The sequence below is a fragment of the Photobacterium piscicola genome (assembly GCF_046058925.1).
In the GTDB taxonomy this organism is placed as follows: Bacteria; Pseudomonadota; Gammaproteobacteria; order Enterobacterales; family Vibrionaceae; genus Photobacterium; species Photobacterium piscicola.
In genome coordinates this window covers 1,960,832-2,018,502 of sequence record NZ_CP175534.1, presented here as the reverse complement: position 1 = coordinate 2,018,502, position 57,671 = coordinate 1,960,832, and the positions used below count along the sequence as shown (strand labels likewise).

At 38.5% G+C, this 57,671-nt stretch carries 48 protein-coding genes and 1 pseudogene (2 of these 49 running past the window's edge); 21 read left to right on the top strand and 28 right to left on the bottom strand.

The features are described from left to right. A protein-coding gene (locus tag ACJZU6_RS09645; protein WP_080157311.1) for a hypothetical protein crosses the window boundary here: on the bottom strand, window positions 1-45 show its 5' portion. 1,350 nt of this gene lie to the left of the window's left edge; the window shows 45 of its 1,395 coding nt (coding positions 1-45); its start codon is at window positions 43-45; the stop codon falls past the left edge of the window. A gap of 326 nt (window positions 46-371) precedes the next feature. Between ACJZU6_RS09645 and ACJZU6_RS09640 the strand changes: the two genes are divergently transcribed. After that, a complete protein-coding gene (locus ACJZU6_RS09640; RefSeq protein WP_080157312.1) occupies window positions 372-1,214 on the top strand; it encodes a S1 RNA-binding domain-containing protein in 843 nt (280 codons plus the stop codon). 100 nt (window positions 1,215-1,314) lie between these two features. Here ACJZU6_RS09640 and ACJZU6_RS09635 read toward each other — a convergent pair whose 3' ends face one another. The 3 genes from ACJZU6_RS09635 to moeA are packed head-to-tail and all read right to left on the bottom strand — an operon-like array spanning window position 1,315 to window position 3,627. After that, window positions 1,315-1,554, bottom strand: coding sequence for a glutaredoxin family protein (locus ACJZU6_RS09635; RefSeq protein WP_369925039.1), 240 nt, complete (start codon window positions 1,552-1,554; stop codon window positions 1,315-1,317). A 25-nt stretch (window positions 1,555-1,579) separates the two neighbouring features. Continuing rightward, complete coding sequence (gene moeB, locus ACJZU6_RS09630; protein WP_408900168.1) at window positions 1,580-2,347, bottom strand: molybdopterin-synthase adenylyltransferase MoeB; 768 nt, start codon at window positions 2,345-2,347, stop codon at window positions 1,580-1,582. Between the two features lie 47 nt (window positions 2,348-2,394). After that, window positions 2,395-3,627, bottom strand: a complete 1,233-nt coding sequence (moeA, locus tag ACJZU6_RS09625; RefSeq protein WP_408900937.1) for a molybdopterin molybdotransferase MoeA — start codon at window positions 3,625-3,627, stop codon at window positions 2,395-2,397. Window positions 3,628-3,937: 310 nt separating this feature from the next. Between moeA and folE the strand changes: the two genes are divergently transcribed. Next, the gene (folE, locus tag ACJZU6_RS09620) at window positions 3,938-4,591 is read left to right on the top strand and encodes a GTP cyclohydrolase I FolE (protein ID WP_080157315.1); all 654 of its coding nucleotides are present in this window, start codon (window positions 3,938-3,940) and stop codon (window positions 4,589-4,591) included. 88 nt (window positions 4,592-4,679) lie between these two features. Further along, window positions 4,680-5,615 carry a LysR family transcriptional regulator gene (locus ACJZU6_RS09615; protein WP_107275812.1) on the top strand — a complete coding sequence of 312 codons (936 nt, stop codon included), beginning with the start codon at window positions 4,680-4,682 and terminating at the stop codon, window positions 5,613-5,615. On the opposite strand, the gene ACJZU6_RS09610 is transcribed toward ACJZU6_RS09615, so the two are convergent. After that, on the bottom strand, window positions 5,606-6,478 hold the full coding sequence (locus tag ACJZU6_RS09610) for a YjjW family glycine radical enzyme activase (RefSeq protein WP_107275813.1): 873 nt from the start codon (window positions 6,476-6,478) through the stop codon (window positions 5,606-5,608). The genes ACJZU6_RS09615 and ACJZU6_RS09610 overlap by 10 nt on opposite strands. A 16-nt stretch (window positions 6,479-6,494) precedes the next feature. Then, window positions 6,495-8,027 carry a YjjI family glycine radical enzyme gene (locus ACJZU6_RS09605; protein WP_408900167.1) on the bottom strand — a complete coding sequence of 511 codons (1,533 nt, stop codon included), beginning with the start codon at window positions 8,025-8,027 and terminating at the stop codon, window positions 6,495-6,497. A 645-nt stretch (window positions 8,028-8,672) separates the two neighbouring features. On the opposite strand from ACJZU6_RS09605, the gene ACJZU6_RS09600 reads away from it, so the two are divergent. Both ACJZU6_RS09600 and ACJZU6_RS09595 read left to right on the top strand, forming a co-directional pair. Continuing rightward, window positions 8,673-10,454 carry a murein L,D-transpeptidase gene (locus ACJZU6_RS09600; RefSeq protein ID WP_408900166.1) on the top strand — a complete coding sequence of 594 codons (1,782 nt, stop codon included), beginning with the start codon at window positions 8,673-8,675 and terminating at the stop codon, window positions 10,452-10,454. Between the two features lie 148 nt (window positions 10,455-10,602). Continuing rightward, window positions 10,603-11,334, top strand: coding sequence for an HAD family hydrolase (locus ACJZU6_RS09595; protein WP_080157322.1), 732 nt, complete (start codon window positions 10,603-10,605; stop codon window positions 11,332-11,334). A gap of 98 nt (window positions 11,335-11,432) precedes the next feature. Here ACJZU6_RS09595 and ACJZU6_RS09590 read toward each other — a convergent pair whose 3' ends face one another. Further along, window positions 11,433-12,386, bottom strand: coding sequence for a TerC family protein (locus tag ACJZU6_RS09590; RefSeq protein WP_080157323.1), 954 nt, complete (start codon window positions 12,384-12,386; stop codon window positions 11,433-11,435). A gap of 1,004 nt (window positions 12,387-13,390) precedes the next feature. On the opposite strand from ACJZU6_RS09590, the gene ACJZU6_RS09585 reads away from it, so the two are divergent. Further along, entirely contained in the window at window positions 13,391-13,789 is a 399-nt protein-coding gene (locus ACJZU6_RS09585) for a hypothetical protein (RefSeq protein ID WP_080157325.1), read from the top strand. Window positions 13,790-13,864: 75 nt separating this feature from the next. Here ACJZU6_RS09585 and ACJZU6_RS09580 read toward each other — a convergent pair whose 3' ends face one another. The 4 genes and pseudogenes from ACJZU6_RS09580 to ACJZU6_RS09565 all read right to left on the bottom strand — a co-directional run. Next, window positions 13,865-15,235 carry a DASS family sodium-coupled anion symporter gene (locus ACJZU6_RS09580; RefSeq protein ID WP_107275814.1) on the bottom strand — a complete coding sequence of 457 codons (1,371 nt, stop codon included), beginning with the start codon at window positions 15,233-15,235 and terminating at the stop codon, window positions 13,865-13,867. A 496-nt stretch (window positions 15,236-15,731) separates the two neighbouring features. Further along, window positions 15,732-16,502, bottom strand: coding sequence for a vancomycin high temperature exclusion protein (locus ACJZU6_RS09575; RefSeq protein WP_080157329.1), 771 nt, complete (start codon window positions 16,500-16,502; stop codon window positions 15,732-15,734). Between the two features lie 199 nt (window positions 16,503-16,701). After that, window positions 16,702-18,390 (bottom strand): NAD-dependent malic enzyme, encoded by a 1,689-nt coding sequence (locus ACJZU6_RS09570; protein ID WP_408900165.1) that lies wholly within the window; start codon window positions 18,388-18,390, stop codon window positions 16,702-16,704. Window positions 18,391-18,681: 291 nt separating this feature from the next. Then, window positions 18,682-18,990 (bottom strand): annotated as a pseudogene (locus tag ACJZU6_RS09565) (enoyl-CoA hydratase-related protein); the annotation flags it as partial. 228 nt (window positions 18,991-19,218) lie between these two features. Between ACJZU6_RS09565 and ACJZU6_RS09560 the strand changes: the two are divergent. Next, window positions 19,219-20,784, top strand: coding sequence for a hypothetical protein (locus ACJZU6_RS09560; protein WP_408900164.1), 1,566 nt, complete (start codon window positions 19,219-19,221; stop codon window positions 20,782-20,784). Between the two features lie 3 nt (window positions 20,785-20,787). Continuing rightward, the gene (locus tag ACJZU6_RS09555) at window positions 20,788-21,729 is read left to right on the top strand and encodes a hypothetical protein (RefSeq protein WP_408900163.1); all 942 of its coding nucleotides are present in this window, start codon (window positions 20,788-20,790) and stop codon (window positions 21,727-21,729) included. Between the two features lie 60 nt (window positions 21,730-21,789). On the opposite strand, the gene ACJZU6_RS09550 is transcribed toward ACJZU6_RS09555, so the two are convergent. Then, the gene (locus ACJZU6_RS09550) at window positions 21,790-22,686 is read right to left on the bottom strand and encodes a 1,4-dihydroxy-2-naphthoyl-CoA synthase (RefSeq protein ID WP_060998009.1); all 897 of its coding nucleotides are present in this window, start codon (window positions 22,684-22,686) and stop codon (window positions 21,790-21,792) included. A gap of 198 nt (window positions 22,687-22,884) precedes the next feature. Here ACJZU6_RS09550 and ACJZU6_RS09545 point away from each other — a divergent pair, with 198 nt between their 5' ends. Continuing rightward, on the top strand, window positions 22,885-25,284 hold the full coding sequence (locus ACJZU6_RS09545; RefSeq protein ID WP_408900162.1) for a helicase-related protein: 2,400 nt from the start codon (window positions 22,885-22,887) through the stop codon (window positions 25,282-25,284). Window positions 25,285-25,394: 110 nt separating this feature from the next. On the opposite strand, the gene ACJZU6_RS09540 is transcribed toward ACJZU6_RS09545, so the two are convergent. The 3 genes from ACJZU6_RS09540 to ACJZU6_RS09530 form a co-directional block, all read right to left on the bottom strand. Further along, a complete protein-coding gene (locus ACJZU6_RS09540) occupies window positions 25,395-25,850 on the bottom strand; it encodes a TerB family tellurite resistance protein (protein ID WP_080157335.1) in 456 nt (151 codons plus the stop codon). Window positions 25,851-25,954: 104 nt separating this feature from the next. After that, window positions 25,955-26,929 carry a zinc transporter ZntB gene (locus ACJZU6_RS09535; protein WP_408900161.1) on the bottom strand — a complete coding sequence of 325 codons (975 nt, stop codon included), beginning with the start codon at window positions 26,927-26,929 and terminating at the stop codon, window positions 25,955-25,957. Between the two features lie 123 nt (window positions 26,930-27,052). Further along, entirely contained in the window at window positions 27,053-27,913 is an 861-nt protein-coding gene (locus tag ACJZU6_RS09530) for an AraC family transcriptional regulator (RefSeq protein ID WP_107275819.1), read from the bottom strand. 126 nt (window positions 27,914-28,039) lie between these two features. Between ACJZU6_RS09530 and ACJZU6_RS09525 the strand changes: the two genes are divergently transcribed. Together ACJZU6_RS09525 and hrpA are read left to right on the top strand one after the other, a co-directional pair. Continuing rightward, window positions 28,040-29,431, top strand: coding sequence for an MATE family efflux transporter (locus ACJZU6_RS09525; RefSeq protein WP_327779155.1), 1,392 nt, complete (start codon window positions 28,040-28,042; stop codon window positions 29,429-29,431). Between the two features lie 258 nt (window positions 29,432-29,689). After that, a complete protein-coding gene (gene hrpA / locus ACJZU6_RS09520; protein WP_408900936.1) occupies window positions 29,690-33,574 on the top strand; it encodes an ATP-dependent RNA helicase HrpA in 3,885 nt (1,294 codons plus the stop codon). 88 nt (window positions 33,575-33,662) lie between these two features. Here the strand turns inward: hrpA and ACJZU6_RS09515 are convergent, their stop codons facing one another. From ACJZU6_RS09515 to ACJZU6_RS09505, 3 genes are all read right to left on the bottom strand, one after another. Further along, entirely contained in the window at window positions 33,663-35,096 is a 1,434-nt protein-coding gene (locus ACJZU6_RS09515) for an amino acid permease (RefSeq protein WP_408900160.1), read from the bottom strand. Between the two features lie 424 nt (window positions 35,097-35,520). Continuing rightward, window positions 35,521-36,825: an inosine/guanosine kinase gene (locus tag ACJZU6_RS09510; RefSeq protein ID WP_107275822.1), complete on the bottom strand. Its 1,305-nt coding sequence runs from the start codon at window positions 36,823-36,825 to the stop codon at window positions 35,521-35,523. 296 nt (window positions 36,826-37,121) lie between these two features. Further along, complete coding sequence (locus tag ACJZU6_RS09505; protein WP_327763502.1) at window positions 37,122-37,820, bottom strand: DUF2786 domain-containing protein; 699 nt, start codon at window positions 37,818-37,820, stop codon at window positions 37,122-37,124. Window positions 37,821-38,171: 351 nt separating this feature from the next. On the opposite strand from ACJZU6_RS09505, the gene ACJZU6_RS09500 reads away from it, so the two are divergent. The 3 genes from ACJZU6_RS09500 (at window position 38,172) to yghU (ending at window position 41,257) form a co-directional block, all read left to right on the top strand. Beyond that, window positions 38,172-39,179: a transposase gene (locus ACJZU6_RS09500; protein ID WP_327768866.1), complete on the top strand. Its 1,008-nt coding sequence runs from the start codon at window positions 38,172-38,174 to the stop codon at window positions 39,177-39,179. A 495-nt stretch (window positions 39,180-39,674) separates the two neighbouring features. Then, complete coding sequence (locus ACJZU6_RS09495; RefSeq protein ID WP_408900159.1) at window positions 39,675-40,349, top strand: haloacid dehalogenase type II; 675 nt, start codon at window positions 39,675-39,677, stop codon at window positions 40,347-40,349. A gap of 50 nt (window positions 40,350-40,399) precedes the next feature. Continuing rightward, entirely contained in the window at window positions 40,400-41,257 is an 858-nt protein-coding gene (gene yghU, locus ACJZU6_RS09490; RefSeq protein ID WP_408900158.1) for a glutathione-dependent disulfide-bond oxidoreductase, read from the top strand. Between the two features lie 86 nt (window positions 41,258-41,343). Here the strand turns inward: yghU and ACJZU6_RS09485 are convergent, their stop codons facing one another. Both ACJZU6_RS09485 and ACJZU6_RS09480 read right to left on the bottom strand, forming a co-directional pair. Then, window positions 41,344-41,724 (bottom strand): DUF4156 domain-containing protein, encoded by a 381-nt coding sequence (locus tag ACJZU6_RS09485; RefSeq protein ID WP_080157371.1) that lies wholly within the window; start codon window positions 41,722-41,724, stop codon window positions 41,344-41,346. A 182-nt stretch (window positions 41,725-41,906) separates the two neighbouring features. Continuing rightward, window positions 41,907-42,209 (bottom strand): DUF3861 domain-containing protein, encoded by a 303-nt coding sequence (locus ACJZU6_RS09480; protein ID WP_080157373.1) that lies wholly within the window; start codon window positions 42,207-42,209, stop codon window positions 41,907-41,909. 107 nt (window positions 42,210-42,316) lie between these two features. Between ACJZU6_RS09480 and ACJZU6_RS09475 the strand changes: the two genes are divergently transcribed. Together ACJZU6_RS09475 and ACJZU6_RS09470 are read left to right on the top strand one after the other, a co-directional pair. Then, window positions 42,317-42,745, top strand: a complete 429-nt coding sequence (locus ACJZU6_RS09475) for a MarR family winged helix-turn-helix transcriptional regulator (RefSeq protein WP_080157375.1) — start codon at window positions 42,317-42,319, stop codon at window positions 42,743-42,745. A gap of 65 nt (window positions 42,746-42,810) precedes the next feature. Continuing rightward, window positions 42,811-43,770 (top strand): hypothetical protein, encoded by a 960-nt coding sequence (locus ACJZU6_RS09470; RefSeq protein WP_080157376.1) that lies wholly within the window; start codon window positions 42,811-42,813, stop codon window positions 43,768-43,770. A 116-nt stretch (window positions 43,771-43,886) separates the two neighbouring features. Here the strand turns inward: ACJZU6_RS09470 and ACJZU6_RS09465 are convergent, their stop codons facing one another. Continuing rightward, window positions 43,887-44,348, bottom strand: a complete 462-nt coding sequence (locus ACJZU6_RS09465; protein ID WP_080157377.1) for a DUF411 domain-containing protein — start codon at window positions 44,346-44,348, stop codon at window positions 43,887-43,889. Window positions 44,349-45,023: 675 nt separating this feature from the next. Here ACJZU6_RS09465 and ACJZU6_RS09460 point away from each other — a divergent pair. Then, on the top strand, window positions 45,024-45,386 hold the full coding sequence (locus ACJZU6_RS09460; protein ID WP_080157378.1) for a transcriptional regulator: 363 nt from the start codon (window positions 45,024-45,026) through the stop codon (window positions 45,384-45,386). A 77-nt stretch (window positions 45,387-45,463) separates the two neighbouring features. Here ACJZU6_RS09460 and ACJZU6_RS09455 read toward each other — a convergent pair whose 3' ends face one another. Further along, complete coding sequence (locus ACJZU6_RS09455) at window positions 45,464-46,186, bottom strand: phosphatase PAP2 family protein (protein ID WP_107275835.1); 723 nt, start codon at window positions 46,184-46,186, stop codon at window positions 45,464-45,466. A 452-nt stretch (window positions 46,187-46,638) separates the two neighbouring features. Here ACJZU6_RS09455 and nagE point away from each other — a divergent pair, with 452 nt between their 5' ends. The 3 genes from nagE (at window position 46,639) to ACJZU6_RS09440 (ending at window position 50,210) form a co-directional block, all read left to right on the top strand. Further along, on the top strand, window positions 46,639-48,021 hold the full coding sequence (gene nagE, locus ACJZU6_RS09450) for an N-acetylglucosamine-specific PTS transporter subunit IIBC (RefSeq protein WP_080157380.1): 1,383 nt from the start codon (window positions 46,639-46,641) through the stop codon (window positions 48,019-48,021). 184 nt (window positions 48,022-48,205) lie between these two features. Further along, entirely contained in the window at window positions 48,206-48,886 is a 681-nt protein-coding gene (locus ACJZU6_RS09445; RefSeq protein ID WP_080157382.1) for a response regulator transcription factor, read from the top strand. Then, window positions 48,867-50,210 carry a sensor histidine kinase gene (locus tag ACJZU6_RS09440; RefSeq protein WP_408900157.1) on the top strand — a complete coding sequence of 448 codons (1,344 nt, stop codon included), beginning with the start codon at window positions 48,867-48,869 and terminating at the stop codon, window positions 50,208-50,210. The genes ACJZU6_RS09445 and ACJZU6_RS09440 overlap by 20 nt, the downstream gene beginning before the upstream one ends. Before the next feature lie 95 nt (window positions 50,211-50,305). Here ACJZU6_RS09440 and ACJZU6_RS09435 read toward each other — a convergent pair whose 3' ends face one another. The 6 genes from ACJZU6_RS09435 to ACJZU6_RS09410 form a co-directional block, all read right to left on the bottom strand. Then, entirely contained in the window at window positions 50,306-51,022 is a 717-nt protein-coding gene (locus ACJZU6_RS09435; RefSeq protein WP_080157385.1) for a DUF3581 domain-containing protein, read from the bottom strand. 175 nt (window positions 51,023-51,197) lie between these two features. Beyond that, the gene (locus ACJZU6_RS09430; RefSeq protein WP_408900156.1) at window positions 51,198-52,976 is read right to left on the bottom strand and encodes a bifunctional molybdopterin-guanine dinucleotide biosynthesis adaptor protein MobB/molybdopterin molybdotransferase MoeA; all 1,779 of its coding nucleotides are present in this window, start codon (window positions 52,974-52,976) and stop codon (window positions 51,198-51,200) included. Continuing rightward, window positions 52,963-53,556: a molybdenum cofactor guanylyltransferase MobA gene (mobA, locus tag ACJZU6_RS09425; RefSeq protein WP_107275839.1), complete on the bottom strand. Its 594-nt coding sequence runs from the start codon at window positions 53,554-53,556 to the stop codon at window positions 52,963-52,965. The genes ACJZU6_RS09430 and mobA overlap by 14 nt, the downstream gene beginning before the upstream one ends. Then, on the bottom strand, window positions 53,543-54,256 hold the full coding sequence (locus ACJZU6_RS09420; protein WP_080157389.1) for an energy-coupling factor ABC transporter ATP-binding protein: 714 nt from the start codon (window positions 54,254-54,256) through the stop codon (window positions 53,543-53,545). Before ACJZU6_RS09420 ends, mobA begins: the two co-directional genes overlap by 14 nt. A 13-nt stretch (window positions 54,257-54,269) precedes the next feature. Beyond that, a complete protein-coding gene (locus tag ACJZU6_RS09415; protein WP_080157390.1) occupies window positions 54,270-54,971 on the bottom strand; it encodes an ABC transporter permease in 702 nt (233 codons plus the stop codon). Window positions 54,972-55,133: 162 nt separating this feature from the next. Next, complete coding sequence (locus tag ACJZU6_RS09410; RefSeq protein ID WP_235865915.1) at window positions 55,134-55,907, bottom strand: substrate-binding domain-containing protein; 774 nt, start codon at window positions 55,905-55,907, stop codon at window positions 55,134-55,136. Between the two features lie 362 nt (window positions 55,908-56,269). Between ACJZU6_RS09410 and ACJZU6_RS09405 the strand changes: the two genes are divergently transcribed. After that, window positions 56,270-57,671, top strand: the 5' portion of a protein-coding gene (locus tag ACJZU6_RS09405; protein ID WP_080157392.1) for a sigma-54 dependent transcriptional regulator. It continues 59 nt past the right edge of the window; the window shows 1,402 of its 1,461 coding nt (coding positions 1-1,402); it begins with the start codon at window positions 56,270-56,272; its stop codon lies off the right edge, out of view.

The window sequence follows — 57,671 nt, the reverse complement described above, 5'->3', positions numbered from 1 at the left end:
AGATATTTTGAGTTTATGCCCATCTTTTTTATCGACAGTAATCACTTTTAATTAGCCCTCCTAGGCAAATGCTAAATGGCATAAATTGGTTGTCATTGAGAGTATATGAGAATATTTTTTTGTCCATTATTTATAAATCGCAATTATTGATGCTAATAGAATGAAAAAACATCAAATAATTGCAGATAGGTTGGGCGAAGGGTCGCAACATCACGTATAATGCCGATATCATAAGCGCAACCCGTTCATTATAACGTATTGCCTAGTCAGCGATAGTGAATTAATTATTGCGGCAAAAAAATTGATTGATAAAGATATTGAACCAACTGCACTGTAAGCGTGTTGTTGCCTATAAAGAGAGTACCTGATACATGATTAAAATTGGACAATACAACACTCTAGAAGTTATCAAATTGGTAGATTTTGGTGTGTTCCTAAATGGTGGTGATGATTTCGGTAATATCTTGTTACCAAAGAACACAGTGCCAGCAGGTACTAAGCTCGGCGACAAGCTTAAAGTTTTCATTTACTTTGACTCTGAAGATGAAGTCATTGCAACGACTGATGAACCATTAGTTGAAGTGGGTGGTTTTGCTAAATTACGTATTGTAGGTGCAACGACAATTGGCGCATTTGCTGATTGGGGTTTACGTAAAGACCTACTGATTCCATTTAGTGAGCAACGTCGTCGCTTAGAAGAAGGCGAAGAAGTGATGGTTCGTGTTTACACGGATCGTGCATCAGGTCGTATTGTTGGCTCTACTAAGTTCAACCGTTTTCTTGATAAAACACCTGCAAACTACAAAGTAGGCCAAGAAGTACAAGTTGTTATCGCTGAAACGACAGAACTTGGCTACAAAGCGGTAATTAATGGTGAGCATTGGGGTTTGTTCTTTAAAACAGAAGCCTTTGGTAAACTATTTATTGGTAAGCAACTAAAAGCGTATATTCAAGAAATTCGTCCAGATGGCAAAATTAACTTATCACTACAAAAAGTAGGCTTAGGCAAAGTTGACGATTTAGCGGATAAGATCCTTACGTCTTTAGAGATCAAAGGTGGCTTTATTCCAGTAAGTGATAAATCAAGCCCTGAAGATATTTTCCGTGTATTCCGTACCAGTAAAGCAACGTTTAAGAAAACGATTGGTGGTTTATACAAAAAAGGCTTAATTGTGATCGAAAAAGACGGTATTCGTCTGAATGATAACGATTAATCACCACTAATTTCGATATTAGTGAACATAAAAAAAACCGACGTTTAACTAGAAATAGTAAATAATGTCGGTTTTTTTATGCATTTTTGTTATGGCTATATTAATCGTTGTCGTGCAATAGCTTTTCGAACTTAGTCATATTCCAACCCATAAGCACGCTATCCCCAACTTTAATGACAGGGACAGAGCGAGCGCCTGTTCGGCTTAATTCTTTTCTGCCTTGTGGACTTGCTACATCGACTAAACGAAAAGGATAACCTTTTGTTTTCATATACTGCTGAGCATCTTTACAATGCGCACAGTTTTTCTGAGTAAACAGGGTAATACGTTTCATCATCATTACTTCGCTATTTGACGCTATTTGATTAGCTACACACAGAGCAGTTTGGTTGCTTCATCAATTTCATTTCGCGCCAACTCATGCTCATAGCATCGAGCATCAAGATCTTGCCCGTTAATGGCGTGCCAACATTGGTGGCAACCTTAATTGCTTCCATGGCTTGTACAGCGCCAACAATACCAACAACGGGTGACATAATGCCAGCTTCAACACAGGTTAATGCTTGTTGACCAAAGAGGGCGCTTAAGCACTGGTAGCAAGGTTCACCATCATGGTAGTTATAAACACTTATTTGGCCTTCCATGCGAATAGCAGCCCCTGAAACTAAGGGTGTTTTAGTCTCAAAGCATAAGCGATTTAATTGATTACGTGTATCAACGTTATCACAGCAATCCAACACTAAATCATGTTGTTTTATGAGTGGTAATAATTCGTCATCAGTTAAACGTTTTGCAATTGTCTTAACGGTTAAATAAGGGTTTATTGCCGTTAATGCTTGTTTTGCTGATTCAACTTTAAGCATACCGACCGTCGCATCTGTATGCAAAACTTGGCGCTGTAAATTAGAAACTTCAACTTTATCGTCATCAATAAGGGTGATCTTACCCACGCCAGCAGCCGCAAGGTATTGTGATGAGGCACAACCTAAACCGCCGGCACCTAAGATTAACATTGAAGCGGCTTTTAATGCTTCTTGGCCTTCAAAGTCAAATTGGCGCAGAATAATTTGGCGGTTATAGCGTAGCATTTCTGCATCTGATAATTCAGCACTGGTGTGTTGTTCTGTTGTCATAAGTGAAATTACCGTTATTAGCTGTTTATTCGTATATTAACGACAAATTAGTACATGGTGTGGTTAAACATTTCAATAGTAACGAGTTCGCCCGCCTCAACTCGGCCACGATCTTGTTCTAATACCACAAAGCAGTTAGCGTGGTGCATTGAACTGAACGCGCCAGAGCCTTGGTTGCCAGTTGTTGTTACTTCAAATTGACCATTATTAATGCTATAGATACCACGTTGGAAGTCAGTACGGCCTGGGCGCTTCTTAAACATTGAAGTTGCTTTAGCTTGTAAACGAACAGGGGGTTGATATTGGCTATGACCCGCTAGTTTTGCCAGCATTGGTTGTACTAATTGATATAAGGTCAGCATTGCAGATACTGGGTTGCCAGGAAGGCCACAGAACCATGCATTGTTAATCGTACCAAATGCAAATGGTTTGCCCGGTTTCATGGCAATTTTCCAAAAACCAATTTTGCCTTCTTGGTCTAAAATGTCTTTGGTGTAATCGGCTTCACCGACACTTACACCGCCAGAGGTAATTACCACATCGGCGTCTGTTGATGCGGTTACAAAGGCTTGACGTAGTTTCTCTGGGCAGTCAGGAATAATACCAAGATCTAATACATCACAACCAAACTTCTCTAATAAAGCCTTCATACCATAACGGTTGCTATCGTAAATCTGACCCGCTGCTAATGCTTCACCGACAGGGCGTAATTCATCACCAGTTGAGAAAAAGGCCACTTTAGGACGACGGTATACAGCAAAAGAAGCAATACCTAATGATGCGAGCAGTGGCATTTCACGTGCAGTTAAGCGAGTGCCTTTTACTAATACTGTTTCACCTAAATGAACATCATCACCAACAGGGCGAATGTTGTCGTTTGCTTTTGGCTTGATCGTAAACTGAATGCTATTGCCATCAACATGTGTTTCTTCTTGCATGATAACAACATCAGTGCCTGCTGGAATTTCAGCGCCTGTCATAATACGAACACATTGACCTGCTTCACAAGTGCCAGTAAATGGGATCCCTGCAAATGACTTACCAATCATGGTTAAAGTATCAGTATGCTCAAGATCCGCGGCACGAAGGGCATAGCCATCCATTGCTGAGTTAGCAAAAGGCGGTACATTGATTGGCGATAGAATATCTTCAGCAAGCACCATACCCATAGCATCAGTTAATGCTACAGTGGTGATTGTCGTTAGTGGTGAAACTTGAGTTAGAATATTATTTAACGCAGTTTCAACAGTCATTAAACCTGGTACGTCGCAGCATCCCATAATCGTATCCATTTTATTTATTCGTGATAATGAAAGTGAGCAGGTCTGAAAAATTCTCAGTTTGAGGTTGTATGTTTTACTCTGTTTCTTACTAAGTATTGTTCAGATTGCTAGTTTATGAGTAGTTTACCCTTTATTGACTACCGCTGTAAGGGATTGAATATACTAAAATACGCTTGAAGTAGGTATTCGTAGGTAATTTGGTGGTGAAATTATTCTCATTTGGAGGTATTCTGCTAAGGATTTTAGCGCTGGCAAGGTCAGAAGGGTATGTCTTTTTTATTCTACCTAGGTCAGCTGGAGGAAAAGAATGACAGCATTAAGTGTATCTGCAGTACAAGTACGTGACGCCTTAGCCGCCCGTGATCTAGAAACCCCGATGACGGCTGATGTTGTAAGTCGAGAAGAAAAGAAAGAAAAAATTGAATACCATATGCGTGAGATCCTTTCACTACTAGCGTTAGATCTTACGGATGATAGCTTGGTTGAAACACCGCACCGTATTGCAAAAATGTATGTCGATGAAATTTTTTCAGGTTTGGATTACACCAATTTCCCTAAAATCACAGTGATTGAAAATAAAATGAACTGTGATGAAATGGTGCGAGTAAAAGACATTACATTAACCAGTACTTGTGAGCACCATTTAATTACCATCGATGGTAAAGCGACAGTTGCTTATATTCCACGTGGAAAAATTATTGGTTTATCAAAGATTAACCGTATTGTGCGTTTCTTTTCTCAGCGCCCACAAGTGCAAGAGCGTTTAACGCAACAAATTTTAGTAGCACTACAAACACTACTTGAAAGTGAAGATGTCGCCGTGACTATTGATGCAACTCATTACTGTGTTAAATCTCGCGGCGTAATGGATGCAACCAGTGTAACGACAACGACGGCACTTGGCGGGATTTTTAAACGTAATCCTGCTACCCGTGCTGAATTTTTAAGTGGTATTCGTTAAGCGCAGTGTTTGCTGTAACTGATTGTTATTTAAATGCTAGTCAATGAATGTTGGCTGGCATTTTTTATTTATATTCAAGAGATAGTAAATGGATTTAATTAAGCTATCACGCATTAGCATGAAGCACCTTATTACCTTGCACGTTATGTTAGATACCCTCAGTGTGACAGCGTGTGCTCATCGATTATGTGTTAGTCCATCTTCCGTTAGTAAAACGCTCACTCAGCTTCGAGATACATTAAATGATGAGCTATTTTATCGTAATGGTAATCGGTTGGTTTCAACGCCATTAGCGCGTCGTTTAGGGCCGACAGTGCATCAAATGATCAATGACATGAATCAAATCATGACTCAAGAACAATTTGATGTTGCGCATTATGCGGGGAGTTTTTCATTGTCGATGCGTGAAAGCACTTTTGAGTTAATTGCAGCACCGTTATGTGAGCAAGTATTAAAGTTAGCACCCAATATTCGATTAGATATTTGGTCTAAAGATAATATTGGTGTTAGTGGGCTAGCAAAAGGGGTATTGGATTTTATTATTCTGCCTCATGATCTTAGTCAGCCACCAAATATCGATAATAACTTAGTTTGGGAAACCTTATTTACTGATGAAATGGTGTGTTTAATGTCTAATGAACACCCATTAGCGACTCAACCACTGACCATTGATGATTATTTACATTATGATCATATTGGAATTGTTGATAATGATCTCAGTGTACCATTTTTTGAAATGCAGCTTATTCAGCAACATAGAAAACGTAAAGTTATGGTCAACGTTGCTGATTTTGGTGCAGCAGCGACATTGTGTAAAAATACTAAATTATTGTTTACGTGTTCAAAGAGGTGGGCAGAAGTGGCAGCGCAAGCACAATCGTTGACCATGAAAGAATTGCCATTTAATTATGGCCAAGTTGGTTATAGTTTAGTGTGGTATCAGCCAAGTATGAACGATCCTGCGTTACGGTGGCTGTACCAGCAAATTACAACCGTTGGACATAAAATTGGTCGCTATACATAAACCGTTGGCAGTATTAGATTAGTGATATTACGTTCGGTTAGCTGCATTGCTAATGTTTCAATATCGGTTTGGCTACACGGTGTCCAATTTAATGATTCGCCTGTGACACCATGATGTTGAAACGCATTAAGCTTGATACGAACGTCATTATTTAATGTTGCTAAATATCCTGCAATATCATCGATGTATTGCTCGTAATCGGTGACGTTTGGAATCTGCAATAAGCGTATCTCATATAATTTTTGATGTTGACTTAACCAACAAATACTCGCCAATACTCGGTCATTATCACGGCCAGTTAACCATCGGTGAGTGGTGTTATTCCACGCTTTTAAATCAATCATCGCTCCATCAAGGTAAGGGGAGACTGATTGCCACCCTGTAATACTTAAACTCCCGTTACTGTCGATCATACAGCTAAGATGTTGCAAGCTAGGATCGGATTTTATCGCTTTAAAAAGGGCAATTATATACGGTAATTGTAATGTTGCTTCACCGCCCGTTACCGTAATGCCATTAATAAAGAATAAATTATCTCTAATTAATGCCAAGGTATCAGTGACTGTTAACTGCTGTGTTTTTGGTGTTGATTGTTTATTACACGTGGTTAGGCATGCATCACACTCAGTACAAGTTGTCATATTCCATACTACAAACGGTTTATTGTTTTGTGTGGTGAGCTGTAATGATTGCGTTGGGCAATTTGGTACACAATCACCACATTGATTACACATATCTATAGTTTGTGGATTATGGCAGTTTTTGCAGCGGTAGTTACACCCCTGCAAAAACAGCACCATTCGATTACCCGGCCCATCAACACATGAGTAGTTCAATATTTTGCTGACGGTAGCAGAAATCATAGTAAGTATTCTTTATTTATTTTGATGGGTAAACAGGTGACATTTCACGACTAACGACACGAGGTTGACGCTCTAGAATATGTGTATTTTCAGAAGCTTCAGTACCTAACCAGGTTGTATTTGTGCGTGAGCCTTGTTGTTTAAATTTCGCAATATCAGACAACTTAACCATGTAACCCGTGACACGGACAAGATCATTGCTAGCAACGTTAGCTGTAAACTCACGGAAACCTAACGCTAATGCACCTTTACATAGTTGCATTAATGCGAGTGGGTTGTTCTTAATGGTTTCTTCAAGAGTTAAAATTTCACTGATACCCGATGTATAGTATTTATGATGAGCGGCTAATGCCTTAATGTGCATTACAGGATCGGGTTCAGTACCGTAAGGAATACGAATGCCGGGTGTGACTTCGTGATCACAACTAATACCACCTTGAGAGTGTAATAATGCTCGACCATTAAAACCGTATTTTACTGGGGTTGTTGTTACAATGTCACTTAATGTTGCACTGATTTTTAACCCAATGGCATTAGCATCTTCATTATGACCATATTGTGCCGTTGAGCCTGATTTCTCCATCAGAATATTAACGGCTTCTGCCATGCCATAAATACCAAACATAGGGGCAAAACGATCTTCATTAATCAAACTTTCTGTGGTTAAGAAGCCAGTAAAGAAGTTTGATTCTTGATGTAAGAATGTTGAACGCGCATCAATAAGTTCAAACATTAGTACACAATAATGAGGCAAGGTCGATGCTAAAAAATCTTCAATGCTATTACTTTGCAATGCCACTTCTTTTAAATTAAGCCGGACAAGTGTATTTGCACCACCCGCAAGCGGAAGAGAGTTATAGCAACTTACAATACCGAATCCTTGTTTGCCAAAAGCATCTGAGAACATTGGATAGTTAGCGATATGTGGCTTACTGCACTCACAGATATTATTACATGCTTGTTGTAGCAGGCTATCTGGCGTGGTTGTGGGGTCGTACATAAAGGTTAAATTTGGTGCGACTTGCTTAAGCTCAGCATCAATCTTCAAAATCATACGACAAACAATGTTGTCTGTTGGGCCAATATTAACGTGCATAAACGCATCTGGAAGGGTGCGATCTAACATTATCCAAAAGTTTTTCAGTTTACGGTAAAGAGCGTCTTCGCTGATGTCACTAACAAAAGGCAGTAAGATTTGATCAAGTTGGCCAAGGTAAACGGGAATATTGGTAACAGAAGGTACATGATGATAAATAATAGTCAGCAGGTTGATGGCTTCATCTAAATTCGTTGCTGGTTCAAGCTCTAAGTATTCTGAACCTTGTTGTAAAAATTTGGCGTAATCAGGAAGAACATAACGTGGCTTAAAGGGGGCATTACCTTCAAACATATCACAAATAATACCAGCTTCTTTTGCAGCTAACACCGAATCAGAGATAGGCATGTAATCTACAAGAGCTTCAGCTTCTAATGACAGGAACAATGTTTTTTGTTTTGCACTAAGTGTTGCATCAGTAATGATGTTTTTGATCTTGCTTTGTGATGTCATTGCTATGTTCTTCTTATATCCATAGGTTTTATGTGGCTAATCTAGCGTATGTTTGTTTTTTCCAGAAGTGAAAAAGAAGGAATGGTGTTTTTCTAAAAAGGAAATCCGTGGTGATGATAGTGAATCAATGTTTGTGTGGTTAAATATAGATGCCAATATTGAATTGAGCTCAAAGTGAAGGTGAGGTTATGCAATTGTAATAACCATAACGAAAGGTAATTGCTTTTTTGGGTAATAGAAGGCGATGGAAGGGGCAATGTTGTATCGACACAATAACAATTCAGCTTAATTATCGAACAAATATTAAGCAGAAAAGCGAAAAATCCATTTTTTTACGTTATATAAAACTTTTAATAAAAAACTGTTTTTTTAGTGTTGAAATGAAAAAATAAATTTTAAGTTCTTTTTAATCAGTGTGTTATTTGTGTTTTTTGTGCAATTTCTAAATAAAAAATTATGATGCGGCATAATTAATTTTTAAAGTTTCATTTTTTGAATTGTATCATTTGTCAAAATTTGTCTAAATATACCTAGTTAGTTTTTTTTATGAACTATGGATTGCCGTCATTGCATATCAATAAGATAAGCTGTAATGCTAGGTATGGTATTTTTCGTTCTATTTTATAGGTAAGGATCGCTTTGACGATGTTTAATCCTCAACGTGTTGTTGCTAAGCGTGTTAGCAAACTTTTAGTGTTGTCACTGATGGTACCCGGTAGTGCTTTTGCTGCTGAGGTAAGCTCTGCTGTTCCACACAATGTCGCAGCTGTATCACAAAATAATAATGTGCCCATTGTTGGTTCTAGTGCAGTATTGCCTAAAATGCCTACTGATACACGAAAAGCACCGTTAACTGCTGGCAGTGTTGATTGGTCTTCATTGAATAACCTGCATTTGCAAAGCACGAAAATGCTATGTGGTGATACAACCAGTAATGTGTGTTTCGCTCCGCAAATTGAACAAGCTTATGCGCAAAATAAATTTTATCCACTTTGGAATACAGTCGCACTGCGTAATGAGTTAGCATTACAACTTCAAGTACTTGCTGATAGTAAAATGCTCCCTGGTATTGCACAGCGTTTAACTGAAATGAAGCAACTTGAACAAGACGGTAATCTGCGTGGCTATGATTTATTAGCGACAGATACTTACTATGTTTATCGTGCATTTCAGAATTACATTGCTCAACACCGTAATGTTTTATTCTTATCTAAACCCGTTAATATGACCCATAGCATGTTGGAATATGCGAAGGGGGATGACGCATATCCAATGACGATGGCTAAATTAACAATGTACCGCCCTACATATGTTGATTTTGAGCCAACGATAAAGGTTATTCAGAAGTTTGAAAATTTAGCGTCGCATCATTTAGTTGCATCAAATTTTAAAGGCGTATATCGTCAAGGCGCTGTATTGCCAAAAGGACATGAAATTGTTCAGGTTCTATATAACCTTGGCGATATGTCAGCTGCAGATCGTGATACCTTATTGGCTCAGCCAACAGTCACAAACACAGGTATAATGTTTAAGAGTCTTAAGACTTTCCAAAAGCGTCATGGCTTAAGTGTTGATGGTGTTATTGGTGCTGGTACTGTTAAACAGTTAGTAATGCCTTATAGTGATATCGCACGTGTTCTTGCATTGAATACGTTACGTTTATCGGCTTTAAACCGTCATAATGATACTCGTGCACATATCTGGGTAAATATTCCGAACTACAAGTTAGAAGTGTTCGACAACGGTAAAAAAGTATTTGAGTCTAAAGTTATCGTCGGTCGTGATACTCGCCCAACAAACTTGTTCTCATCTGCGATTACAACCATGGTTGTGAATCCATATTGGAATGTGCCAATCACCATTAAACAGAACGATGTTATTCCAAAAGTGAAGATATCGCGTGATTATTTGAAAGCACATAACATGCAAATTCTAAATAGCTGGCGTGATCGTACTGTTATTCCACCAAGTAGCATTGATTGGGCAACAGTAAATCCAAAAACATTCCCTCATGAATTCCAGCAAGGTCCTGGTCCTCATAACTCATTGGGTAATGTGAAATTCTTAATGCCAAATGATTATGCTATTTTCTTACATGATACGCCTGCTCATGGTTTATTTAGCCGTAATAAGCGTGATTTAAGCTCTGGTTGTGTACGTGTTGAGCGTGCTGATGATTTAGCTAATTATGTAATTAATTATCAAAATCGTAGTAGTATTGCACCGTTTAAGACAATGTTAGATACCAAGCAACATAAAGTGGTAAGCCTATCTAAGCGTATTGATGTTGATTTTGTGTACTTAACTGCATGGGTTGATCAAGATGGTCACCTACAAATGCGTAGTGATATTTATGGCTATGACTCACCACAAGCTAAGCCAATTAAAGCTAAATTTATTACAATGAAAGATTTTGTGAATCACTAAATTATTATTGATTGCGTAATCTGTTAAAGCCAGCACTTGAATGCTGGCTTTTTTATGTGCGCAATTTGGTAACTCAGGGTAGAATTTAATTATTATTTTTAAAACTACATAGTTAGAGTGTCATGATGTACGGCACAATGGGGACGTAATGTTAAAAGCTATTTTTTTAGATATGGATGAAACGTTATGTGCAACATCAGTTGCAGATAAACAAGCTTTAGCGACATTAACACACTATGTTCAATCACAATTTCCGACATTGAATGCTGATGTTTTTTGCCAACGTTACATTGCCGGAATTTATAAACAGTTAAATAGTGAATTTCCACAATTAGTGGCGTTATTAGATAATGAATTACTGTTTCGTCAAACATTAGTACAAACACTATTTGCTCAGCAACAGATCTCTCTTTCTTTTGAGCAAGCAAAAGCTATTCAAGCAGCGTTTGATGATGGTCGTATGGCTGGGTTTGATTTCTTTCCTGAAGTTAAAGCGATGCTTGCGACGCTTCGTCAACATTATAAGCTGGTGGTGATCACTAACGGGCCTGTTTTTTCTCAGTATCCTAAACTTGCAGCTACCGCTATGGATCAACATGTAGACTATATTATTGTTGGTGGGGAGGAGCCAGAAGAGAAGCCTGCATTAAGTATTTTTAAAAAAGCATTAGATCTGGTGAAGTGTGAGCCAAGTGAAACCCTTCATATGGGAGATTCATTAGCGGCTGATATTGCAGGTGCAAATGGGGCTGGTATTGCTAGTGTGTGGGTTGATACAGGCAAGAAGAGCGATCATGACAAGCTTTCGCAAATCATACCGTCATATATTGTGACTCAGCCACAACAGCTCTTGAATGTGATAACACAACATCTTGCTTAGTGAATAGTTAGTAGTGATAAAGTAAAGAATAAAAATGCCACTGGTTATCATTTTTAGTTAGCAGTGGCATTTTTTATTTAATCAGTAATCAGCAGTGATTATTGTTCAGTTGTTTCAATATTACGTGTTTTCCATAGCGATGCACTGATAGCAATCGTAATAGAAAGAATGATCACACAAAGTGAAATCACTGTTGGAATCGCATATGGTGAACCAACAAGTAGCATTTTGATACCAATAAAACTCAGTATAAATGCTAAAGCGACGCGTAAATAGCAGAAACGAGTCAACATGCCTTCCAATACGAAATACAGTGAACGTAAACCCAGTAGGGCAAACACATTAGCTGTAAAGACTAAGAATGCTTCTTGGGTAACGGCGAAAATTGCAGGAATTGAGTCCAGTGCAAACATCACATCGGTTAGTGAGATAACTGCGACGACAACTAATAGTGGTGTTGCAAGCCAACCTTTACTGTCTTTAATAAACATTTTATGATCATGATAATCATCAGAGACTCTAAAGAAGCGCTTCACAATACGCACTGGTGCTGAATCTGAGAAATCTTCCTGTTCTTCTTCACCTTCGCGCCATAGTTTAAAACCAGTATAAAGTAAGAAAACAGCAAAGATGTATAGGATCCAATGATAATCAGCCAATAGTTTTGCGCCAACACCAATCATACCAGCACGTAGGAAGAGTGCACCGACAATACCCAGCATAAGAATACGAGGACGTAGACGTTCAGGTACGGCAAATTGGCCAAAGATTAATGCAAAAACAAATAAGTTATCAACACTTAACGATTTCTCTAATAAGTAGCCAGTAATAAATGATGTTGCTGCTTGTTTATTTGTATATGTACTCTCTGGTGCCATTTGAGGCCAGTATAGGTAAATAAAGCCCATAAAAATAAGAGCTAAACATACCCAAAAAACACTCCAAAGTGCGGCTGTTTTAATCGATATTTTACCACCACGTGTTTGATACAGATCGAGTGCAAACATTAATACTGTTAATACAGCAAACCCTTCATAACTAAAAATACTCATAGAGTTCTCTCTTTATATAAATATCTAGTGCGATAATTTATTGCTATTAGTTTTATTGTTTATTTAATGATATTTATAAAAATCGAATTAAATGAAACAGTAATCATAACAATATGTTATTGCATAGAATAAAATACGAAAGGTATGCCATAGGCGAGCCTAAACAAAACCTTCCGCACATTAAAAAAACCCATGCAATTATGTTGCATAGGTTCGAATACATTTATATGTAAACGATAATGGCATTGGTCTCGTCAAAATGGTGCTGGCAGTGGTGTCTATTGCAGACAAAAAGTTACTGCGAGCAAATCCATTCACGGCTGCCGGAAGTTTGTGACTTCGAGATGACGACAGGCGAACAATTGTGACTACTCCCCAAACGAGGCAATTTTAGACTTGTAGCCCATAAGTTTCCAGTCGTTTTTATGGTTAATTTTACATAAGATTTAAAAAAGCGTTAATTTGAAGCAATTAATTATCAATATGGTGAATAAATTACCGTTTTATTGGGGTGGTGAAAATCATTATTTTAGGTTGTTAATAATAATTGGTGATGTTTCACACTCGTAAGGTGGTGAGTTTATTAAATGTAATCAATTATAAAATTATTGGTGCCAATAAAGGATGTTTTACTTACAGCAGGGAGTAGGTTAAGAATAATCATATGATGTTAGATTATTGAATGATTGCTTATTTATTAGTGGTGATGTTGCTATAAATTGTTTGGCAGAGATAAGAGGAATTATTGCTAGTAACGATTTATTGTAAGTATAGAATGATTTTATAGATATAGAGTTATTTATAAAGTATTAACTGTGATCGTTTTGTTAAATATTTGTTTTTATTGTGTTTTTGTGAATTTAAGTGTAAATAGAATGAGATATTCATCACAGACTTTAATTGTGAAATATACAATTAGAATTGATATCAACGTATAGTGATTACATTAGGTAGTTCCACTAATGATATTTAAATGAATATTATGTTTCTGACTAAGGATAGCTATGGAAACAATCGTTGATAAAGCCATAGAAAAGGATGTGATTTTTGATTACACGGAGTTTCTATCTAAATCATGCCAGCAACGTTTATCATTTATGGACGCTTTAAAATATTTAATTCCTTTATTTGAAGCGACAGTAAAAACAATGGGTAAAAATAATTTATCTTGTGCTGAGCGACTAGAAAAAAAAGCATTAAAAATATTATCAAGCCATACAAGTGATATTAATAATTTAATTCGATTGTCCTCTTTAGCAAAACAAGAAGGTATTATGCGGCTTGTCGTTTATCTTCCATACTCGCTTGAAGAACAACAATTAATTGAATTAAAAAGTGAAATAAAAGGAACAGTTGACTTCGTCAAAGACAATACGGAACAACTATTATTTATTCTCGATTAAAATAACGCATAAAAAAAGGTGACGGTTTATGTCACCTTTCTTATTTTTCAGTATATTATGCAGTTATTGGTCGATTTACCAAAATAGCCATGTAAATACAGTTAAAAATATAATACAAACAATATTTAAATAAAGTCCAACTCGCATCATTTCACTTTGCTTTATATAACCGGTACTAAACACAATCGCATTGGGTGGTGTAGCAACTGGTAGCATAAACGCACAAGACGCACTGATAGCAATTAATGCTGATAATACAATGGGTGATACACCTAGCGCTTCAGCTACGGTTGCAAAAACTGGGACCAATAATGCGGCACTTGCCGTATTACTCGCAAACTCAGTAAGAAAAACTACAAAAATAGCCACTCCAAGAATAGTGAGTAGAAGCCCTGCTTGATGTAGCATGTCACTGAGTGCTGTGGCAAGGAAGACACTTGTTCCCGTTACTTTAAGTATGTTACTTAAACAAATGCCACCTCCGAACAGTAATAATACGCCCCAATCGGTTGAATTCTTGATGTCTTTCCATTCAACAACTCTAGATACCGCAAGCATGATGATGGCACTTAAAGCAACCAAGGTGTCAAATTTAGCATAGCCGCCTAAAAAGGTATTTATGGGTTTACTGAAGATCCATAAGGCCACGGTCACCATGAAAATAGCCATTGTGATTAGCTTACCATTACTCCATTGAATGGGAGTATGATCAAGTTCAAACTGATGGTTTAGATCTGGCTTTAAGATGATGTATAGCAGTGTGACAGTGAGTGGTAATAGAATAATAGTAACGGGAACGCCAAAGGCCATCCACTCAGTAAAACTTAAACCCACTTCAGCGGCAGCAATAGCGTTCGGTGGACTACCAACAATGGTTGCGATACCGCCAATACTGGCACAATAAGCTGTACCTAATAACACAAAAACATAGGTCTTATGGCCACTTTTTGTATTGACCTTGCTTAAGACACCTAATACGAGTGGCAGCATCATCGCTGTGGTGGCGGTATTACTGATCCACATTGATAATCCAGCAGTTACACCAAACAACATAAATACAGCTACAGACATACGCCCTTTGGCTGCAATCAGCACTTTATCTGCAATTACTTGGTCGAGTTGCTGTTTATGTAATGCTGCTGCAAGTGCAAATCCACCTAAGAATAGGAATATGATTGGATTTGAAAAGCTCGTTAATGCTTTAGATGTATCAAAAACACCGAACCCTACAGCGAGCAGTGGAACGAGTAGGGCTGTAATACTGACATGGATGGCTTCAGTCAACCACATTACAGCAACGAAGAATAATATGCTTAAACCAATCACAACATTACGTTCAAAAGGTAATGTATTGATGAGTATAAACATCATTAAACTATTGCCAATCAGAATTAAACTATTCCTATTGAATAGCCAATGTTTGAGTGTAAGAGCAAGTGTTGTCATAGGTGAATCTTCCATATGTTGAGACTACATTATTTTTATAGTTAGCTTTTAGTAAGCGGAAGTGATCATACGATGGGTTACGGTAGTATGAATGTGATGAAAGTATATTAATAAGGCGTGTTTGTTGATTATTTGTGTGTATTGTGATCTTTATGTGGCTTTTAATGTGCTAGGTTGTATTTTCTGGAGGCTATATATTGCTGAAATAATGCTTTTTAGCGTTATATAATTTGGCTTAAGATAACTAGTGCTGCGCGATCTAGGTTATGCTATTATAAGTACTGCAATGGAGTGCTTATTAGTATAAAGACTAGTGGATAATGAAAGAAAAAAAGATCAGCTTAACTAAAAAAATTCATAGAGAAGCGCAAGAGCATATGAAATGTGTTCGACAGCGGGTTTTTGATAATATGAATAATAGAAATAAAGTCAGTCAAATAGTTTAATAAAAGACTGATTAAAAGCCAGATACCTCATGAGTACGGGTCTGGCTTTTTTAATGTTCAGTTTTTAATGCTGGTGGTGGTGAAATTGTTTTTATCGCGGCAGAGGGGACGATTATTTTAATTGGAGCCTGATCAGTTATTGGTGCAAGAATATGTTCCACAGGCGCGGTAATTAATGGATCAATGATGGGTTCTTTGGGGCCTAAGAATTTAGGTTGCACATGTAATATAAACAAATCAATCATTGCTTTTATGCGAGCAAACACTTCACGTACACGAATTTTAAAACTTGCCATACCACGGCGAGGCTCTTTAACAGCTAAACAGCTTGCGTTGATATTATAGTGATTGGCAATAAATAATGCACGTTCACAATGAAACTGCTGAGTAATAATAACAAAACGATTAGTATCAAAGACTTCTTTTGCTCGAACAACAGAGTCAAGGGTACGAAAGCCAGCATAATCTAGTACTATTTCATTTTTAGCTACACCAGCCTTTAATAAGTCGCGCTTCATTGTACGAGGCTCATTGTACGAACGATGTGCGTTATCACCACTGACTAAGAAAACATCAACTTTATGCTTGTTATATAAATCGACGGCAGCAGACATGCGGTAGGTATAATAAGGATTGAGTGTTTTAGCTATGTATTTACTGGTGCCTAAAACCAATCCAACATTATAATCAGGCAGTTTTGCTGGATCGTGGTAAATTTGGTTTGCTGTTTGTGCTGAAACCCAACGATCAAGTAATAATAACGTGGCAACAAAGATGATAAAGAGAACTGCAGTAATGCGAATTATGTTGAGCAGTTTCATAATTATCCAATAAAAAAATATAATGCTTTATTAATATCTTACCTTAATAAATGATGTTTTTGTTTAAAAAAGCCCAAACGTAAGCTTCAATCATGACGGTTTGTATGTTTTGTGCGCGATATCATGCATTAAACTGCTTGAAATAAACATTCGAAGCATTATTTAATACTTCGAATGTTAGTGACAAATTAACGGTTAGTTAAAATGAGGTACGCTTGTAACGGCGGTATTCTGATTGCCAGAAGTTAGCATCAATTTTCTCACGAATACGTTCATCAGAATTTTTAGGTGCTTTGTGTTGTTCAACCGCTTTTTTGGCAACCGCAAAAGCAATTTTACGGGATACTTTTTGAATATCCTCAAGCCCTGGAAGCAGTGGACCTTCACCGTGAATCGCTAATGGTGAACACTCCGCAAGCGCGCGGCTACTTTCCATTAGCATTTCACTGGTAACACGACGTGCATTAACAGCCAGAACGCCTAAACCAATACCTGGGAAAATGTAGCTATTATTACATTGAACGATTGGGTAAGTTTTGCCTTCGTAAACGACAGGATCAAACGGTGAGCCTGTTGCGACTAATGCATTACCTTCAGTCCAATGAATGAGATCAAACGGTGTTGCCTCAACACGGCTAGTTGGGTTTGATAATGGGAAAATAATTGGGCGAGGGCAATGAGCATACATTTCACGAATAACTTCTTCGCTAAATAGCCCTGGAACGCCTGACACACCAATTAGCACTGTTGGTTTAGCATTACGCATAACATCCAATAATGAAATATTGGTATCAGATAGTTCCCAATCTTCAATATTGGTATTCTTTTGCACTAAGGCTTGTTGGAAGTTGAGTAAGTTAGGCATGTTCTCAACTAATAAGCCCCAACGATCCACCATAAATACTTGGCTACGCGCTTGTGCATCAGTAATACCACCAGCGACCATTTGAGCAATAATAGCTTCAGCAATACCACAACCAGCAGAGCCTGCACCTAAGAATGTCACACGTTGATCAGATAATTTGGTGCCAGCTGCTTTACATGCTGCTAATAATGAACCAACAGTCACAGCAGCAGTACCTTGAATATCATCGTTAAAGCAACATACTTTATCTTTATAGCGTTCAAGTAATGGCATCGCATTTTTTTGAGCGAAATCTTCAAACTGGATTAATGCTTCAGGCCAACGGTGTTTAACTGCTTGAATGAAATCATCAACAAAGTTGTCATACTCCGCTCCTGTAATACGCGCGTGTCGCCAACCCATGTACATTGGATCTGAAAGGCGTTGTGGGTTATTGGTACCAACATCTAGTACAACAGGTAATGTGTAAGCGGGACTAATACCACCACAAGCTGTGTAAAGTGAGAGTTTACCGATAGGAATACCCATACCACCGATGCCCTGATCGCCTAAACCAAGAATACGTTCGCCATCAGTAACAACAATTACTTTCACGTTTTGGCGAGAAGCGTTGTTTAGCATGTCTTCAATGCGATCGCGGTTTGGGTAAGAAATAAATAAACCACGGCCGCGGCGGTAGATATTTGAGAAATCTTCACAGGCAGAACCAACCGTTGGTGTATAAATAATCGGCATCATTTCTGTGATATGGTTTTCTACAAGACGGTAGAAAAGCGTTTCATTGGTGTCTTGGATATTGCGTAAGTAAATATGCTTATCCATGTCGTTATCAAATTTCTGATATTGCTGGTAAGCACGTTCAGTTTGTTCTTCTATTGACTCGATAGCTTCAGGAAGAAGACCTTCTAGGTTGAAAAACATGCGCTCTTCAATAGAGAAAGCACTGCCTTTATTTAGTAATGGCGTCTCAAGGAGTATTGGGCCGGCGTAAGGAATATATAGAGGTCTTTTATTATTGTTCATACGATAAACTCTGTTGCGATTAAGCCAGAAACTGGACTGAGAATTTCTATGCTGCTAATGCTAGAACTTCATCGTTGATAATTCAAAGGGTAGAGTGATTTATTTCGAGAAAGCGGTCATGTTTCTGATGTTTATTTTATTAATAAGCAAAAATAGGCCTGTTTTTTATGGCAACTAATAATTTGGACAAAATAAAAGCCCTTGAATAAGAGCTTTTGCTTATAAGATGAGATATGTATCTGTGTTACTAACGCAATAAGATCATCTTGTTACTATTTTTTGTAATGCGTATCAATAATGCCAAGGGAATTTGCTGAAATCTTGATCGCGTTTTTCTAAGAAAGCATCACGACCTTCTTGCGCTTCTGCGGTGCTATAAGCTAAACGGGTTGCTTCACCTGCAAATAATTGCTGACCGACTAAACCATCATCTGGTAAGTTAAAGCCATATTTAAGCATACGCATTGCAGTTGGTGATTTACTGTTAATTTCTTTCGCCCAACGTAGTGCTTCTTCTTCAAGCTCAAAGTGATCAACCACTTTGTTTACCATTCCCATGTCATAAGCTTCTTGCGCACTGTAGTTAAAGTTAAGGAAATATTATTTTTTGTATTTACAACAAGGTTTGTTGGGAGTTTATTTATTATGTGACGTTTTTCTAAAATTAAGATAGTTTTTGTTCAATGTTTTATAGACAAAATTATTTAGATGTATTTATATGAAATCAATATGATATAAAGCAATGATTTATATAATTATAGCTGTATATTAATGCCGCGATTAATAATTACTTAAGTATTACGCGATTGTGCGTTCAGGAACAGAAATATGGAAAAAATAACAATCAGTTGCCCTGCATGCAGCAAAAAATCAAATGTTCCTTCTAGTGTTAAAGTTATTATTTTTACTTGCCCTCAATGCCAGAAAAAATGGAAATGGAAAAATCCTCAATTTCATAATCTAAAAATGAAGGTGAAAGATTATTCTGGAATAAGCTCAGGCGTTTTTGGAAATGCTAATAATTACGCTGATAATGTTCATTTTAATAGTAATAGAGGACATGGTTTTGCAGCAGAAAAAGCTAATCATCTTCATGATGTTTTTACTGGGAAAAGTGCTCAGTTAGTTGGTGGTGATAATGCTAAAAATGGGGCGGATCGTATTGTAAATGGTGTTAATGTTCAAACTAAGTACTGTAGCTCTGGTTCTAAGTGTGTATCGGAAGCTTTTCAAAATGGGAAATATCGTTATGTAAATGATGGTAAACCCATGCAATTAGAAGTTCCTTCAGATATGTACGATAGTGCTATTCAAGCAATGGAAGAGCGTATTCGAAAAGGACAAGTTCCAGGCGTTTCAGCTCCTAAACAAGCAAAGAATCTTGTACGCAAAGGCTCTTTTACGTATGCACAAGCTAAAAATATTGCAAAGTTTGGCACCATTGAAAGTTTAAAGTTTGATGCTATGAATGGCATTTCCATTGCGGGAACCAGTATGGGGATCTCATCAGCTATTTCTTTTGCTGTTCAACTTTGGAATGGAGAAGAATGGGATTTAGCACTTAAGTCAGCGTGTTATGATGGTTTAAAAGCTGGTGGTGTAACGTGGGCGTGTGGAATTTTATCTTCTCAGGCAGGAAGAACAGGTGTGGAGCAAAGTCTAAGAGGGACAACAGATTGGCTTGTTGGACAACTAACTCCACAAGCGAGAGCCTTTTTAGCGACAGGATTACGTAATTCAGGAACCCAAATTCAAGGAATAGCCGCAACTAATTATTTGAGTAAGCTTTTACGTGGTAATTTGGTTACAGGGGTTATTACAACAGCGGTATTATCATCTGCAGATTTTGTTCGGTTATTTAAAGGTAGAGTTTCCGGTGCTCAGGTTTTAAAAAATGTAAGTAAAACGGCTGCCGGTGTTGCTGGAGGTACTGGTGGTTGGATGGCAGGTGCGGCATTAGGGGCATCATTTGGAACTGCAGTACCTATTATCGGTAATGTTGCTGGTGGAATTATTGGTGGCATTCTCGGAAGTTTTGCTGGTGGTAGTGCAGCAACGGCAGCAACAGGAGGCGTACTTGATCAGTTCATTAAAGATGATGCTGAAGAGATGATGGCTATTCTTGAAAAAGTCTTTGGTGAATTAGCTTTTGATTATTTACTAACAGAAACAGAAGCAACCAAGATTACAGAAGAACTAAAAGCGTTAGATCTTGTAAACATATTACGAGATATGTATGCATCAAATGATCGAAAATCTTATGCTAAAAAACAGATAATACATCTTTTTGATGATGAAGCTAAAAAACGTAAAAAAATACAGCTACCTACAGATAAACAGTTGGCAATGAGTACAACACATTTAATTAATGAATTATGTGAAAATAAGGCTTGAAAAATGAAAGATAGAATGAAAGGTCTATATGGTGCGTTAGAGCGTACTACTGGTACTGTTAAAAATAAGATATCTAATGAATTTAAAGAGCATTTTGAATCAAAAGATGTAGTTGTTGTAGAGAACCACATTCCTGATTGTGACTTTATTGAAATTGATGAAAATGTATCTAATTTATCTGTAGAAACGAAGAAAGTTGATATTAAAGATCTTTGTTTGTGGATGCATCGTGAAGATTGCTTACAAGATATTTTAGATAATCATTACCATGAAATATTAAATGAAGTAATTGATGATATCTTTGATTTAGATGAAGATGATGACGGGTATGAGATATTATTTGTAATAACTGAAAAGTTAAAGGAAATAATATTAGATATATACTCATTAACTAATACGTTTCGTAGTTATGCGTGTGAAGAACTCAAGAATAATTTAGCTACAATTGAAGTTCTTACTTATTGTTTGTCAAAAGTATTAATAGAGTTGCGCAGTGATTACGATATTATTAATGATGAACAAAGCAGTAGTGAGAAGGTGCTACAATCAGTTGTGTGCTATTTAGGTGGTATTTATGGTAAGGCGTCAGAATTCGATGATACATTAGCTGATAAAATCGATGGTGATATTTTATTCGAAACATTGTCAGGATATATAATTTGCTATAAATTATCAGGAAATAATGAACAGTATGATATTTTTCTTTCACGATTATTTTGGACGAATGTGAGTGATATTTATAAAGATAACATTTTAGAAATAAAATATGAGATGACGAAGCGACGTTTAAGAATGCCTAAAGATAATGCATATGATTTATTTGTAAATGTTTATGCAAAAAATGAATTAGCAGAATTTAAATATCAATTCGATCATACTATTGATAATGCAGTGTCTCAGCTTAAAGAGCTACGAGATATGTTAATTGCACTTGAAGGAGATTAATTTATTTCTGTTATTTGAAATGAAAGCCTCAGAATAATACTGAGGCTTTTGTATATTAAATTAATAATGCCAAGGGAACTTACTGAAATCTTGATCGCGTTTTTCTAAGAAAGCATCACGACCTTCTTGCGCTTCTGCGGTGCCATAAGCTAAACGGGTTGCTTCACCTGCAAATAATTGCTGACCGACTAAACCATCGTCTGGTAAGTTAAAGCCATATTTAAGCATACGCATTGCTGTTGGTGATTTACTGTTAATTTCTTTTGCCCAACGTAGTGCTTCTTCTTCAAGTTCAAAGTGATCAACCACTTTGTTAACCATACCCATGTCATAAGCTTCTTGCGCACTGTAGTTAAAGCCACAGAAGAAGATTTCACGCGCACGTTTTTGGCCGATCATTTTCGCTAAGTATGCAGAGCCATAACCAGAATCAAATGATGCCACATCAGGATCGGTTTGTTTAAATACCGCGTGCTCTTTAGAGGCAAGAGTTAAGTCACAAACAACATGCAGACTATGACCGCCACCAACAGCCCAACCAGGAACAACTGCAATCACGACTTTTGGCATAAAGCGAATAAGACGTTGCACTTCAAGGATATGTAAACGACCCATACGAGCAACATCAGCAGTACCTTCTTCAGCACCTTCATATTTGTAGCCATCTTTACCACGAATACGTTGATCGCCACCCGATGAGAAAGACCACTGTCCTTTATGAGATGGGCCGTTACCGGTAATTAATACGCAACCTACATCTGACCATTGACGAGCATGATCAAGTGCTGTGTAAAGTTCATCGACAGTTTTTGGGCGAAAGGCATTTAAGCAATCAGGACGATCAATGGCAATACGTACTGTTCCATGCGCTTTAGCACGATGGTAAGTGATGTCTTCAAAGTTAAAGCCTGGAACGGCTTCCCATAATTCAGGGTTAAAAATGGTTTTGCTAGTCATACGGCACAGCCTCCATAAGTTGATGCTGTAAGGCTAGGGAGTTACAGCAAAAAGTCAATTATTGTAGCGGTAAACTGACATATTTACTGAAAATTAGTGTTGATTGTTTATGGAATCAACAACTATCAAGGCTAGTCAATGACAACATCGCTGAATATTGTCACAATAACCACGTCAGAATCAGTAATAGATTGAATTATGTACGCTTCATTGCCTATTGATAGTATTAAGTCCGATTTTTTAGTCGCATTATCTCAGCAACACATTGTGGTAGAGGCTGAAACCGGATCTGGAAAATCAACCCGTTTACCCTTGTGGGCTGCCGAATTAGGCCGAGTATTAGTGGTTGAACCGCGAAGAGTGGCTTGTACATCATTAGCCGAATATTTAACAACGGATGAGGCTAATCCGCAGCACATTACAGTGGGTTATGCGATTCGGTTTGAACAGCATTTTGATGCTGATACACAAGTAGTATTTGCAACGCCTGGGGTTGCATTACGCTGGTTAAGTGATGATCAGTTAGCTTTGTTTGATACGGTGATCATTGATGAATTTCATGAACGTCGTTGGGATACCGATTTACTGCTCGCTCTTTTAAAACAGCGCCAAAGTCATCGTTTAGTTGCCACCTCGGCGACAATGGATAGCCAACGTTTAGTGACGTATTTAGGTGCCACGCATTTGCATGCGACAGGGCGTAATTTTATGGTGAATGTTTGTCATCATGCGGCTGATACTCAAACCATGCCCAGCAATGAACATTTGGAACAACGGATCGTTAAGTTAACCAGTCAGTATTATCGTGATCATCAAGATATCTTAGTATTTTTACCCGGCAGAAAGGAAATTACCGCAGCAACTCAATCGCTTCGACGTTATTTTGCTGATGCGGTTGCCGCAGGTGCGGTAGATGTAATTCCATTGCATGCCTCTGTTACCGATGATGAACGCCAACGGGCGCTAACCGCAAGTAAGAAACAACGTATTATTTTGGCGACCAATGTTGCTGAAACATCACTGACTATTCCGGATGTTACACTCATTATTGACTCAGGGTTAGAGCGTCGAACCCACCAGCGTAATGGTCGTACTGTATTAGCATTACATGCCATTTCAAAAGCAAGTGCTGAGCAACGTAAAGGTCGCGCAGGTCGCGTGAAAGATGGTGTTTGTCTGCGTTTATATGGCAAAGCTGCACCACTTGAGCGATTAACGCCCGCAGAATTACAACGTGAAGAGTTAGTTGAACCCTATTTAGCCGCGTTGTGCTGCGAGGCTAAATTTTCACAATTAGCGTTTATTGATCCTTTGCCAGAAAAAACGTTAACGAGTGCGTTTCAAACATTACAAACGATGAAAGCGGTAACGGATGATGAAGTGGTGACCGATTATGGGCGACGTTTGTATCAATTACCGATTGATAGTTTATTTGCCCATTTGATTACTGCAATGCCTGAGCGCCGTCATCAAGAAGCTATGGTTGACTTAGCTGCTGCATTATCGATTCCGCAAAAACTGTGGCAGCCTCCTAAGTCAGAACAAGATCAACAGGCGTTATTTTTATGGTTAGGGCAACAATATTGTGATGCGACAGCGTTAATTAAAATTGTAAGGGCAGATGTTGTACCCAAATGGCTAACCGTTGATGACAATATGCGCACAGAAGCACGACTATTGGCATCTAAAATGCGAGAAGTACTGCAATTACCGCAACTTGAAGCTGCTAGTGCCTTTCGTCGTCAGCCGTGGATTGATGCTGTTATGACGGCAGTGCCAGAGCTGGTTTATGTACGTCGGGAACGGCGTCGACAAGCTTTAGGTAATGGTTTTAATGAAGTGACACTTAGTCGTGATACTTTATTTGCAATAGAACATGATCAAATGGCAGAGGCTGCGGTGGTATTTGACCAATTTGCTTTACCGGGTAAGGGTGTTAAACAAAACCTAGTCTTAGCCACATGCATTGCACCTGTGACGTTGTCACAAATAGTAGAGCTTGATCTCGGTGAAAATCAATACGGACAAACCATTGAAATCAGTGCAGGCCATTTTCAAACGGCAATTGAACGAATTTATGCAGGGCGGGTGATTGATACCCAATGGCAAGATGTTAGCGGTGCAGCAGCCAGTACTGCTATTGTCGATTTGATTTTAGCTAACGAAGTTTTAGCAGGATTAGCGGCACGCTTAACGACAGATATACACCAATGGAATTTGTACCTTGGATTAGGACGTTATCAAGCTGATATTTGTCAGCGCAAACCTGAAATTGTTGAGGTGACTGAATGGTTATCACAACAGATTGCAGATATTGGAATTGAAACGATTGACGATATTGCTTTATTTAGTGCTGATGATTTTGTATTTGATGGTATTCCTGAATGGGAACGTGAAGAGTTTGATAATCAGTATCCACACAGTGTAAATTTAAATGATTTCGAGCTTCGTATTGAGTATCAGATCAGCCGAAAAACTGTGATTGCGCATTATCTTCATGGAAATCGTAAACAAGATCCTAAGCGATGGGAGTTACCACGTTGGCAAGGATGGCGAATTAAATATAAGAAAGCGAGTCGAACTATTGATATTCATTGATAGGACGAGATAAATCAGCATAAAAACAACCACGGTAGCAAATTTCTACCGTGGTAGTGTTTTGATTGATCATAAGAGAAGTAAGGCGTTATATGGAAAGCATACAGAGATTATGAGGCTAATTTACCCGCATTGAGCTTGGCGCGAATATACTCAGAGTGATCTAAATAGATCAAATCAGACACCTGTCTGATCACCGCTTCTTCTAAAGGATCTATTACGCCATCAGCATAGGCAACTTGCCACATTGCTTCAATTAATTGATAACGTTGTGGTTGTGATAATTCGCGTAGTTTATTAGTAAATTCATATAAAGAAATAGATTGCTGGCTTTGTTGTTGTGCTTGGCTCAGTAATACCGTTGCTTGTTCTTCTGTGGTATCAAGTAATTTAATCAGTAGCTGCACTTTTGCTTGTTCTTCACGCGGGTCACGATCATGATCGGCATTTGCCACTTCACATAACAATGACGCCATCGCTAAATTAAGTGTGGGTGTATCTACTGCGCCAGCGCTGGCACTTTCATTCATAACTTGTCTAAACAAAGTTCGTAATGTTGAAAACATTGTAGCCCTTATTCTGATGATAATTACGTATAACTAATACCTAAGTTTATATCGATATACGATAAAAATAAAAGCCACTAAAAATACGTTTGCAGTTTTATCTGTTATATCCATTTTCGACGATAAAATAATGCGAGTTGCAGAATCAATACGCCAACTAATAATCCACAGAAGATTGAAAATGACAAATGATCTTCTGCGCCGGGAATACCGTCAAGGTTAACCCCAAATAAACCTGTTAAAAATCCTAGCGGCAAGAATACCGTGGTAATAAGTGAGAGGAAGTATAGTCGTTGATTTAATGCTTCTGATTGCAGACTCATTAACCCTTCTTGGGTTACATTAGCACGTTCGCGAATAGCATTAAGATCATCAAGCGCATGACTGATTTTTTCATCTACTTCATGAATTTTTTGACGTTCCGCCAGAGATAGTAGTGGTGTCTCTATGGTTATTAATTTAGCTAATGCATCACGTTGAGGTGTCATTGAATGACGTAACTTTACTGTTTCACGACGTAATACAGCGATATTATTACGTAAGTTCATATCGCTATCCGTCATGACTTGCTCTTCAAGCTCGGTCAATTGTTCATCAATGGTATCAATCACCGTCATTTTATGACTTACCAAATGATCACATAAGCTTAAAATAAAGTTACCAATAGTTGTGGGGCCAAAGCCACCTTCAATATGATCGGCTATACGTGAAATAGCGACAATAGGCTGGTTTGACGTGGTAACAATCAAGTTTTTAGTAAAATAGCCACGAATAGAAACCATACTGTCTGACGGTTTATTTTGGGTGTTTTTATCAATATCGATACCACGTAATGCTAAGAAGAACCCATCTTTGGTTTGGTTTAATCGTGGCCGTTCACGATCATTGGTCAGGGAGTCCTTTTCGATATCAGGTAGCTGACTTTGTTGAATCCATTGTTGTGCTTGTGGTTGGGTATAGTCGAGATGCAACCAAAGTAGACCATCAGTGGATTGCCAGTTATTAATTTTATCAAGGGTCAGTGCGGGTTTGGAATGATCGCCATTAAGTTGATAACAGTAAGCAAAACAATTTGGCATGGAGGGTCCCTTTTAGAGCACTAAGTACTTAAGTCTTATTTATTTTATGACTATAAGCTTAACCGATATAAGTCATCGATAGAAAATAAAATATTTGATGGTTATTGATTGAGCTGTTGATGCTTAAGATTCACTCTGAAACCGTGATCTGAATTGACGTGGGCTAAAAGAACTCCAGCTTTTAAAACGGGTACTAAAATTAGTTGGGTTTGGATAACCACAAAAGTCACTAATATGTTGAATTGGCCAGGAAGTGGTGGTTAATAAACCGGCGGCATGTTCCATGCGTAAGTGCGTTAAACGTGCCATAGGGGCTTGGCTATAATATTGCTGACATAAACGGTGTAAATGTGGTTCAGAACATGGATACAGTGCAGCTAGATCTTTTACTTGCCATGGGTGGTGTAATTGCTGTTTTGCATGCTGAAATACACGCTCTAAACGTTGTAATGCTAATGGTGAATGAGGCGAAGTGCGGTTAGCAACCAATAGGCATAGTTGTTCAGTGATATTTGCCGAAAGTTGATCCGCAAGGGGATAGCCCAAACACAGTGCTTGTTGAAGACAACCGATAGTTTGAAATAATAATGAGCCTGATTGGGTTGGATAATAAGTTATCTCATGAGGTAAGCGCTGATCCCAATAACTTTGTTGTTCAAGCATAACCCACGCCATATCCCAAATAAGATCATGATTCTCGTTGGGATTGATATCAAATCCATTCTCATACCCTGGTGGCACATAAATCACATGATCGGGTTGCAAATCCCATTGCTTGGCTGGAGTGTTAAGTATTCCGCGGCCTTTGAGGGTAAATAGCAACATGTGCATGTCAGGGTTACGACGGTAAAGAGTAAATGCTTCTTTACCATAATTAATACCACACTGAATGATGTGCTTTTGTTCCAAGGCTAATGATTGCACTTGATCAATAATGATGGAGTGGCATTGTGGTGAAATATTTAAATGTTCAAACCATGCCATTATAAAATCCTTTTTGATTAAAGTTGATAGTTTGGCAAACGTTTTTGATTGCTTAGAATAACCGCAAATTAACAACTCTAGGTATGATCGTTGTCACAAGGTAAAACAGTTAGTGAGTATGTAACTATGACGACATGGCGCACATCAGCAGATAGACATTTTTGGCAAAAGACATGGCGGTTAGCATTACCGGTTTCAATGCAGTCAATGTTGTTCGCATTACTGGGGTTAGTCGATGTGCTAATGGTGTCAAAACTGGGTGAATCGCCAGTCGCTGCCGTGGGTATAGGTAACCGTATTTTCTTTTTTAACTTATTGCTGGTGGTCGGTGTCAGTGGTGCCGTTGGAGTATTAGCTGCTCAATATTTTGGCGCTGGCAGAATGGACGGTGTACGTCGCACCTTATTGCAATCTTGGGTGTGTGCGATTGTTTTTACGTTACCTTTTGCGATTATCTATCGTTTATTTCCACAACAAATTGTTAGCGTTATTAGCGATCAGGCTGATTTTGTTGTACATGCTAAAGACTATTTGTACGTTTGTGGTTGGAGCATCATTTTTACTGCGATTGTCGTGCCTTTAGAGGCGGCTTTACGTGCTGTTGGTGAAGCAAAAATGCCAACCTATGTCGGTTTAGTGGCAGTGCTATTAAATGCGACGTTAAATGCGCTATTTATTTTTGGCCTATATGGTTTCCCTGAAATGGGGGTTGCTGGAGCCGCATTAGGAACAACGATTTCACGCGGTATTCAAACAGTAATTTTATTAGCTGTGACTTATTACCGACATCGTGAAATTCTGCCGTTAGCGATTGATATCGAAACAGCAAAAACACCTCAAGCGCGTAAACGTTATTTAACCATTGCATTACCAATGATCATTCATGATGCAGGTTGGGCGATGGGCGTGTTGGTTTACAGTATTATTTTTGCTCAGTTAGGTGTCACTGAATTAGCAATCATTAGTCTACTTGCACCGATTGAGGGCGTATTGATTTCTGCCTTTATCGGTTTTGCCGTGGCCGCTTCGACTATTTTAGGGCATGAATTAGGCGCTGAGAATTACCAGCGGGCTTGGCATCAGTCATGGTTCTTTATTGGGTTGAGTGTGTCGATGGCTTTTGTGTTGGGTATTTCAATTTGGCTGGCGAGTGATACGGTAAGTCTGTGGCTTCAACGGGCAGATACGCCGAACTTAGCTATGTCATTAAATGTCACCATGGTGCTTGCGTTGGGGCTATTTTTAAAAGTGTTTAATATGGTGGGTATTGGAGGGGTATTGCGCAGCGGTGGCGATATCAAATTCAGCATTTTCATTGATTTGTTCGGTCAGTGGGGGGTGGGTATTCCTTTGGCTATCTTTACCGGCATTTTTCTGGGGTGGCCTTTACATTGGGTGTTAACCGCTATTTTAGCTGAGGAAGTAGTGAAAGTTGCACTGACGACTTATCGTATTCGAGGTCGTAAGTGGCTAGCTAATTTGATTAATGATACTGACCAAGTATTAGTATCGGTGTAATTGTTTGTAAACATACTGTTTATAAATAAAATTTTGCCCATTTGAATGCCAACAAATGGGCTTTTTTTATGGCTGATTAGGTCGTTATGAGTAATTGTCTTTTAAGCAGATTTCACACCGTTTCATTTGTGATAGAATTAACGAAATTTCGAATCGCCAAGTTATACCGATAGTATTATTGTATTTGAATGGTCGGTATCATTAGTCATTGAAAAGACAGGAATTACATTGAGTCAGTTGAATCAAACTCAAGCAGACGTGTTAAATAATGAAAAAACATTAAAGTCTGCGATTAAAGATTGCATGATGCGCGATCGTTTTCGTCTACACAAACGAGTACAAGGCGCATCAAGAATTAAAAATGAAAAATCTAAGCATGCAGTATTTGATGAAATTGCGTTAGATATTGCTAAATCAATGCAGACGGTAGAATTACGTCGAAATCATCGTCCCAAAATTATTTATCCTGCTCAACTGCCTGTTAGTCAGAAAAAAGATGACATTGCAGAAGCGATTAAACATAACCAAGTGGTTATCGTTGCAGGTGAAACTGGTTCAGGTAAAACGACCCAGTTACCTAAAATATGTTTAGAGCTTGGTCGTGGTACTCACGGTATGATTGGTCATACTCAGCCTCGTCGTTTAGCTGCACGTTCTGTTGCAACACGTATTGCCGAGGAAATGGAGTGTGAACTGGGTTCACATGTCGGTTATAAAGTACGATTTAATGATCAAGTTTCTGAGCGTAGCCACGTTAAGTTAATGACTGACGGTATTTTGCTGGCTGAAATTCAGCACGACCGTTTTTTAAGTCAATATGACACCATTATTATCGATGAAGCGCACGAACGTAGTCTTAATATCGACTTTATCATGGGTTACTTACGCGAATTATTGCCTAAGCGCCCAGATTTAAAAGTTATTATTACATCGGCAACTATCGATCCTGAGCGTTTTTCAAAGCACTTTAATAATGCACCTATTATTGAAGTATCAGGCCGTACCTTCCCTGTGGAAGTGCGTTACCGCCCAGTAGTTGAAGATGGCGATGATACAGATCGCGATCAACTCGATGCTATTTTTGATGCGGTTGATGAACTGTGCGATGAAGGCATGGGCGATATTCTGATCTTCATGAACGGTGAGCGTGAAATTCGTGATACTGCTGATGCATTAGAAAAGCGTAATTTACGTCATACTGAAATTCTGCCGCTGTATGCACGATTATCAGCTAATGAACAAAATAGAGTCTTCCAGTCTCACAACGGTCGTCGAATTGTTCTTTCGACCAACGTAGCGGAAACTTCTTTAACTGTACCGGGCATTAAATACGTTATCGATCCCGGTACTGCGCGTATTAGTCGTTATAGTTACCGCACCAAAGTACAACGTCTACCGATTGAGGCGATTTCACAAGCCAGTGCAAATCAGCGTATGGGGCGTTGTGGTCGTGTGCAGGAAGGTATTTGTATTCGTTTATATTCTGAGGATGATTTCTTATCACGCCCAGAATTTACTGATCCAGAAATTCTTCGTACTAACTTAGCGTCAGTTATTCTGCAAATGACTGCGATTGGTTTGGGTGATATTCAAGCCTTCCCATTTGTTGAAGCGCCTGATAATCGCAATATTCAAGATGGTATTCGTCTGCTTGAAGAATTAGGGGCAATTAACCCTACTGCAACCGATCCACGTAAGCGTTTATCAAATCTTGGTCGTCAGTTAGCACGTTTGCCTATCGATCCGCGTTTAGCTCGTATGGTACTAGAAGCACCTAAAACAGGTTCATTACGTGAAGTGATGATCATTGCTTGTGCGCTATCCATTCAAGATCCACGTGAGCGTCCATCAGATAAAAAACAACAGTCAGATGAAAAGCATCGTCGGTTTTACGATAAAGATTCTGACTTTGTCACGTTTGTGAATTTATGGGATTACATTCAAGAACAGCAGAAAGAATTATCTAATAACCATTTCCGTCGTTTGTGTAAGAAAGAATACTTAAACTATTTACGTATTCGTGAATGGCAAGATATCTATTACCAAGTTAATCAAGTAGTCAAAGAGCTTGAGTTAAAAATGAATGGTAATGAAGCTAGCTATGACGGCATTCATATCGCACTGTTGAGTGGCTTGCTGTCTCATATTGGTATGAAAGATCAAGAGAAGAACGAATATCAAGGTGCGCGTAATGCTCGCTTTAATATCTTCCCTGGATCGGGCATTTTCAAGAAACAGCCAAAGTGGGTAATGGTGGCTGAACTGGTTGAAACCTCGCGTTTATGGGGCCGAATTGGTGCCAAAATCCAGCCTGAATGGGTAGAGCCATTAGCTGAGCATTTGATCAAGCGTAGTTACAGTGAACCGCATTGGGAGAAAAAATCAGCCGCAGTGCATGCGTTTGAGAAAGTCACTCTTTACGGTATTCCTGTTGTTGGTAAGCGTAAAGTTAACTATGGCAATATTGATCCCGCGTTATCACGTGAAATATTTATTCGTTCCGCATTAGTTGAAGGGGATTGGGAAACCAAGCATAAGTTCTACCAACAAAACCGTAAGTTATTGCGTGAAGTTGAAGAGCTTGAGCATAAGTCTCGTCGTCGCGATATTTTGATTGATGATGATGAACTGTTTAACTTCTACGATCAACGTATTGATTTACAGGTAACTTCTGGGCGTCACTTTGATAGCTGGTGGAAAAAAGCCTCAAAAGAAAACCCAGAGCTACTTAACTTTGAACGTGAAATGCTTTTCCGTGGTGATGCAAGCCATGTAACGGATCTTGATTATCCTAATTTCTGGCATCAAGGAAACTTGAAGCTTAAATTAAGTTATCAGTTTGAGCCGGGTGAAGATAACGATGGTGTGACAGTGCATGTGCCGTTAGCAATTTTAAACCAAGTGAAACCAGATGGTTTTGATTGGCAAATTCCGGGTTTACGTCAGGAATTAGTGATTGCATTAATTAAATCATTACCAAAACCGTTACGTCGTAACTTTGTGCCTGCACCTAACTATGCAGATGCATTTCTTGCACGTGTTAAGCCAATGGAAATGCCGTTACTTGATGCTCTTGAGAAAGAGCTGAAGCGAATGAGTGGCGTAACCTTAGTGCGCGAAGATTGGAATTTAGATCAGATCCCTGATCACCTTAAAATTACTTATCGTGCCGTTGATCATCGCAATCGTAAACTGCGTGAAAGCAAAGATATCTATGGCTTAAAAGAAAACTTGAAAGAAAAGGTACAAGAGACCTTATCACAAGTAGCTGATGATGATATTGAGCAAGAAGGTTTAAAAACATGGAGCTTTGGTGCATTGCCTGAGCGTTACCAACAAAAACGTGGTGGGTTTGAAGTTAAAGCGTTCCCTGCGTTAACCGATAACAAAGACTCTGTTGGTATTAAACTGTTTGAAACCGAAGAAGAACAGCACAACGCTATGCAAGCAGGTCAACGTCGTTTGATTTTATTAAACGTACCATCACCAATTAAATACTTGCATGCAAACCTACCGAATAAATCGAAGTTAGGTTTGTATTTTAACCCATACGGTCGTGTGCTTGATTTGATTGATGACTGCATTGCGTGTGGTATTGATAAGCTTATCGAACAAAAAGGTGGTTTAGCGTGGCAGCCTGAAACCTTTGAAGCATTGAAAGAATATGTTCGTGCAGAGCTTGGCGATACAGTAGTTGAGATTGCTAAGCAAGTGGAAGCCATTCTAACAACGGCATTTAATATTTCTAAGCGTTTAAAAGGCCGTATTGATTTACGTATGGCGTTTGCAATGTCAGATATTAAAGCACAAATTGAAAGTTTAATATTTAAAGGCTTTGCGACAGAGTGTGGTTGGAAGCGTTTACCTGATATTTTACGTTACATGCGTGCCATTGAACGTCGTATGGAGAAACTACCTATTGATCCTAATAAAGATCGGGTTCATATTTTAAAAATTGAATCAGTGGTTAATGACTACAACGAGTTGTTAAACAAGATCCCTAAAGGTCAACCCGTACCTGATAAAGTCAAAGAAATTCGCTGGATGATAGAAGAACTGCGTGTAAGTTTCTTTGCTCAACAGTTAGGTACACCTTATCCGATTTCTGATAAGCGGGTTCGTAATGCGATTAATGAGTGCTAGTCACTTAATTTAGTAGTAATACAAATCCTAAAATGAAAAGGCCGATGCGATAACCGCATCGGCCTTTTTTTCGAGGGAACATGTCAAATTAGTGCGTTTGTGTGGTAATTTTAGTCTTTACTGATGTTGATGCTTTAGTTGCTTTTTTCTCAAAGCGAGAGATCCACAAGTAAGCTAATCCTGCAAATACAGCGGTCATAAACACGTTGATAAAGAATGCCTTAATAAGATCGACACCCGGAGGGAAAGCAGAAGCTGTCATACTTACCATAAAGATAACAATCAATACTGACACCATTCCCATACCAAATAAGCGCGAGCCCATACGGAACTCACGTGGGGTATCATCATGCTTAAGACGGAACACAAAATACGCTACCATGATAAAAATTGGCGGTAACATTGCAGTACCTGCGGTTAAGTTAATTGCTGTACTCATCATTTCTTGAACAGACTCAGAGCCAAAACCGTTAGCAATTAGCATCACTAATACAAATCCAAACTGCCACCATGCAGCACGAACAGGTACACCATGTTCATTTAGCTGAGTTGTTTTCTCACCGTAAACACCTTCCGGAATTTCAGAGAAGTGAATTTTAACCGGTGCAGCTGTCCACATCATCATTGCACCAAACATAGCAATAAAGAGTACGACACCAACAAAACGACCGACTAATGGTGCCGAGATATCAAAGTAATGGGCCATACCGGTGAAGATCTCAACCATACCACCTGAATAGGTTAAGTCACCACGAGCCACAAATACGTTAACTAATAATGAACCAATGGCATACATGCTACCAATCAGCACTCCAGCAACAATGATCACTTTAATGAATGATTTCTGACCGCCTTTAACATCGTTCAGATAAGCAGCTGCGGTTTCTGCACCGCCAGCTGCTTGGAAAATCCAACACATAATACCCAATGTTGCCCAATTAATGGTTGGCGTCATGGCTTCAAGTGTAATGGGTTCAGCTGGCGGCGCGTCACCATTTAATGCCATTAAGGCACCGATAACATAAACCGCAAATAGGGCAAAGACACCATAAGCAACGATTTCTGAAATTTTACCTAACCACGATGCACCTTTGGTTGATATATGTGTCGCTGCGGCAAATAAAACAATTGAAATCATTGACGTTACCATTGGCGAGAACGCATATTCATAACCAAGCATGGCGTATGAAGCATAAGCAATAACGTTCGGTAACAATGAGATAAACCAAAATAGATTTACAAACCAATATAAGAATGAGCCCATGTAAGCCGCTTTTGTACCCAGCGGTTTTTTGATCCAGTCATACATACCTGATTCAGAGTTTTTATTGGCAGAGACAAATTCAGCAATAATGAAAACAAAAGGAATGAAATAAACCAATGTAGCAAAAAGAAAAATAGGTGCTGAGCTTAATCCTAATTCAATGTTGTTGTTAACGATATTACGGACATTGAATACAGCTGCAAATGTCATCGACAGTAGAGCAAACTTTCCAATTGTACCGCGCATAGATTCAGACATAATATCCTCCATGAATCAGATCGATGATAACGTAGATAGAAATAAGCTGGTTATCAAAGGATGCGAGAAATAAATTACCGACTCAAAGCACTAAAGCAATGAAGTCAGTTAACATGGAATGGATTTTAGTAAAACTTTTACTAAAATGTAGTGATGAAAACGTTTTCCTTTAACTTGATCACAGTTTGTTGTTCATTGAATGTCGACGATGTGATGTAGTTAAAATTTGTTATTTGATCATATATATGACAGAAAAGTCACTAAAAATGACTATTATTAGGCGTGTTTCTTTATCTTTATTATTTATTTCAATATATTACAGAAGGAGGGGGGAATAATTAGCTACGGGTTATTTATAGTAAAATAGAGATATAAAAAAAGAGCGACAATTCGCTCTTTTTTAGGAAAAGATAATCAGTGTTGGTTAACGTTCCCAGTAAGCTTCTTCTAAACAGTCTTCACGTTCAGGTAAACCATGAGAAAGACGAGGAGCATGTTGAATGAGCACTTCATAGCTTACACGGTTTGAGTATTGGCAAATTTGTGAGAACGAAGAGTAAGACAAGAATTGTGCAGTGTGTTTAGCTGAATTTGGAACATTGATTTTATGGAAACGGTTAGCTGACATATCATGCAGTAGGGCAGATAAAGCGGCATCACCAGCACCATTAGTGTTTTTTATCTCCATCGGGCCACCAAGGTAAGGGGAGATGTGAGAGTAAACACGAACAGGGTTGATACAATCAGCTTTCGCCATTGGACGACTGAATTCATATTTATTAAATTCAGGAATACGACCTGGTAATAATGGCAATGTTGATTCGCGTTTTAGCTCGTCATCAGTGTAACCCGCCATGTAAAGACCAGCAGGTCCCGCAGTACACAACACCATATCAACCCATTCTAGCGCTTTATCAGCAGCCATTAATGGATCTTTTTCGCCAGTAAGGGCTTCAGCTTCTTCTTCGTTCATAGCGATACAAGTCACGTGTTCTTTGATGAATTCAATCCACCATTCACGTTTATCTTCAATCACGTATTTAGTGCCAAGCGTCAGTACCACCGGTACATTATTCTTTTTCGCAAACTCAATCGCTTTCAGTGCTGCATCTTTCATTGGGTCGGTTGGCTTACCGCGAACCAAGTAAGAAGAGAGGACTAATGCTGAGGCTTGCTTAAATGCACATTCAGGAATACTTTCAGGACGTAATTGATTCATCTGTCCTTCATTAATTGCAAATGTACGTTCACCATCTTTAGTGATCAACGTGTAGCAACGACCAATAGGACCACAAACAGGTTGTAGATAATCAAGATCAATACGGCTAGATGTATTGCAAAGGTAGCGGTAAGCGTAAGATCCAATTTTTAGATCTTTACTCATTACGCCCAGTAAGATGGATTTATCATCAGCAAGAACAGAGTAGTTATGTAACGTATTACCAATAGTATCGCCAGGATATTCATGGCTGATCAGTTTACGTTCTTTTAACTCTTGGTATAGAAGTTCTGCTTTATCTTCATCAAGGACTAAAGAATGGCCTTTACTTAGAGCATGTCTGGCTAAGAAGTCATCGTCGACGCGCGCTTCAATATCCACAATTGTTTGACCTACGCCAACAAGATGTGATTTAGCTAGTGGGTTTTCTTGTTGAATTTGAACAACCAATGGATCGCGAGCATTGACAGGGAAGTAATGCTTTGACTTACGTTGACCAGGAAATTTCATGTCTAAAGGCTATAGAAATAAGGGATTTTGATTCATTCTATCATAAAAATGAGAGATAAATCTCACTTCTTTGATGTTCTTACATTGAAATTGGTTCTTTTGCCGTTTTTTTAAACGACTTGTTCAAAAAGCTACGGTTAGATGCTAATAAGGTAAGTTTAATGGTGCTTTTATTGTTCAATTGGGATTTTAAACTATAAATAAAGCATGCAGTTTTTCTTGCTATAACTGGCTATAGTAAGAACGATGTATAAAAAAAGCCGCAAAAGCGGCTTTTTTGTTTAGAAACGATAAATCTAGTTCAAGCGTTTAAGCTCTTGTTGTGCACTTGTACCACCTACTGGGCGGCTAACTGAGATAGAACGGCCTTTTTTCATGCCTTTTTCATAATCATCAGTTAGTGCCTTCATCGCTTCTTGAAGTTGTTTTTTAAAGGTTTCACGATCTAAATTTTCAAACTGTTTATCAATATAGTTTGCCATACGCTGATCGTGATCATCATCGGTATTTAATACAGGCAGTTTTTCTAATGCCCCTTCAAGCCAACCTGCTAAAAATGAGGATACGCGACGAGTAACTTCAGATGTACTCGTGCCTGTTCCTGCAAAGCTATTACGGAATTGGCCTGTTTGCTGGTTCATTTCACGATAAACAATATCAAAGGCAAAAGCTGCAAAAATAGCGCGCTCAGCAGCACCAATAAATTCTGCTTGTTTTAAACCTTTGTAATTAGTTAGAACGCACTCAACTCCAAAACGACGATTAATACCACGAATAATTTTTAGAATTTGTGGACTAATATCTGATGGCAATAATGTTTTTGACTTAGTTTTGCCCATCTTAATGAATTCAATATCGTCTTTTTCTAGACCATATTTGAGCATGAGGCGGTGAGCCATACGAATGGCTTGGGCTGCTTCGTTTACATTTGCTGAATTACCCAACTCAAGACATTTTGCAATTTTCTTGAGGGCCTTTCGCTTCTGTTCTGACATTAAACATTCTCATGACTAAAAGAGGGCACATATTTTACCGCTTTATGACCTCATACTACAAGTACGTAATTGTGATAATGGCGTGAATGGGTACTAAATTCGATAGGAGGTTGATATTTAGTCAGAAAAAGTCGGACTAAAGTGTAAAAATAAATGACTCTAGAGGTGATTATTACGACAAAGTGGTTATCTCAAATTTGGTTAGTTGGTAGATGATACAGTGATTATGACTAAGAGCAGTAACGAGGAAGATATGCACCTTAATAAAAACAAAAACAATGGACAGCCATAACATTGCACATTAACCATGAGCTACTACACTTAAGCTTCGTATTGCTTATGGTGAAACAAATGACAATCTCAAGACGGAAATTGATAGAGCCTCAAATTACGCCTTTTTATCATGTAATTAATCGCTGTGTACGCCGTGCGTACCTGTGTGGGGATGATCCGTATAATGGCAAAAACTATCAACATCGTCGTGGTTGGATAGTAAATAAAATCAAACAATTAGCCTATGTGTTTTGTATTGAGGTGTGTGCTTATGCGGTGATGAGTAATCATTATCATTTGGTACTGAAAATAGATATAGAGCAGCAACAAAAGCTAACCCCAGAAGCGGTGATATCACGCTGGTTACAGTTATTTAGTGGCCATCCAATCGCTGTCGATTTTTTAAAAGAGGGGAAAATCGGTTCAGATAAACAACAAGCGCTATCAACATTAGTGGCTGAATGGCAGCAACGATTAGGCAGTATTAGCTGGTTTATGCGCTGTCTTAATGAAGAAATAGCACGAAAAGCCAATAAAGAAGATCAATGTAAAGGCGCGTTTTGGGAAGGGCGATTTAAGTCTCAGGCACTGCTAGATGAACAAGCATTATTATCGTGCATGATGTATGTTGATTTAAACCCGATAAGGGCGGGCGTTACACCGTCACTAGAACAATCAGATTTTACCTCTATTCAGCAGCGTATTCGTGAACATCATCAAACGAAAACATCGACACAACAATTATCATTAAATACCTCTTGTTTTCAATTATTACCCTTTGTAGGCGCAGAACATCAAGCTAAAACCGCAGGTATAAACTTTGCTTTTGCTGATTATCTTGAACTAATTGATTGGACAGGTCGGTGTATTCGAAATGATAAAAAAGGTTTTATTGCACCTAATCAACCCAAGATTTTACAACAAATGGGAATAACAGTAGATGCTTGGATTGAGCACAGTGAACAATTTATGGAACACTATGCCAATGTAAGTGGTAGATGGTCTCAAATGTGTGCATTCAAACAACGTATTGGTGGACATTGGTGTAAAGGGAAATCAGCGAGTCACCAGTTACATCCTAGTTAGACATTATTTATAAATAAATTCAAATACCGCAATAACCGTCAGGATTGTGGGCGTTGTCGATCCTGCAATATAAGAATGTGACAAATTTAATGAAGAATTAAAATAATAAGCCGTAAATTTGATAGTAAAAGAGTTTGTTGTTGCTGGAATGGTTTATTTTTTAGGGGGCGATATTTCAATGATAAATATTTGGCTGTCCAGAGTGCTCTTATTGATTCAATATGATATTTAAGGATATTAGTGTAGTTATAGAGATGTATTTAATAAGGATTGATTATGAATATGTTAGAAGTATCCTTTCCTAAGTATCGAGTAATCAAAAAATGTAAGACTAACATCTAACGCGCCAATACAGTGGTCTATTATAAATAGAATATATCATCTAATTAATCGGTATATAGAAGATTGGACAAGTTGAATTATCAATGTTAAGTATAGTTACTCTATGATAAGGATATCGTTTATGCGTTTTAACTTATTGTAAAGAGTAATTATATGAACAAGAAAGTGATACTTTTTGATATAAATGAAACGGTTTTAAATTTAGGGGCTTTAAAGCCAATATTTAAGGCCGTTTTTGGTAGCGAAGATGCGTTGTCTCTCTGGTTTTCAAAGTTACTGCATCTTTCTACGGTCTGTATTACGACAACAGTTAAAAGCAATTTTGCAGAGCTAGCCCGTATTACTCTTGATACGGTTGCTGCTAATTATAAGATTCAATTAACAGAAGGTCAGCGAACCGAATTACTTGGTGCTTTTTCAAATTTATCAGCTTATTCTGATATAAAACCTGCGCTTAGTCGGTTACGTCAACATGGGTTTAAAGTTGTCGCTTTATCTAACTCATCATCAACGCTCATTGCGACACAAATGAAATACGCACAATTAACTGACTATTTCGATGACATTCTTTCAGTAGAAGAGACCGGAAGTTTTAAGCCGGATCCTCGTGTTTATGCATTTGCCGCTCAAAAATTACAACAACCGATAGATCAGCTATGTTTAGTCGCAACTCATGACTGGGATACACATGGCGCTTTATCAGCAGGTTTGAATGCAGCTTATATTGATAGAACTGGTATACCGTATAATCCGTTGTATTTAAAACCAAAAATGTATTCAAATTCAATGATGGATCTTATTGATATGATCATTGCAGATAAACAATAACGTAATCAACTCGACTATTAGTAAACAAATAACAATTGTTAGGAGTTAACATGACCAATCAATACATTCCACCTAAACAATGGCAATTTGATAATAATAATGGTGGTCAATGGGCACAGATCAATCGTCCCGTGTCAGGTGCTAAACATGATAAGGTATTGCCTATTGGTAAGCATCCATTACAGCTTTACTCTATGGGGACACCTAACGGCCCAAAAATCACCATCATGCTTGAAGAGTTGTTAGCTACGGGTAAATCAGATGCTGACTATGACGCACATTTAATTAATATCTCAGCAGGAGATCAGTTCTCTTCTGGTTTTGTTGCTATTAACCCGAACTCTAAAATTCCAGCCTTAGTCGATCATTCACAGGATCTGGCGGTTAACGTTTTTGAGTCGGGTTCAATCTTATTTTATTTAGCTGAAAAATTTGACCTGTTTTTACCTAAGTCAGTTAATGAACGTACACAAGTAATGAATTGGCTCTTTTGGTTACAAGGTTCCGCACCTTATCTAGGTGGTGGCTTTGGTCATTTTTATGCTTATGCACCAGAAAAGCTAGAATACCCAATTAATCGTTTTACTATGGAAGTAAAACGTCAATTAGATGTGTTAGATAAGCAACTTGCGTCTCATCAGTATATTGCCGGTGATAAGTACACTATTGCGGATATTGCAATGTGGCCATGGTATGGCAATTTAGTTTTAGGCCATCTTTACAGTGCGAGTGAGTTTCTTGATGTGGCAAGTTATGTCCATGTTCAACGCTGGGCAACAATGATACTTAATCGTCCTGCGGTACAAAGAGGGCGGATTGTAAATCGTACCTGGGGTGAAGTGTGGGAACAATTGCCTGAGCGTCATGACGCTCAAGATATTACAGAAGTGTTATCACAGAAGCCTTAGTTAATATTAGGGCAGTCATTAAAAATAATGGCTGTCCTAAATTCACAATTTGGCACAAGAATACGAAACCAAAAACCGTTATGGTGTTATTTAGAGTCAGGCATTACTTCAAGTTTGGTGGCAGAGGCGGTTTTTGGTTGCTGGCATAGATAGGCATTAGCAAACATAGTCACAGAACTAGAAAAATCTAGTGGTTGATAGAGATACACGGTATTTGCACCTAATGCTGCCGCCTTAATGCGCATTTGGTTTATTGCTCCCCATACCATGTCTTTGTCAGCATGGAACCAATAGTCATAAAAATGGCCTTCTGAGCCATATACAATACCTAAACGCTCACAGTTTTCAATTGCTTTTGTATCATCCCAAATGACACCAACTTTGGCTGATTCTGTCGTAGGAAAAGTGACACAGCCACTTAATAACAGTGTTGAGGCTAACATTGAGCTAACCATTAGTTTTTTCATGTAAGGATCACGGACAAAATAAATGTCGCGCGAGTGTATTTAAAAAAAGATCATTAGCAAGTAAATAAAACCAATATTCAGATCGCGACAACATTAATTAATGAGTCGTTTAATATTATGCGCAACTTAGTCTCGGTATTGATATTTTTAGCTTGTACAGAAGGGGGTTTAACCCGATGAAATTACTTATCAATTAATGATTGTTTAACGGTATTTTTAAGTGACTGCATAAATGTTTTAAAATGAGGCATAAAGTCAGCAAAAAGCGGGTGTTTACGATTCATCATCATAACAGGACCTAATAATCGCAGAGCAACACCAACTCTTGTTGCTTGTATTGCATCTAATTTACTGCCTTTCTCTAAGTTTTTAACTATCTTAAACAGATCTTCTCTATCTTGAAATTCAAACTGCATGGTTTGGGCGATAGTTGATTGAGATTCTACTTCTTCAATGGTAATTCGATAGTTTTTTTTATTAGACATAATTGGATTCTTATTTGAAATAAAACGAAATATGATTGATAATGTCAACTATATTGTATTTTGATTGATATTGTCAACTATATATTTATGGGCGCGCAGGAAATGTAATGGTTAATAACAAAATGCTAGATAACTTATTTCAATTGGTACATGCGTTAAAACGTCAATTGCATGAACAGATTGAACAACTTGATCTCGGTGTGACGCCGATGCATGTTCGAGTGATTAAGATCATTAACAAAATGACACCCTGTACTGCTATTGATATAGCAACAATGTTAGAACGCGATAAAGCACAAATCACTCGTTTAGTTAACACATTAATAGAAAAAGAATTTATTACTAAAATAGCGAATCCAACAGACAAGCGCAGTTCGTATTTATGTGTTACCGAGCGTGGTATGGAAATTGTTGAAAAGTTGGCTGTGATTGATAATGCAATGCAAGAAAAAATAACAGAGCATATTAGCTCTGATGAGATAGCTGTCTTTCAACAGTTAGCCGATAAAATGACGGATAATCTTCGTCATAAATAACCTTGTTGTTGGGGATCAGTCTTTGCATAATACTCAACGTACTTTAACTTACAAATAGCAGATAAATGACTTCTTCATACCATAATATTGATGTGCCTTTTGATTACCGTCATACCTGCTGGTTTTGCGGTGAACCGTATTTCGATAGCCATGCTTTTATGGCTGTTCCAAATTATGATAATCAATCCTTACCGATTATGTTGCCGTGTTGCCAAGAGTGTTTTGCTTTTGCTAACGCGGTAAAGGTCAGTAGCTTAGATTTATTGCGCGACAAAGTGAAACAACAACTGCATAAGAAATACCATAAGCATCTTCAAATTGGTGTTAATTGGACCAAAGAAGAACTTGAATCATCAGAAATGGATGGTAAAGCTCTAGAAGGTTTCCGTCTTAGTGGCTGGAAAATGTTTGAAATTGCTAAAGATCGGGTCAATTACGCGGGATGGGCAATTAATATTGATGGCTTGCCTTGCTATGATGTGACAACAACATTTCAATTTGAATATGATGGTATTATCTATACTAGCTTAAACCATGCTGTAACTCAGTTAGCTGCGTTGTATGCGATTCCACAGCCTTACCTTGAGCAAGTAATTGAGTTGGTGGGGCGTGAAAAAATGACTTATGCCTTACGTTTTTGTAAAACGACTTATGGCTATTCGACAGCAGAACGAGAATCAAGCTTAGCTAGCCTACGAGCGTTATTGGCAGAAGAGCAGGCGAATGCGCAGGTGTCACACCGTGCAGTGCAAGAACGACGTAAAATCGCATTGGCTGATATTAAACAATTGATGTTATATCGAACTATTATTGCACCTCCTGCGATTCAATGGGCATTAGAGCGGGGTATTCAAACGCTAGTCGAGTTAGCGGATCACGAAGACGTATTTTTTGAACATTTTGGTAAAGATTCAGAGTTGACAGCTTTTACTTATTTTAATGGCTTGCAAATTTACTTTGAAAAACGTGAATTAGATCCATTATGGGCAGAAAATGATGATCCTAATCGAGTTTTATTTCAGTAACAGAATTCAATAAATAAGCCCGTTGATGTGTTTATCTCTTTTGAGTGTAAACAAGGTCAACGGGCTTTTTTTATTTCATTATTACTGTTTAATGACAAGGCAATAGATGCGTATGATTAATTATGTTGAGCCCATACCATTGTTCGACCTTTATCATCAAAAGCGACCACATTATAACTGTCTTTTTGATCGCCATATTCCATGCCTGGTGATCCTACTGGCATTCCACCAACAGCCAATCCTTTCATACGTGTAGGCTTACTTGCTAAAAAGCGTTTGATATCCGCAGCTGGAATATGACCTTCAAAAGTATAACCTTCAATTTGGGCGGTATGACAAGACGCATATCCAGGCAATACACCCAGTTTTATTTTGGTTGGCGTGAGGTTTTCTTGATAAATGTTTTCTAACTCAAAGCCATTATCTTTCATATGTGCGACCCATTCTTTACAACAGCCACAGTAGGGAGATAAGTAATTCGTGCCTTTGATTATTGGTGATGTTGTTGGTGTAGTTGCCGCAACCGTTGTTGCTGAAACAAAAAGAGCACAAGCTAGTAAAGTATGTTTGATGATCATAATGATATTCCTAAATAACGCGATGCACACCAGTCAGTACGAGATGGTGACATATAATAAGGTAAGTAACGTGGTGTTTGTGGAGAAAATACTTACGCCATTGGCGGTTTTAGCAAGGGCTCATGATAATAACGAGGAGAGTGACACAAAGCACTTATGAGTATTTCGGTACTATGGAGAGATTGAAAACTAAAGTTAGAGAGCAATGCTGGCTGATGCTGTGATGAACAATCACTATCATTACAGTCATCGCTGCAATTAGCGATAAGTGAGAGGGTTACAACCTTTGTATTATCACAACAGCTAGCTATTTCTATCTCACTACAATGCGTCATTGGTGTTATTCGTGTCATGTGTGCATACGCTGTATTGGTGAATACAGTGATGATTAGCACACTATGTACAATAAAATATAACCAAGAACGTAGCATTTTTAGTTTTATTATCCTTCTATGATTTTTGTGCATTATAGGTTTAATACGCAATTCGACAACGAATAACTTGTAATAAAGTATTAAATATATCTATATTATATTGCTTGTATGAATGGCTGACACATATTCTTACAGCTAATTTATGGATGAAAAAAATCAATTCGTTTAAATTCACCCTTGCGCAGTGTGATGAATAACGTTGGGTTTATTTAATGTATTGAAAGCGCTTTTAGGAAAGAAAATGCAATATACTGAAAAAGATCGTCGAGTTTTGCACGATACATGGATGAGCTATAAAGCAAAAATGCGTATAACTCAAATTGAAATGGCTAAAAAGCTAGAGTTAACGCAACTTGAATTTTCAGACATTCTGCGAGGGGATGCTGTTATTCAACATCAGTTTGTTAATGATTTTTGTGGCATTTTAAATATTGATCCTGTTTTAATACTTCCTTCGTTACGTGAAGCGGTACAAAAAGGATCGTTAGCAAACTCTATTGTTAAGAATACTTTTATATTTGATGGTGAAATAAAGAAGGTAACGTATGTTGGTAATCAACTTGTTGTTGAGTATGAACATAAGCCTAGCATTAGTGATGCATGATATAGCGTTATTTATTCTATAAAAAAAGGCTCATAGCATAATGCGATGAGCCTTTTTAAATGGTAGTTACTTGACTATTATTTTTTACTTTTCTTCGCGTTTTCATCCCACTCAGGAACAAAGAAATAAAGTACCGTCGCGGCAAGTATTGAGCCCATGACATCAGAAGGGAAGTGCATTCCTAACCATAAACGGCTAATACCCACACCTGTTGCCCAGACAATTAACCCTCCTGCTAAAAGATATTTACCTCGGCGAATAAAGAAACCACCCCAGAATAAAACACAGATAGCAGCAAAAATAGTATGGCCTGAAGGGAAAGAGTAGTTTGTTTCACCTTCCCAGCTACGTAAACGCCAAGAACTTACATAAGCAGAGGCTTCTTTTACAACATTATCTTTAGCGGCTGTATCTAATGCGTAGAAAGCTTCAGGAGATTCCACTAAATGTAGGCGTTGTAATTCATAGCTGTAAGGGCGAGGAATCGCCGTTTCGTGTTTTAATACTGTTTTAGTGACAAAACTTAATACTAATAAAATACCAAATTGAATCCATACTTTAGTGATTGTTTTCTTTGGTAACCGCATAAAAACAGGTGATAAGCACAGTAATGCTGCAGTAATAAGGAAGAATGGACTGCCTGCACTATCAGTAAGTAATGCAAATGAGATGCCTGCTGGATTGCTGACAGGTGTAGTGAATGCCGGTATCGGGAAAATATGAATGGCGATAAAGAGTAATATAGCAAATAAACCTAATGCAAAAAAATTAGGTAATTTTTTAGATATAAAAGTCATCATGGAGAGAGTTCAATCTTGTCATTTAATAATAATTAAGTAAGCCATAAAAAAAGCGGTCGAGTGTCATAAAATTGACATTTTTTCATGATTTAAAACGGCTGTCTTTTTCGCACAAATTGTACAAAATGTCATTAAGAAAATCGTTGAATAACAACTTCTATACTTATTTGTCAGGTAAGGTTCATGTTTCTTGTCTTTTACACAATAATATAATAAATCACCCTCATAAATTTTACAATTATAGCTGTTTCTGTAATGTTAATTTTGTAAATTTACTGAGTGTATTTTAGTGTTCTTTCTTAATCTGTGAAGGTTGTCACGTGAAAATGCGCCAACATTAAGAAAACTTAATGTTTATCTTAAACTAAGTTTAGCTAACTACTGTATGGTTAGCACATGCTTAAACGACATATGTTGTTTATTAATTTTGATGTAATGATATGGAGAAGGGAATGAGTATTCTTGGACATTTCCAAAAGCTCGGAAACGCGATAATGTTTCCAATCGCAGTATTGCCTATTGCTGGTATTTTATTGCGTATTGGACAACCCGATCTATTAAATATACCTTTTATTGCAGCAGGTGGTCAGGCGGTTTTCACCAACTTAGCACTTCTATTTGCAATGGGTGTTGCGGGTGGTTTCTCAAAAGATAACTCAGCGGCAGCAGCAATTGCGGCAGCGGTTGGTTATTTCATTATGATGGCTGCGATTAAGACACTTAATGCTGATGTCGACCCAGGTGTTGCGGGTGGTATCATTATTGGTGTGTGTGCAGGCCTGTTATACAACCGTTTCCATGCAATCAAATTGCCAGAGTTCTTAGGTTTCTTTGGTGGTAAACGTTTTGTTCCTATCATTACTGGTTTAGTTGCATTGATTCTTGCTTTTGCATTCAGTGTAGTATGGCCTCCAATCCAAGGTGGTATTAACCACTTAGGTCAATGGATCCTAACCAGTGGCGTACCTGGCGAGTTCGTATACGGTGTTGCTAACCGTCTATTGATTCCACTTGGTCTACACCACATTCTTAACAGTATGGTTTGGTTTGTATTCGGTAATTACACTGATCCTGCAACGGGTCAAGTGGTTACGGGTGAAATCTCACGCTTCTTTGCGGGTGATCCATCTGCGGGACGTATTCTAAGTGGTTTCTTCCCAGTAGTAATGTTCGGCCTTCCAAGTGCGGCATTGGCTTTCTATGTAACGGCTAAGAAAGAGAACAAGAAAGTTGTTGGTGGTATGTTATTGAGTGTGGCATTAACTGCATTCTTAACTGGTATCACTGAACCAATCGAATTCATGTTCATGTTCCTAGCACCTGGCTTATATGTTGTTCACGCTATCTTAATGGGTCTTAGTATTGTTGTTGCATCAATGCTTAATATCCACATGGCGTTTAGCTTCTCATCTGGCTTGATTGACTACATCCTGAACTTTAACGCTCCAGCAGCGCATAATTCATGGGAAATTATCCCAATGGGTCTAGTGGTTGGTGCGCTTTACTTCGTGATCTTTGTTGGTGCGATTAAGATGTTCAATCTTAAAACACCAGGTCGTGAAGATGCACCAGAAGAAGATTCAAACCCAACTTCAGATAGCAAGGCTGATTTAGCAGAACAATACCTAGAAGCGCTAGGTGGTAAAGATAACCTAACCGATATCTCTGCTTGTATCACTCGTCTTCGTCTAGGTATCGTTGACCGCTCAATCATCAATGATGCAAAACTTAAACAGTTAGGCGCTAAGGGCGTGGTTAACGTAGGTTCAAATAACCTTCAAGTTATCTTAGGTCCACAAGCTGAAATTATTGCTAACCAAATGAAAGCACTTTAAGTCATCATTAGTTAAGTAAAATACAGTCTTCGCGATTTCATAACTTCCCCCTATGGTCGCGTTAAACGGTCTACCTCTGGTAGGCCGTTTTTTTATAGCTAAAAAATAGAAGTGGACTGTGTATAATACTGGCGCGTTACGAACAAAGCATGAATAAGTGATTAGATCTAGGTTTAGGCATGAAATGAAAATATTAATAATTGAAGATGATCTTACTACTCGAGAATTTGTTGCGAGAGGATTACGCGAGCATGGATTTGTAGTAGACGAAGCTGAGGATGGTCATCAAGGTTTAATGATGGCAACAAGTTGTGAATACCAGCTGATTATTTTAGACCGTATGTTACCGCAATTAGATGGCTTGAAAGTGTTAGGAGCGTTAAGAGCAACGGAAAACCATACGCCTGTGATGATATTAAGTGCAATGGATAGCGTTGAAGATCGCGTTGTCGGTTTAACGTCGGGAAGTGATGATTATCTGACGAAGCCTTTTGCTTTAGCTGAGCTTGTTGCTCGTGCCAATATTCTTGTTAAACGTAATCAACTCGTTGCTGCGACGGTGTCGTCTGAATATAGCTATGATGATTTACGATTAGATATTAAATCACATCGTGTATGGCGTGGTTCTCGGCTGATTAATTTACAGCAAAAAGAGTTCTTGTTACTGCAATATTTAATGGAACATGTCGAAAGTGTTGTCTCTCGTATGAGTCTATTTGAATCAGTTTGGAGCTACCATTTTGATCCAAAAACCAATGTTATTGATGTGCATATTGCTAATTTGCGTAAAAAGTTAGAACAAGAAGGAGAGCCGAGTCTCATCCATACTGTTCGAGGGGCTGGTTATGTCTTACGCCGGGTCTGAAAACCTGTCGCGATCAACTATTTTTAAAGTGTTGATGTATTTTATTACCTGTGTCGCTTTTATATTTATTCTATTTATCAATCAGGTAGTGGTTAGTTCTGAAACGTTTTACCACCAGCAATTAAAACGTGATTTAGTTAATGAAGCTAATTTGTTTTCGATGATAGTTAATAAAGGTGACAGTGGTGCACTATATCGAACGATAGCGCAACGTAAACTAAGTAATACGACATTTAGCTACGTCATACAGCCAACAAAGCGTATTAACAAAGAATTATTAATTTATCCAACAGCGTCTTTTATCTTTGGTCATGGTAGTAAAACATCGCAATTATCTCAGGTGATACCGTTGCCTTTAGGAATGGAATTAGTCATAAAAATTAATCCTCAATTTATGCAATCGTACCGACAAACTGTTATTCCGATGTTACTTTCTGGTATAGCGGTGCCTGTGATTCTTATGTTGGCTGGAGCTTCATTATTTGCGGTGGTTATTTTAAAAAAATTAGCACGAGTTAATCAGGGAATGAACCGCGTTATATTGGGTGAAAAAGGGGTTAAGTTACCGGTTAGTTCTAATGATGATGAATTTGATGTGCTAGCAATGCACCTTAATTTTATGATTGAGCAAGTAGAGAAAAAAGAAACATCGTTAAAGGCATTGTCGGTCGGTATGGCGCATGATTTACGTACCCCTATTGCTCGAATGAAGCTGCGTTTAGAACGATTACTGACACAAAATACGGCGCCACATACCAAAGAATTAGAAGCATGTCATGATGATTTGGAAGTCTTGTTAAGTATGTTTAATGGTATGCTTGAAATTGCTAATTTAAACAGTGGTAAACAGCATATTGATAAAGAATGGGTTGATTTGTCTCAAGTTTGTCGAGATGTGGTTGAGTTTTTATTACCCATTTCAGATGAAAAGAAACAGCGATTGACCTTTAGAGAAGATCAACCATATCGATTACAAGGTGAACCAAGTTTATTATTTAGAGCAGTCTATAATTTAGTTGAAAATTCAATTAAATACACGCCAGAACAGGGTGAGATTGATGTGATTGTTGACCATTTTGGTGTGGTTGTGATTGATAATGGCATGGGAGTATCTGATGAAGACAAACAACGTATTCGTGAACCCATGTTCCGTGCTGATCGTAGTCGAACTCATCAAGGATTTGGGTTGGGACTGTCGTTAGTTGAAGCTGTGGTTATTCGTCATAATGGTGAGTTAGTTTTCAGTGATAATAATCCAGGATTGCGATCACGACTGTATTTACCTCTCGCGTCTGAATTAGCAGCAAAGATTGATGAAGTATAATTAAATATCGTTAACATCAAAAAAGCCCAATCGATAGTCGATTGGGCTTTTTCTTAGCAATACATTCTTGAATAATCAATGAGACTGATTACTTATTAACTGTTAATCGCGTTAAATTTGTCTTTGCGTTCATTAAAGCGTGACACTAAATCATCAATACCGTCTTGGCAATAAGGTTTTAAGCCACTCATTACCATACGTTTACTGCCTGTACCTACAATTTCACCATTTTCTTTAAAACAGAAATGAAGAGTAACATTGCCACGCTTGCCTTCTACTTCAATAATAGAGTTGGTTAGCTCAACAGTGGGCGCAGTAAGGTCTAAGCGAGTGAAATCAAGTTCCATACATTCATAGATCACCAATGGGCGTGTTGGGTTGATCATGATGTCTTTAGATTTCATCAACGGAACCATGATGTGAGGAAAGTTCATTCCTGAAAATTGCACATAGTTTTTAGTGACTTGTGAAATTAACACCTCATCTTTTGTGGTTTCGCCACTACGTGTGACATCCATGTATACTTTGCCCTTACAGTCGATAACTGAGAGCTCTGTAGGGGATTTTATATCTATAAGTAGGCAGCTTGATTCATTGATCATGCCTGCAAATTCGAAGCGCATTTTTTGGCTAAGGCCAACATTTGCTAGCAGAACCGAAAATAGCAGATCGCCAGGTACACAAAAACGCTTGTTATCTTCATCGTGAATAGGGTTAAAGTCACCGGCTACGCGTTTTGCAAAATGACTTGCTTGTGCACGAGTAAAAGATAATTCACCGCTGTTATCTGAATAATATGAATCTAAAAACATGTTTACTTATAATACCTAAAAATAAGACTGTCGCTATTCTACAACATAAATATCACTTTAATGGTCTAGCCAGATGATATTAATGTAAATACATATATTGATAAAATACATACTAATAATAGCGGGAATAAAAAAGCCCTTGCAAACGAGCGAGGGCTTCATAAGGTTGAATGTGCTATAGACGTATATCAAGTGGTATTACGGTGACTTTATCACCAATATGGGCATATTCTTGTTGTGGCGGAATTTCTATTAGGCAATTAGCCTCACTCATTGAACGTAAAATACCAGAGCCTTGTGATCCTATTGTTTTCACTGAAAGGCGACCATTGGCATCCCAGTTATAATAACCACGCAAATATTCAGTACGGCCAATACGAGATCGCAGAGGTTCTGCTGCAATAGCGGTATATGTTTGTGGCTGCCAATCTTGATAGCCTTGTTGTTTGCGAATTGCTGGCTCAACAAATTGTAAGAATGTCACCATAACAGCGACAGGATTTCCCGGTAACCCAAAGAATGGAATGCCATTAATATGACCAAAGGCGAGTGGACGTCCTGGGCGCATATTAATACGCCAGAAGTTAATTTGCCCAAGTTTATCCAATACCGTTTTGATGTAATCAGCATCACCAACAGAAACACCACCAGAGGATAGAATCATATCTGCTTGTTGGCTGGCTTGATTTAATGTTGCTTCAAGTGTGGCTTCACTGTCTTCAATAATACCTAAATCAACCACCTTACAACCTAGATGAGTTAACAGGGCAAATAGGCTATAGCGGTTGGAATCATAAATACAGTTTTGTCGTTGTGCTTCACCGGGAGCTTGTACTTCATCACCGGTTGAGAAAATAGCGACACGAAGAGGAGTATTAATGGTTATTTCATTGAGCCCAAGTGATGCGATCATGCCAAGCTCTGGTGCTGTGATGGTTTGTCCTTTTGCGACCGCAACTTGATCAATGGCAAGATCTTCACCCGCTAAACGGACATTTTGACCTGCTTTAATGGCACCCATAGCAAGATTGAACGTGACAGTGTCACCATCTTGATGTGCTTGTTCACGCATAATCACGGTATCAGCAGCTTGAGGTACGGGGGCGCCTGTCATGATACGTACTGCTTCACCGGCTTGTAGCGGGTGTGGATAATGATGCCCAGCAAGCACTTGACCAACAACAGTATAACTATTGAGATCAATATCTGCACCACGAATAGCGTAACCATCCATCGCGGAATTAGTATGTTGTGGTACATTCACGGGGGAAAGGATATCAGTATGTACGATATGACCCAGTGCGTGTTTAAGCTCAACGGTCAGTGGGTTATCAATGGTTTTTATTTGCGCAAGAATACGCTGACGACCTTGCTCAACCGATAACATACCTTGTGGTTGAACTTCATCACAACTGGCTGTTTTTATTGATTGTTGTTGTGATTTTGAACTGTATTTAACCACAAAATTGGTTAATTGTTCGATATCATCAATACTTATTTGCGGCAAGCTTGTATCGGCTTTGATATCACTCGCAACGGCAATAATATTATTATCATTTTGAAATAACCACGGTTTATTGATCGCTTGACGGTGTAATTCAATTTTAGGGAAATCAAGGTTTTTAAAACCTTCCACTAAAATAAGATCGAGTTGGGTTTGATCTAATTGGCGAATTAAATACGCTAAGGTTGCTTCCGTTGTTGGTGTTTCAGTGATCAATGCGCGGCGGTAACGCGAGGAGATAAGCATTTGGCTTGCACCTGCTTTGCGTAATCGGTAGCTATCTTTGCCTGGTTCATCAAGATCAAAATCATGGTGAGCATGCTTGATTACAGCGATGCGCAGACCTTGTTCAACTAAGTTAGGTAACATCGCTTCAATAAGGGTCGTTTTTCCAGTACCACTGAATGCAGCAAAGCCTAATAATGGCACTGATGCGTTAATTTGAGTCATGGCGTGCTCCAAATTGTGATAATTCATCAGGGGTGTTGAGATTAATAAAAGCATCTGTTTGATCACTAAAATCAACGGTGATCATATTACATTGACGATATAGTAAAATGATCTTGCGATCGCCATTAGCTAAAAAAGCTTCTAGCTTAGGTAAAATACGGCGATGCAGTAGAGTAACAACAGGCTGAATGTAATCACCATTATGTGCAACGGCTATATCAGTATCAGACTGACATGCTGCTGCCATTCGAGAAACTAAATCATGGGGTAGTTGCGGGCAATCGCAAGGTACAAAACCAATCCAATCGTTATCAATGTGGTGTAAAGCTGCATGCATGCCACCGAGCGGGCCGGGATAGTTTTCAATGCTATCACCAAACACATCACCATATTGGCTGTAGATATTCTGATTACGGTTAGCATTAATGCTGATATGAGATGTTTGGGGGGTCAGTGTATCAATAACATGTTGAATAAAGGGTTGACCTGCAAGTTCAATCAGGCCTTTATCGTTGCCTCCCATACGGCTGGCTTGGCCACCCGCTAAAATGACCCAATGGGTTTGTTCAGGCGTAGGCATAATTATCCTTATTGTTTTTGATATCTGTAACGAGTTGGAGATCGGCTCGTTCAATTAATTGGGTGTCATTGATTGTCCATTGACGGCGACAAAGTGCGGTAAGTGCATTTTGTTGGTGGCTAGTGATCACTAAACTGGTGCCACGTGACAATAAATCTTCCGCTAAAATAACTTGGCGATTGATGGATTCTTGATCCATGCTGGCACTAGATTCATCCATTAATAATACGCTAGGTTTAAGTACCCATGCGCGTGCCATTGCGACGCGTTGACGTTCACCACCAGACAATACAGAGACATGTTCATCAGCTAAGGTTTCAAGGCCGACCATGCGTAGTGCATTAATGGCTTCATTTCTACGTTTTTGGCGATCTTTAATCGCAAACCTTAGTCCATAGCATACATTGTTAAATACTGTTGCATCAAACATATACGGTGTTTGGTGTAAGTAGATAATACTCCCTTCATAGCATCCGCTAAAGAGACGTTTAAAAAAAGTATGCTGATGAATATTAACGCTGCCTGTTGTAGGTTTTTGTAGGCCAGCTAAAACTTTCAATAAGGTTGTTTTACCGACACCATTATCGCCGGTTAAATAAATGGCATCTTTGGGGGCTAAATTTAGTTGAGGAATGTGAAACAGCAATCGGCTTTTAAAACGAACAGAGAGGTCGAGTGCCTGAATAGAAGCATGAATCATAAGAAGACCTCGCTTAGTTAGTTCGCAAATGGGCTTTGCCACGCGCGATAGATAAAATAAAGTTTAGACCTAAGGCTAAAATAAGTAACACCATTCCTAGTGCGACCCCTTGAGCAAATGCACCTTTTGAGCTTTCAAGTGCAATGGCAGTTGGAATATTTCGAGTGGAATTTAAAATATTGCCACCCACCATCATCGAACAACCAACTTCAGTGATAACGCGGCTAAAAGAAGCAATAATAGCGGCAAGTAATGGAAATCGACTTTCCCACATTAAGCTGAGTAAAGCACGAGGATAGCTAGCGCCCAAAGTGAGTGCTGTTTCCCATGCACGTCGATCACTGTTTTGAAATGCGGCATGCATCATCGAAATAAGTAATGGAAAACAAATCAGCACTTGACCTAAAATCATCGCTTTTTGAGTAAACAGCATTTGCCAGTCACCTAAAGGGCCAGCACGAGAGAGCAACATGTAAAGCAGTAAACCAATCACTACCGTTGGCACTGATTGTAGTGTGTTCATTAACGAAAGGGTTAACCAGCGGCCAGGGAATTTACCGTAAGCTAAAGCAAATGCAATCAATAGTGAGGGAATAATCACTAAGGCAATGGCAAAAAGAGACACAGAAAATGACACGCCCACAATGCCCCAAAGTGCGCTATCGCCGCTAAAAAGAAGTTGGGTCGCTTGTTGCGTTGTCTGCCAAATATTCATGGTAGTGTTTCTTTTAACCTAAAAAAATACGCCGATGGAGCTATCATTCACGTTATTAACAGTAAGTCTAAAACGTTATGTTATAACTGTGAGCTCATTATAGTTAATGAGCTAAATAAACAACCACCAGCGAAATGTCACATTAAATTAGAATGTTATCTTTTATTGCGTTTGTGCATCTGCAACGAATAATTGTTTACCATGACGCTGGTAGTTATTGATCAGTTTTTGTGCTTTAGGATTAACTAGCCAATCACTGAATGTTTTCGCACCTTGGTAGTTAAGATCAGGGTAGCGGCTAGGGTTGATTAAAATCACTTGGTAAGGGTTAAAGAGGCGTTTATCACCTTCAACCATGATTTCAAGATCAAGCTTGGTTTCATACGCTAACCATGTGCCACGATCTGTTAAGGTGTAGGCTTGTAATTCTGATGCCATGTTTAGCGTTGGTCCCATACCTTGACCGACTGCTTTATAGCCACCAAAGTTAGGCTCCATTTTTGTTTGAGCCCAAATGTTCAGCTCTTTTTTGTTTGTACCTGAATCATCACCACGAGAAATAAAGGTGGCGTTATCAGTGGCAATCGCTTTTAGTGCATCAGCAACATTTTTATCACCTTTAATTTCAGCTGGATCACTTTTAGGCCCAACTAAAACAAAATCGTTGTACATTAATTTACGTGGTAATACACCAAAGCCTTTTTCAACAAACTGTGCTTCTGATTGTGGTGCATGCGTCATGACTAAATCAACATCACCGTGTTCACCCATGCGTAATGCTTTTCCTGTGCCAGCAGCTAACACTTCGACGGTATAACCAGTGTCTTTAGTAAATACAGGCAGTAAATAATCCAGCAACCCAGAATGATAAGTGCTGGTGGTCGTTGCTAGGCGCACAGTCTTATTCATTGCTGTTTCTGTGGTCGCATAAGCCATCGTTGTCGATGCGCAGCCAAGAATAACTAAAGTTGTTTTTAATAAGTTCATCAACGTTCCTGATCGATTGGGTTACATTAAAAAATGTTGAGATAGTAAGTCACGAAACTTTGCTAACGAGATATGCGCCAAAATGACCCAGATCATCGAAATAAATTGCGTAGGTCAGCTATAAGCAAATAAAGTGCCATCTTTTTAATGTTGATAAAAAGGACTGGTTATGTGATTTTGGTATCATATATTACTTAAAATAGGTTAAAGGTAACCGAAATTATACCGAATGATAAAACAATTTTGACTTAATGATTCATAGTGAGACAAAATGTCGCAAATTTTGGTTTGGTTAAAATGTCTCGGTATCTATGTCTGATTTTAGTTTGTCTTCATCTTGGACCGCAGTTTCTGTATTAGTGGTTGATGATGAACCAGGAATGCGTACGATTTTAAAGAAAGCCTTAAGTAAAAAATTTGCTCAAGTAGATACCGCAGGAAGTATTGAAGAAGCTGAAGAAATTCGTAAACGCTGCCATTTTGATTTGTTAATTGTTGATATTAACTTACCCGGCCGTTCTGGTATTGAATGGCATGAAGCGTTTGATCCGACAACCCGTCGTAGTGATGTGATTTTTATGACCGGTTATGCTGATTTAGAAATGGCAATTCAAGCCCTACGTGCTGGTGCGTCTGACTTTATTCTAAAACCCTTCAATCTTGATCAAATGATGCAGTCGGTTAATCGTTGTATTGAACGTCGATTAGTGGAACGACAAAATTTCGCATTACAACGTGACGTTGAGCGTAGTTATCCCGTCAATATCATTGGTGATGCGCCTGCAACACAACAAATGAAAAAACTGATTGCCCAAGTTGCACCATCGATTGCTGCGGTTTTAGTCGAAGGTGAGTCGGGGACGGGTAAAGAATTGGTCGCTCGCGCATTACACCAGTTAAGTAAGCGTACTGGACCTTTTGTACCTATTAACTGTGGCGCTATTGCGCCTGAACTTTTAGAGAGTGAGCTGTTTGGTCATGTCTCCGGTGCATTTACTGGCGCAAAGAAAAGCCGCGAAGGTCTGTTTCGTGTCGCTAATAATGGCACATTGTTTCTAGATGAAATTGGTGAAATGCCATTAGCAATGCAGTCATCATTGCTACGCGCACTAGAGCAAAAAGCCATTCGTCCTGTTGGATCTGAGCGAGAAATTCAAATTGATGTTCGTATCGTTGCTGCAACAAACCGTAATTTGAAACTTGAGGTAGAAGAAGGCCGTTTTCGTCGAGATTTATATTATCGATTAAATGTTTTAACTATTGATTTGCCATCATTACGTGAACGTGTGGAAGATATTCCGTCATTAACCCATCATTTTACGCTACAACTATCAAAAGACTTGGGTATGAAAGCCATCAGTTGGACTCATGAAGATATTTTAGCAATGCAAGCCTATTCATGGCCCGGCAATATTCGTGAACTTCGAAATATGATGGAACGGTGTATTTTATTGGGTAAGCCGCCTGCTGATTATTGGCGTGAATTACAAGGTGATGCATTACCTGTTGCTATTACAAATGAGCAAGGGGTGACGGGAGAAGAGCTTGAACTTAATAGCGCTCATCCTCAACGACCCTGTCAATGCCATGAGGACGGAGAAGATCAATATTGTTATCCCGTTACATGGACATTAAAAGAAGTTGAAAAAGCACATATTATGCAAGTTGTTGATGCCAGTGACGGTAATAAATCAGCAGCAGCTCGCCAACTCG

Excerpts from the sequence above, each read along its gene's own strand:
- ACJZU6_RS09640 (WP_080157312.1), top strand. The coding sequence starts at position 372 with ATGATTAAAATTGGACAATACAACACTCTAGAAGTTATCAAATTGGTA.
- ACJZU6_RS09635 (WP_369925039.1), bottom strand. The coding sequence starts at position 1,554 with ATGATGATGAAACGTATTACCCTGTTTACTCAGAAAAACTGTGCGCAT.
- moeB (WP_408900168.1), bottom strand. The coding sequence starts at position 2,347 with ATGACAACAGAACAACACACCAGTGCTGAATTATCAGATGCAGAAATG.
- moeA (WP_408900937.1), bottom strand. The coding sequence starts at position 3,627 with ATGGGATGCTGCGACGTACCAGGTTTAATGACTGTTGAAACTGCGTTA.
- folE (WP_080157315.1), top strand. The coding sequence starts at position 3,938 with ATGACAGCATTAAGTGTATCTGCAGTACAAGTACGTGACGCCTTAGCC.
- ACJZU6_RS09615 (WP_107275812.1), top strand. The coding sequence starts at position 4,680 with ATGGATTTAATTAAGCTATCACGCATTAGCATGAAGCACCTTATTACC.
- ACJZU6_RS09610 (WP_107275813.1), bottom strand. The coding sequence starts at position 6,478 with ATGATTTCTGCTACCGTCAGCAAAATATTGAACTACTCATGTGTTGAT.
- ACJZU6_RS09605 (WP_408900167.1), bottom strand. The coding sequence starts at position 8,027 with ATGACATCACAAAGCAAGATCAAAAACATCATTACTGATGCAACACTT.
- ACJZU6_RS09600 (WP_408900166.1), top strand. The coding sequence starts at position 8,673 with ATGTTTAATCCTCAACGTGTTGTTGCTAAGCGTGTTAGCAAACTTTTA.
- ACJZU6_RS09595 (WP_080157322.1), top strand. The coding sequence starts at position 10,603 with ATGTTAAAAGCTATTTTTTTAGATATGGATGAAACGTTATGTGCAACA.
- ACJZU6_RS09590 (WP_080157323.1), bottom strand. The coding sequence starts at position 12,386 with ATGAGTATTTTTAGTTATGAAGGGTTTGCTGTATTAACAGTATTAATG.
- ACJZU6_RS09585 (WP_080157325.1), top strand. The coding sequence starts at position 13,391 with ATGGAAACAATCGTTGATAAAGCCATAGAAAAGGATGTGATTTTTGAT.
- ACJZU6_RS09580 (WP_107275814.1), bottom strand. The coding sequence starts at position 15,235 with ATGACAACACTTGCTCTTACACTCAAACATTGGCTATTCAATAGGAAT.
- ACJZU6_RS09575 (WP_080157329.1), bottom strand. The coding sequence starts at position 16,502 with ATGAAACTGCTCAACATAATTCGCATTACTGCAGTTCTCTTTATCATC.
- ACJZU6_RS09570 (WP_408900165.1), bottom strand. The coding sequence starts at position 18,390 with ATGAACAATAATAAAAGACCTCTATATATTCCTTACGCCGGCCCAATA.
- ACJZU6_RS09560 (WP_408900164.1), top strand. The coding sequence starts at position 19,219 with ATGGAAAAAATAACAATCAGTTGCCCTGCATGCAGCAAAAAATCAAAT.
- ACJZU6_RS09555 (WP_408900163.1), top strand. The coding sequence starts at position 20,788 with ATGAAAGATAGAATGAAAGGTCTATATGGTGCGTTAGAGCGTACTACT.
- ACJZU6_RS09550 (WP_060998009.1), bottom strand. The coding sequence starts at position 22,686 with ATGACTAGCAAAACCATTTTTAACCCTGAATTATGGGAAGCCGTTCCA.
- ACJZU6_RS09545 (WP_408900162.1), top strand. The coding sequence starts at position 22,885 with ATGTACGCTTCATTGCCTATTGATAGTATTAAGTCCGATTTTTTAGTC.
- ACJZU6_RS09540 (WP_080157335.1), bottom strand. The coding sequence starts at position 25,850 with ATGTTTTCAACATTACGAACTTTGTTTAGACAAGTTATGAATGAAAGT.
- ACJZU6_RS09535 (WP_408900161.1), bottom strand. The coding sequence starts at position 26,929 with ATGCCAAATTGTTTTGCTTACTGTTATCAACTTAATGGCGATCATTCC.
- ACJZU6_RS09530 (WP_107275819.1), bottom strand. The coding sequence starts at position 27,913 with ATGGCATGGTTTGAACATTTAAATATTTCACCACAATGCCACTCCATC.
- ACJZU6_RS09525 (WP_327779155.1), top strand. The coding sequence starts at position 28,040 with ATGACGACATGGCGCACATCAGCAGATAGACATTTTTGGCAAAAGACA.
- ACJZU6_RS09515 (WP_408900160.1), bottom strand. The coding sequence starts at position 35,096 with ATGTCTGAATCTATGCGCGGTACAATTGGAAAGTTTGCTCTACTGTCG.
- ACJZU6_RS09510 (WP_107275822.1), bottom strand. The coding sequence starts at position 36,825 with ATGAAATTTCCTGGTCAACGTAAGTCAAAGCATTACTTCCCTGTCAAT.
- ACJZU6_RS09505 (WP_327763502.1), bottom strand. The coding sequence starts at position 37,820 with ATGTCAGAACAGAAGCGAAAGGCCCTCAAGAAAATTGCAAAATGTCTT.
- ACJZU6_RS09500 (WP_327768866.1), top strand. The coding sequence starts at position 38,172 with ATGACAATCTCAAGACGGAAATTGATAGAGCCTCAAATTACGCCTTTT.
- ACJZU6_RS09495 (WP_408900159.1), top strand. The coding sequence starts at position 39,675 with ATGAACAAGAAAGTGATACTTTTTGATATAAATGAAACGGTTTTAAAT.
- yghU (WP_408900158.1), top strand. The coding sequence starts at position 40,400 with ATGACCAATCAATACATTCCACCTAAACAATGGCAATTTGATAATAAT.
- ACJZU6_RS09485 (WP_080157371.1), bottom strand. The coding sequence starts at position 41,724 with ATGAAAAAACTAATGGTTAGCTCAATGTTAGCCTCAACACTGTTATTA.
- ACJZU6_RS09480 (WP_080157373.1), bottom strand. The coding sequence starts at position 42,209 with ATGTCTAATAAAAAAAACTATCGAATTACCATTGAAGAAGTAGAATCT.
- ACJZU6_RS09475 (WP_080157375.1), top strand. The coding sequence starts at position 42,317 with ATGGTTAATAACAAAATGCTAGATAACTTATTTCAATTGGTACATGCG.
- ACJZU6_RS09470 (WP_080157376.1), top strand. The coding sequence starts at position 42,811 with ATGACTTCTTCATACCATAATATTGATGTGCCTTTTGATTACCGTCAT.
- ACJZU6_RS09465 (WP_080157377.1), bottom strand. The coding sequence starts at position 44,348 with ATGATCATCAAACATACTTTACTAGCTTGTGCTCTTTTTGTTTCAGCA.
- ACJZU6_RS09460 (WP_080157378.1), top strand. The coding sequence starts at position 45,024 with ATGCAATATACTGAAAAAGATCGTCGAGTTTTGCACGATACATGGATG.
- ACJZU6_RS09455 (WP_107275835.1), bottom strand. The coding sequence starts at position 46,186 with ATGATGACTTTTATATCTAAAAAATTACCTAATTTTTTTGCATTAGGT.
- nagE (WP_080157380.1), top strand. The coding sequence starts at position 46,639 with ATGAGTATTCTTGGACATTTCCAAAAGCTCGGAAACGCGATAATGTTT.
- ACJZU6_RS09445 (WP_080157382.1), top strand. The coding sequence starts at position 48,206 with ATGAAAATATTAATAATTGAAGATGATCTTACTACTCGAGAATTTGTT.
- ACJZU6_RS09440 (WP_408900157.1), top strand. The coding sequence starts at position 48,867 with ATGTCTTACGCCGGGTCTGAAAACCTGTCGCGATCAACTATTTTTAAA.
- ACJZU6_RS09435 (WP_080157385.1), bottom strand. The coding sequence starts at position 51,022 with ATGTTTTTAGATTCATATTATTCAGATAACAGCGGTGAATTATCTTTT.
- ACJZU6_RS09430 (WP_408900156.1), bottom strand. The coding sequence starts at position 52,976 with ATGACTCAAATTAACGCATCAGTGCCATTATTAGGCTTTGCTGCATTC.
- mobA (WP_107275839.1), bottom strand. The coding sequence starts at position 53,556 with ATGCCTACGCCTGAACAAACCCATTGGGTCATTTTAGCGGGTGGCCAA.
- ACJZU6_RS09420 (WP_080157389.1), bottom strand. The coding sequence starts at position 54,256 with ATGATTCATGCTTCTATTCAGGCACTCGACCTCTCTGTTCGTTTTAAA.
- ACJZU6_RS09415 (WP_080157390.1), bottom strand. The coding sequence starts at position 54,971 with ATGAATATTTGGCAGACAACGCAACAAGCGACCCAACTTCTTTTTAGC.
- ACJZU6_RS09410 (WP_235865915.1), bottom strand. The coding sequence starts at position 55,907 with ATGGCTTATGCGACCACAGAAACAGCAATGAATAAGACTGTGCGCCTA.